General features: G+C 36.3%; 63 protein-coding genes. 20 read left to right on the forward strand and 43 right to left on the reverse strand.

The window, feature by feature from the left end; all coding sequences use genetic code 11:
- Positions 1-204: 204 nt before the first annotated feature.
- Complete coding sequence (locus tag ACFSUL_RS09785; RefSeq protein WP_071413189.1) at positions 205-711, forward strand: antibiotic biosynthesis monooxygenase family protein; 507 nt, start codon at positions 205-207, stop codon at positions 709-711.
- A gap of 429 nt (positions 712-1,140) precedes the next feature.
- On the opposite strand, the gene ACFSUL_RS09790 is transcribed toward ACFSUL_RS09785, so the two are convergent.
- From ACFSUL_RS09790 to ACFSUL_RS09805, 4 genes are all read right to left on the reverse strand, one after another.
- Positions 1,141-1,782 (reverse strand): phosphatase PAP2 family protein, encoded by a 642-nt coding sequence (locus tag ACFSUL_RS09790; protein ID WP_377934896.1) that lies wholly within the window; start codon positions 1,780-1,782, stop codon positions 1,141-1,143.
- A gap of 231 nt (positions 1,783-2,013) precedes the next feature.
- A complete protein-coding gene (locus tag ACFSUL_RS09795) occupies positions 2,014-2,727 on the reverse strand; it encodes an EcsC family protein (RefSeq protein WP_377934898.1) in 714 nt (237 codons plus the stop codon).
- A 67-nt stretch (positions 2,728-2,794) separates the two neighbouring features.
- On the reverse strand, positions 2,795-4,024 hold the full coding sequence (locus ACFSUL_RS09800; RefSeq protein WP_377934900.1) for an ABC transporter permease: 1,230 nt from the start codon (positions 4,022-4,024) through the stop codon (positions 2,795-2,797).
- Positions 4,017-4,760 (reverse strand): ABC transporter ATP-binding protein, encoded by a 744-nt coding sequence (locus ACFSUL_RS09805; protein WP_377934902.1) that lies wholly within the window; start codon positions 4,758-4,760, stop codon positions 4,017-4,019. Before ACFSUL_RS09805 ends, ACFSUL_RS09800 begins: the two co-directional genes overlap by 8 nt.
- A 739-nt stretch (positions 4,761-5,499) precedes the next feature.
- Here ACFSUL_RS09805 and ACFSUL_RS09810 point away from each other — a divergent pair.
- On the forward strand, positions 5,500-5,925 hold the full coding sequence (locus ACFSUL_RS09810) for an HIT family protein (RefSeq protein ID WP_377934904.1): 426 nt from the start codon (positions 5,500-5,502) through the stop codon (positions 5,923-5,925).
- Positions 5,926-6,130: 205 nt separating this feature from the next.
- Positions 6,131-6,664 carry a tryptophan transporter gene (locus ACFSUL_RS09815; protein ID WP_377934906.1) on the forward strand — a complete coding sequence of 178 codons (534 nt, stop codon included), beginning with the start codon at positions 6,131-6,133 and terminating at the stop codon, positions 6,662-6,664.
- 63 nt (positions 6,665-6,727) lie between these two features.
- Here ACFSUL_RS09815 and ACFSUL_RS09820 read toward each other — a convergent pair whose 3' ends face one another.
- Complete coding sequence (locus ACFSUL_RS09820; RefSeq protein ID WP_071413196.1) at positions 6,728-6,919, reverse strand: hypothetical protein; 192 nt, start codon at positions 6,917-6,919, stop codon at positions 6,728-6,730.
- Positions 6,920-7,084: 165 nt separating this feature from the next.
- Here ACFSUL_RS09820 and ACFSUL_RS09825 point away from each other — a divergent pair, with 165 nt between their 5' ends.
- Positions 7,085-7,444: a YtxH domain-containing protein gene (locus tag ACFSUL_RS09825; protein ID WP_377934909.1), complete on the forward strand. Its 360-nt coding sequence runs from the start codon at positions 7,085-7,087 to the stop codon at positions 7,442-7,444.
- A 379-nt stretch (positions 7,445-7,823) separates the two neighbouring features.
- A complete protein-coding gene (locus tag ACFSUL_RS09830) occupies positions 7,824-8,399 on the forward strand; it encodes an HTH-type transcriptional regulator Hpr (RefSeq protein ID WP_377934911.1) in 576 nt (191 codons plus the stop codon).
- Here the strand turns inward: ACFSUL_RS09830 and ACFSUL_RS09835 are convergent, their stop codons facing one another.
- Complete coding sequence (locus ACFSUL_RS09835) at positions 8,400-8,729, reverse strand: DUF1878 family protein (protein ID WP_071413199.1); 330 nt, start codon at positions 8,727-8,729, stop codon at positions 8,400-8,402.
- A gap of 298 nt (positions 8,730-9,027) precedes the next feature.
- Between ACFSUL_RS09835 and ACFSUL_RS09840 the strand changes: the two genes are divergently transcribed.
- Entirely contained in the window at positions 9,028-9,564 is a 537-nt protein-coding gene (locus ACFSUL_RS09840; RefSeq protein ID WP_377934914.1) for a DUF3267 domain-containing protein, read from the forward strand.
- Positions 9,565-9,803: 239 nt separating this feature from the next.
- Positions 9,804-9,983, forward strand: coding sequence for a hypothetical protein (locus ACFSUL_RS09845; protein WP_377934916.1), 180 nt, complete (start codon positions 9,804-9,806; stop codon positions 9,981-9,983).
- A 353-nt stretch (positions 9,984-10,336) separates the two neighbouring features.
- On the opposite strand, the gene ACFSUL_RS09850 is transcribed toward ACFSUL_RS09845, so the two are convergent.
- The 5 genes from ACFSUL_RS09850 to ACFSUL_RS09870 all read right to left on the reverse strand — a co-directional run bounded on the left by ACFSUL_RS09850 (position 10,337) and on the right by ACFSUL_RS09870 (position 11,217).
- Positions 10,337-10,423 carry a YjcZ family sporulation protein gene (locus tag ACFSUL_RS09850; protein ID WP_084778471.1) on the reverse strand — a complete coding sequence of 29 codons (87 nt, stop codon included), beginning with the start codon at positions 10,421-10,423 and terminating at the stop codon, positions 10,337-10,339.
- A 114-nt stretch (positions 10,424-10,537) separates the two neighbouring features.
- The gene (locus tag ACFSUL_RS09855; protein WP_021291215.1) at positions 10,538-10,627 is read right to left on the reverse strand and encodes a YjcZ family sporulation protein; all 90 of its coding nucleotides are present in this window, start codon (positions 10,625-10,627) and stop codon (positions 10,538-10,540) included.
- A gap of 105 nt (positions 10,628-10,732) precedes the next feature.
- The gene (locus ACFSUL_RS09860; protein WP_071413202.1) at positions 10,733-10,822 is read right to left on the reverse strand and encodes a YjcZ family sporulation protein; all 90 of its coding nucleotides are present in this window, start codon (positions 10,820-10,822) and stop codon (positions 10,733-10,735) included.
- 133 nt (positions 10,823-10,955) lie between these two features.
- On the reverse strand, positions 10,956-11,039 hold the full coding sequence (locus ACFSUL_RS09865; RefSeq protein ID WP_032089274.1) for a YjcZ family sporulation protein: 84 nt from the start codon (positions 11,037-11,039) through the stop codon (positions 10,956-10,958).
- Positions 11,040-11,127: 88 nt separating this feature from the next.
- On the reverse strand, positions 11,128-11,217 hold the full coding sequence (locus ACFSUL_RS09870; RefSeq protein ID WP_084778472.1) for a YjcZ family sporulation protein: 90 nt from the start codon (positions 11,215-11,217) through the stop codon (positions 11,128-11,130).
- A 566-nt stretch (positions 11,218-11,783) separates the two neighbouring features.
- Between ACFSUL_RS09870 and ACFSUL_RS09875 the strand changes: the two genes are divergently transcribed.
- Entirely contained in the window at positions 11,784-12,758 is a 975-nt protein-coding gene (locus tag ACFSUL_RS09875; RefSeq protein WP_377934920.1) for a peptidylprolyl isomerase, read from the forward strand.
- A 326-nt stretch (positions 12,759-13,084) separates the two neighbouring features.
- Here the strand turns inward: ACFSUL_RS09875 and ACFSUL_RS09880 are convergent, their stop codons facing one another.
- The 6 genes from ACFSUL_RS09880 to ACFSUL_RS09905 all read right to left on the reverse strand — a co-directional run bounded on the left by ACFSUL_RS09880 (position 13,085) and on the right by ACFSUL_RS09905 (position 21,021).
- Complete coding sequence (locus tag ACFSUL_RS09880) at positions 13,085-13,261, reverse strand: sporulation YhaL family protein (RefSeq protein WP_377934922.1); 177 nt, start codon at positions 13,259-13,261, stop codon at positions 13,085-13,087.
- A gap of 85 nt (positions 13,262-13,346) precedes the next feature.
- Positions 13,347-14,288 (reverse strand): 3'-5' exoribonuclease YhaM, encoded by a 942-nt coding sequence (yhaM, locus tag ACFSUL_RS09885; protein WP_377934924.1) that lies wholly within the window; start codon positions 14,286-14,288, stop codon positions 13,347-13,349.
- 249 nt (positions 14,289-14,537) lie between these two features.
- Positions 14,538-17,507 (reverse strand): ATP-binding protein, encoded by a 2,970-nt coding sequence (locus ACFSUL_RS09890; protein WP_377934926.1) that lies wholly within the window; start codon positions 17,505-17,507, stop codon positions 14,538-14,540.
- Positions 17,508-17,534: 27 nt separating this feature from the next.
- Positions 17,535-18,740 (reverse strand): metallophosphoesterase family protein, encoded by a 1,206-nt coding sequence (locus ACFSUL_RS09895; protein ID WP_377934928.1) that lies wholly within the window; start codon positions 18,738-18,740, stop codon positions 17,535-17,537.
- Positions 18,741-18,872: 132 nt separating this feature from the next.
- Positions 18,873-20,129, reverse strand: a complete 1,257-nt coding sequence (locus ACFSUL_RS09900) for an ABC transporter permease (protein ID WP_377934930.1) — start codon at positions 20,127-20,129, stop codon at positions 18,873-18,875.
- Entirely contained in the window at positions 20,122-21,021 is a 900-nt protein-coding gene (locus ACFSUL_RS09905) for an ABC transporter ATP-binding protein (RefSeq protein ID WP_071413208.1), read from the reverse strand. The genes ACFSUL_RS09900 and ACFSUL_RS09905 overlap by 8 nt, the downstream gene beginning before the upstream one ends.
- Before the next feature lie 234 nt (positions 21,022-21,255).
- On the opposite strand from ACFSUL_RS09905, the gene ACFSUL_RS09910 reads away from it, so the two are divergent.
- Positions 21,256-21,441, forward strand: a complete 186-nt coding sequence (locus ACFSUL_RS09910) for a YhzD family protein (protein ID WP_377934933.1) — start codon at positions 21,256-21,258, stop codon at positions 21,439-21,441.
- An 82-nt stretch (positions 21,442-21,523) separates the two neighbouring features.
- Here the strand turns inward: ACFSUL_RS09910 and ACFSUL_RS09915 are convergent, their stop codons facing one another.
- The gene (locus tag ACFSUL_RS09915) at positions 21,524-22,318 is read right to left on the reverse strand and encodes an enoyl-CoA hydratase (RefSeq protein ID WP_377934935.1); all 795 of its coding nucleotides are present in this window, start codon (positions 22,316-22,318) and stop codon (positions 21,524-21,526) included.
- 173 nt (positions 22,319-22,491) lie between these two features.
- Here ACFSUL_RS09915 and ACFSUL_RS09920 point away from each other — a divergent pair, with 173 nt between their 5' ends.
- The gene (locus ACFSUL_RS09920) at positions 22,492-23,631 is read left to right on the forward strand and encodes a CAP domain-containing protein (RefSeq protein WP_377934937.1); all 1,140 of its coding nucleotides are present in this window, start codon (positions 22,492-22,494) and stop codon (positions 23,629-23,631) included.
- 131 nt (positions 23,632-23,762) lie between these two features.
- Here the strand turns inward: ACFSUL_RS09920 and ACFSUL_RS09925 are convergent, their stop codons facing one another.
- The 5 genes from ACFSUL_RS09925 to ACFSUL_RS09945 all read right to left on the reverse strand — a co-directional run bounded on the left by ACFSUL_RS09925 (position 23,763) and on the right by ACFSUL_RS09945 (position 30,640).
- On the reverse strand, positions 23,763-25,373 hold the full coding sequence (locus ACFSUL_RS09925) for a long-chain fatty acid--CoA ligase (RefSeq protein WP_377934939.1): 1,611 nt from the start codon (positions 25,371-25,373) through the stop codon (positions 23,763-23,765).
- A 464-nt stretch (positions 25,374-25,837) separates the two neighbouring features.
- On the reverse strand, positions 25,838-27,337 hold the full coding sequence (locus ACFSUL_RS09930) for a coproporphyrinogen III oxidase (protein ID WP_377934941.1): 1,500 nt from the start codon (positions 27,335-27,337) through the stop codon (positions 25,838-25,840).
- 587 nt (positions 27,338-27,924) lie between these two features.
- The gene (locus ACFSUL_RS09935; protein WP_377934943.1) at positions 27,925-28,791 is read right to left on the reverse strand and encodes a Cof-type HAD-IIB family hydrolase; all 867 of its coding nucleotides are present in this window, start codon (positions 28,789-28,791) and stop codon (positions 27,925-27,927) included.
- 245 nt (positions 28,792-29,036) lie between these two features.
- Positions 29,037-29,393, reverse strand: coding sequence for a YlbF family regulator (locus ACFSUL_RS09940; protein WP_377934945.1), 357 nt, complete (start codon positions 29,391-29,393; stop codon positions 29,037-29,039).
- A 107-nt stretch (positions 29,394-29,500) separates the two neighbouring features.
- The gene (locus tag ACFSUL_RS09945; RefSeq protein WP_377934947.1) at positions 29,501-30,640 is read right to left on the reverse strand and encodes a DUF445 domain-containing protein; all 1,140 of its coding nucleotides are present in this window, start codon (positions 30,638-30,640) and stop codon (positions 29,501-29,503) included.
- Positions 30,641-30,764: 124 nt separating this feature from the next.
- Between ACFSUL_RS09945 and ACFSUL_RS09950 the strand changes: the two genes are divergently transcribed.
- Genes ACFSUL_RS09950 through ACFSUL_RS09965 form a run of 4 tightly spaced genes read left to right on the forward strand, consistent with a single transcriptional unit; the run spans position 30,765 to position 35,726 of the window.
- Positions 30,765-32,102 (forward strand): YheC/YheD family endospore coat-associated protein, encoded by a 1,338-nt coding sequence (locus ACFSUL_RS09950; protein ID WP_377934949.1) that lies wholly within the window; start codon positions 30,765-30,767, stop codon positions 32,100-32,102.
- Positions 32,099-33,190, forward strand: coding sequence for a YheC/YheD family endospore coat-associated protein (locus tag ACFSUL_RS09955; protein WP_377934951.1), 1,092 nt, complete (start codon positions 32,099-32,101; stop codon positions 33,188-33,190). The genes ACFSUL_RS09950 and ACFSUL_RS09955 overlap by 4 nt, the downstream gene beginning before the upstream one ends.
- Complete coding sequence (locus tag ACFSUL_RS09960; protein WP_377934953.1) at positions 33,190-34,557, forward strand: YheC/YheD family endospore coat-associated protein; 1,368 nt, start codon at positions 33,190-33,192, stop codon at positions 34,555-34,557. The genes ACFSUL_RS09955 and ACFSUL_RS09960 overlap by 1 nt, the downstream gene beginning before the upstream one ends.
- Positions 34,554-35,726 (forward strand): YheC/YheD family endospore coat-associated protein, encoded by a 1,173-nt coding sequence (locus ACFSUL_RS09965; RefSeq protein ID WP_377934955.1) that lies wholly within the window; start codon positions 34,554-34,556, stop codon positions 35,724-35,726. Before ACFSUL_RS09960 ends, ACFSUL_RS09965 begins: the two co-directional genes overlap by 4 nt.
- A gap of 55 nt (positions 35,727-35,781) precedes the next feature.
- Here ACFSUL_RS09965 and ACFSUL_RS09970 read toward each other — a convergent pair whose 3' ends face one another.
- Positions 35,782-36,186 carry a ferritin-like domain-containing protein gene (locus tag ACFSUL_RS09970; RefSeq protein WP_377934957.1) on the reverse strand — a complete coding sequence of 135 codons (405 nt, stop codon included), beginning with the start codon at positions 36,184-36,186 and terminating at the stop codon, positions 35,782-35,784.
- 129 nt (positions 36,187-36,315) lie between these two features.
- Between ACFSUL_RS09970 and ACFSUL_RS09975 the strand changes: the two genes are divergently transcribed.
- From ACFSUL_RS09975 to ACFSUL_RS09990, 4 genes are all read left to right on the forward strand, one after another.
- Positions 36,316-36,519 (forward strand): YheE family protein, encoded by a 204-nt coding sequence (locus ACFSUL_RS09975; protein ID WP_377934959.1) that lies wholly within the window; start codon positions 36,316-36,318, stop codon positions 36,517-36,519.
- Between the two features lie 138 nt (positions 36,520-36,657).
- Positions 36,658-36,849, forward strand: a complete 192-nt coding sequence (locus ACFSUL_RS09980; protein WP_377934961.1) for a hypothetical protein — start codon at positions 36,658-36,660, stop codon at positions 36,847-36,849.
- A gap of 561 nt (positions 36,850-37,410) precedes the next feature.
- Positions 37,411-38,328, forward strand: a complete 918-nt coding sequence (locus ACFSUL_RS09985) for a PucR family transcriptional regulator (protein WP_377934963.1) — start codon at positions 37,411-37,413, stop codon at positions 38,326-38,328.
- Positions 38,329-38,427: 99 nt separating this feature from the next.
- Positions 38,428-39,525 (forward strand): ABC transporter ATP-binding protein, encoded by a 1,098-nt coding sequence (locus ACFSUL_RS09990; protein WP_377934965.1) that lies wholly within the window; start codon positions 38,428-38,430, stop codon positions 39,523-39,525.
- Between the two features lie 215 nt (positions 39,526-39,740).
- Here ACFSUL_RS09990 and ACFSUL_RS09995 read toward each other — a convergent pair whose 3' ends face one another.
- The gene (locus ACFSUL_RS09995) at positions 39,741-39,992 is read right to left on the reverse strand and encodes a hypothetical protein (protein ID WP_377934966.1); all 252 of its coding nucleotides are present in this window, start codon (positions 39,990-39,992) and stop codon (positions 39,741-39,743) included.
- Positions 39,993-40,451: 459 nt separating this feature from the next.
- Here ACFSUL_RS09995 and ACFSUL_RS10000 point away from each other — a divergent pair, with 459 nt between their 5' ends.
- Positions 40,452-40,670: a small, acid-soluble spore protein, alpha/beta type gene (locus tag ACFSUL_RS10000; RefSeq protein ID WP_071413227.1), complete on the forward strand. Its 219-nt coding sequence runs from the start codon at positions 40,452-40,454 to the stop codon at positions 40,668-40,670.
- Between the two features lie 139 nt (positions 40,671-40,809).
- On the opposite strand, the gene fumC is transcribed toward ACFSUL_RS10000, so the two are convergent.
- From fumC to ACFSUL_RS10035, 7 genes are all read right to left on the reverse strand, one after another.
- The gene (gene fumC, locus ACFSUL_RS10005) at positions 40,810-42,192 is read right to left on the reverse strand and encodes a class II fumarate hydratase (protein ID WP_377934968.1); all 1,383 of its coding nucleotides are present in this window, start codon (positions 42,190-42,192) and stop codon (positions 40,810-40,812) included.
- Positions 42,193-42,285: 93 nt separating this feature from the next.
- On the reverse strand, positions 42,286-43,437 hold the full coding sequence (locus tag ACFSUL_RS10010; RefSeq protein ID WP_377934970.1) for a thiolase family protein: 1,152 nt from the start codon (positions 43,435-43,437) through the stop codon (positions 42,286-42,288).
- Positions 43,434-44,900 carry an AMP-binding protein gene (locus ACFSUL_RS10015; RefSeq protein ID WP_377934972.1) on the reverse strand — a complete coding sequence of 489 codons (1,467 nt, stop codon included), beginning with the start codon at positions 44,898-44,900 and terminating at the stop codon, positions 43,434-43,436. Before ACFSUL_RS10015 ends, ACFSUL_RS10010 begins: the two co-directional genes overlap by 4 nt.
- A 235-nt stretch (positions 44,901-45,135) precedes the next feature.
- Entirely contained in the window at positions 45,136-45,699 is a 564-nt protein-coding gene (locus ACFSUL_RS10020; protein WP_377934974.1) for a biotin transporter BioY, read from the reverse strand.
- A 362-nt stretch (positions 45,700-46,061) separates the two neighbouring features.
- A complete protein-coding gene (locus ACFSUL_RS10025) occupies positions 46,062-46,796 on the reverse strand; it encodes an amino acid ABC transporter ATP-binding protein (protein ID WP_377934976.1) in 735 nt (244 codons plus the stop codon).
- Positions 46,797-46,823: 27 nt separating this feature from the next.
- Positions 46,824-47,519: an amino acid ABC transporter permease gene (locus ACFSUL_RS10030; protein ID WP_377934979.1), complete on the reverse strand. Its 696-nt coding sequence runs from the start codon at positions 47,517-47,519 to the stop codon at positions 46,824-46,826.
- Positions 47,503-48,318 (reverse strand): amino acid ABC transporter substrate-binding protein, encoded by an 816-nt coding sequence (locus ACFSUL_RS10035; RefSeq protein ID WP_377934981.1) that lies wholly within the window; start codon positions 48,316-48,318, stop codon positions 47,503-47,505. Before ACFSUL_RS10035 ends, ACFSUL_RS10030 begins: the two co-directional genes overlap by 17 nt.
- Before the next feature lie 209 nt (positions 48,319-48,527).
- On the opposite strand from ACFSUL_RS10035, the gene ACFSUL_RS10040 reads away from it, so the two are divergent.
- A complete protein-coding gene (locus tag ACFSUL_RS10040) occupies positions 48,528-49,145 on the forward strand; it encodes an NAD(P)-dependent oxidoreductase (protein ID WP_377934983.1) in 618 nt (205 codons plus the stop codon).
- A gap of 123 nt (positions 49,146-49,268) precedes the next feature.
- On the opposite strand, the gene ACFSUL_RS10045 is transcribed toward ACFSUL_RS10040, so the two are convergent.
- The 11 genes from ACFSUL_RS10045 to ACFSUL_RS10095 all read right to left on the reverse strand — a co-directional run bounded on the left by ACFSUL_RS10045 (position 49,269) and on the right by ACFSUL_RS10095 (position 56,359).
- On the reverse strand, positions 49,269-50,042 hold the full coding sequence (locus ACFSUL_RS10045; RefSeq protein WP_377934985.1) for a DUF2935 domain-containing protein: 774 nt from the start codon (positions 50,040-50,042) through the stop codon (positions 49,269-49,271).
- A 304-nt stretch (positions 50,043-50,346) separates the two neighbouring features.
- Complete coding sequence (locus ACFSUL_RS10050; RefSeq protein ID WP_071413237.1) at positions 50,347-50,661, reverse strand: YbjQ family protein; 315 nt, start codon at positions 50,659-50,661, stop codon at positions 50,347-50,349.
- A complete protein-coding gene (locus tag ACFSUL_RS10055) occupies positions 50,661-50,870 on the reverse strand; it encodes a sigmaY antisigma factor component (RefSeq protein ID WP_377934987.1) in 210 nt (69 codons plus the stop codon). Before ACFSUL_RS10055 ends, ACFSUL_RS10050 begins: the two co-directional genes overlap by 1 nt.
- The gene (locus tag ACFSUL_RS10060) at positions 50,867-51,199 is read right to left on the reverse strand and encodes a YxlC family protein (protein ID WP_377934989.1); all 333 of its coding nucleotides are present in this window, start codon (positions 51,197-51,199) and stop codon (positions 50,867-50,869) included. The genes ACFSUL_RS10055 and ACFSUL_RS10060 overlap by 4 nt, the downstream gene beginning before the upstream one ends.
- On the reverse strand, positions 51,165-51,716 hold the full coding sequence (sigY, locus tag ACFSUL_RS10065; protein WP_377934991.1) for an RNA polymerase sigma factor SigY: 552 nt from the start codon (positions 51,714-51,716) through the stop codon (positions 51,165-51,167). The genes ACFSUL_RS10060 and sigY overlap by 35 nt, the downstream gene beginning before the upstream one ends.
- Positions 51,717-51,805: 89 nt before the next feature.
- On the reverse strand, positions 51,806-51,991 hold the full coding sequence (locus ACFSUL_RS10070) for a hypothetical protein (RefSeq protein ID WP_377934993.1): 186 nt from the start codon (positions 51,989-51,991) through the stop codon (positions 51,806-51,808).
- Complete coding sequence (locus tag ACFSUL_RS10075; RefSeq protein WP_377934995.1) at positions 51,991-53,232, reverse strand: dicarboxylate/amino acid:cation symporter; 1,242 nt, start codon at positions 53,230-53,232, stop codon at positions 51,991-51,993. The genes ACFSUL_RS10070 and ACFSUL_RS10075 overlap by 1 nt, the downstream gene beginning before the upstream one ends.
- 330 nt (positions 53,233-53,562) lie before the next feature.
- Entirely contained in the window at positions 53,563-54,300 is a 738-nt protein-coding gene (locus ACFSUL_RS10080) for an ABC transporter ATP-binding protein (protein ID WP_377934997.1), read from the reverse strand.
- Positions 54,297-55,064, reverse strand: a complete 768-nt coding sequence (locus tag ACFSUL_RS10085; RefSeq protein ID WP_377934999.1) for an ABC transporter permease — start codon at positions 55,062-55,064, stop codon at positions 54,297-54,299. Before ACFSUL_RS10085 ends, ACFSUL_RS10080 begins: the two co-directional genes overlap by 4 nt.
- Positions 55,061-55,354, reverse strand: coding sequence for a thiamine-binding protein (locus ACFSUL_RS10090; protein WP_377935001.1), 294 nt, complete (start codon positions 55,352-55,354; stop codon positions 55,061-55,063). Before ACFSUL_RS10090 ends, ACFSUL_RS10085 begins: the two co-directional genes overlap by 4 nt.
- A 12-nt stretch (positions 55,355-55,366) precedes the next feature.
- Positions 55,367-56,359, reverse strand: coding sequence for an ABC transporter substrate-binding protein (locus tag ACFSUL_RS10095; RefSeq protein WP_377935003.1), 993 nt, complete (start codon positions 56,357-56,359; stop codon positions 55,367-55,369).
- Between the last annotated feature and the right edge of the window lie 52 nt (positions 56,360-56,411).

Below are 56,411 nucleotides of genomic sequence, written 5' to 3' on the forward strand. Positions count from 1 at the left end.
TAGAGGGAATTCATCTTTTTCACAGCGAGCTAGCCGCTGGAGCTAGACAACAAGAAAAGCGGAAGCGGCTTGGCTTATGACCTCGAGCCTCTAGTCACTGGAGCTGAGCACCAAAAAAAGATAACTCTACTTATTAGAAAAGTTTACATGTCAAGACTTAGGGAAGAGTATAATAGAAAAAACTACTTACTTGAGGTGACGAATATGAATGTCTACATAACGACAGGTACATACGAGTTTCTGAAATCCATTGAGAAGAAATATAGTAAGGAAAACATTATATTAATGCAAAACGCTGAAACTTCTCTGCTGTTACACGAAACAGAGGGGAAAACTGTTTTTCAGCAACCACGACCATATGAAGTTGTCGATGGTTCTGGCACAATTGAAAATCGTGGCATTGTTGTATGTAACAATATCCCTGTTACCGACGAAGGAAGACCAATCTTTGAATACAGATTTAAAAATCGGGCAGGAAAAGTGGAAAATGCAGACGGATTTATTGCAATAAGAGTTCTTCGTCCATTAGATACGGATACCTATGTCATTTTAACGCAATGGGAAAGTGAAAAAGACTTTATTGGATGGCAAGAATCACAGCAATACGCGAAAGCCCACGAGAAAAAAGAAACGCAAGAAGGAAATGACAGCAACACAACCATTTTTTCAGGAAAATCGTATGTAACGACGTATTCTGTTCCAGAAGAATAGAATTTTCTCTTGGGGTACGACAATTATTTTGACGTTTGGCTGTTTTCGAAAGGCCGTTTGTATGAAAAAAAGTATTTTTAAGCATCGTAAAATCGTTTAGAATAACCAAAACGAATCGATTCTATATCACTTTGGCATCAAATTTGCTTTTTTATAGTAGATGGTGGCGGCTTGGTCTCAGCCGCCATGTAAGTTTTTCGTAAAGAGTGTTGCTTTTTAGCTGAAAACTATGTTGGACCTACTGAGTTGATTGGAGCGAAGGGCTCTTGACTCCTGTAGGATATAGACGAAAAATCGAGACCCGCAGATGAAACAATCCATTGCCTACAAACAAAAAAATTCACAAAAATATCCTTATATTTTTAGTAGGATTCATTACTTGCAGCCCTTGTGAACAAACACAAGGGCTGCAAGTAATGTAATTATGTATTAAACATTTTTAGTCCTCCCCACCGGTCTGACTGTGCTTTTCTTTTTTAGAATTTTGTTTGATGTTTCATAAAGAACTATGCATAAAGTGAAATAAGCATACCCTAATAAAAAACCTGCCAAAACATCTGAAAAATAATGAGCTTTCTCAACAACTCGACTCATCCCAGTAAAAAGTGCTAAAAGGCCTCCACCACCATAAAAAATTAGCTTGACCTTAGTGGACTGTACTTCCTTTGAAATAAAATAGACTAGCAATAACAAGAACACCAACCCCACCATTGCATGACCACTCGGAAAACTAAACCCATCTTCCCCATGCGAAAATGGCGGTCTTTCTCGTTCCACAGTACTCTTCAACAGTTTATTAATGACATTACTACCTGCAACTGCCACCACTACAGTTAGAATTCCTATGTAATCTTTTTTTCGGAACCAAAGATAAAGCATAAGTAAAATACTGATTGTAGCGATTACTAATTCCGTACCGATAATTGAGAACGGTTTTAAAAACATCATATTTTCGAATAAAGAAAAGAAAATACCGTCTCCTCGAACGGTTCCGTTTTGATAAACACTAGTAAAAATAAACAAAAACAAAATAAAGGCGAAACTCGCAAATACATATTGAACTTTTTTCATTCTAAACTCCTTATTATTGGATTTTTTACCAACAGCATCAACTAAATTTTGCTTTTCAAGAAAAACTATTGGTAGATTCCCATGTAGGGGGGAATTAACTTTTTAAATCTAAGAAAGGAAGATTGATCAAAATAAAAAGTGCCGAGCACCTCTCCAATAGTATATAGCACTCCTAACGTAAATGAGTACTATAATTGATTGAACGAGAGCACCGTGGCACTTATCGATTCACTATTCTTTTTCATTAAAGTATCGTATTCTGTAGGCGAATTTGCTTACTTCCCCCAGTTGGTCTAGCAATTGATAATTAGCGTATGCACCTACAACCGCTCCGATTCCTGGAACTAACTGCAGAAGCTTCACGAAATCAATATAATCGCGATATTCTTGTTGAAATACCCGCCAATCCATCTCGACTAATTCTTCCTTCTTTTCATTCCAATTTTCAATAATATCTAGAACTTCCCTTTTACGATTATCACTAGAAAATGCAAGCTGAAACACATAAAGAAGAAATAATCTTTCTTCATAGGTTTTTATATTGTAGCCATGAATAATAGCACACTCACTTAAGTACTTCATTTTTATCGAAAGCAAAAGCGGAAAATCAGCAAGTCCTAGGAAAATACCCCCTGCTCCTGTCCCTGCACCTTCAAGCATGGCGGCCTTCCGATAAAATTCAAGCCTTTCCTCCATGTGTATTTCTCGATTTTGTAATGTGGACTCGGCAACAACCTTTTCTAGCTGAACCCAATCAGCCCCTTTTAACGTAACTTCCACCATGCGCTTAATGCTTTCCGTAACTATCTTGTGTGCTTTTTCAGGAATATAGCTATTTATTTTGACTTGAGCTTGTTTAGACACTCTTTGAAGCATCGATGATTTCTTACTATATTTTCTTTTCCAAGACTCCAACTCTGCACGTTCTTTTTCATTTTCGGTCATTTTTACCTTCCTTCTGGGAGTTTAACTTTAATTAATATACGAAAAACCACAAAAGAAGTTTCAACTATTAATAAAACTTTTCCTCCATTTTCTTTAACCTTTTAACAAGGTAAAACTGACTGAAGAAGATGGAAAATGATAGTCCTGCTAATAATAAAATCAGTCCCTGAAGCCACTCTGCTTTTATAAATAGCGGAAGACTTAGTAAAAATGCTTGAATCATTAATGCTTGATTCATTAACTTTTGAAAAGATGCCGTTTTTATTCCAGCGGGTACCGGATAAATCATTACCCAAATCTTAAAGTCAAACCGTTTATACAATGGAATGATTTGAAAGCCTGTCAAATACATAAACAGGACAAAAATAATGATACTTAACACAAAGGATGAATTGGAATAAATCAAAACAAACGCAATAAGCGTTAGACGGATATATAGACCGAAGTATTCACTCGTCCGTATTAATGAGCGAACATACAAGTACCGAAATGTTTGTCCCTGCTCAAATTTACTGTTGTTCACTAGAAAATCAAGCCATTTTCTCCGGTGAATTTTTCCTTTTAATTTTGGTACATCCGTAAACATATTCGCCATACGGTAAAATAACAGCATCCGTTGTTGCTCAAGATTAATTAACAAGTCCCACTTTAGGCTCTTGTGCTTCGTGACTCGAGCAAAATAATATAGATAGCCAAGCATTACTACAGCCACCACGAGAACAAGCAAAATCGATGCACCTGACGTAATGAGCAATAAAAAGACTCCGTTTAAAGCTAAGCGAACAAGAGTATCTGTCAAATGAATTTCTTTTTCTTGGTACTTCAACATACACCAGCGTGTATATAGATTCCAAAGCTTTAACAAAAGAACTATGCCTAATAACGGAAAAAAACGTTTAAACTCGCTATCCGTAACTTGGACATACATAGGCATTAATGCCGCTAAAACAAGTAACACAATATATGACTGAAAAAGGAAGCTTGTCCATATACCTTTGTGAAAATAACTTTTTAACCTGCCTTCGAGTGGTAATAAAAATACCGAATCTGCTTCTCGCAAAAATGTATAGACTGGACTCCAAGCGAGAATGAAAGCAAGTGTTATACTCATAATCAGTGGAGCAGGGAAACTGCTATCTAATGTTTGAACCCATTGATTATACGTGTAAGCTCCACCACCAAGGGCAAAAATGAGCACAAACAACAAATGATCATTGAACATGTATTTCAAATACTTTCGTAACTCTTGATTATATTCAACGATTCGACTTTTCCACAACTTTGCTATATCATTCATGACGATCTTCTTCCTTTGTTAATTGGATATAAATATCGTCTAATGTAGCATCAGGCATCGCAAATTCTTGTCTAAGCTCTGTTAATGTTCCTTTCGCCCTAATTTCCCCTTCATGTAAAATAATAAAGGAATCACAGTATCTTTCAGCAGTAGCTAGAATATGGGTTGACATTAAAATTCCCGCTCCTGCTTCTTTCATTTCTTCCATCCATTCCAATAACGACTGGATACCTAACGGATCGAGTCCAACAAATGGTTCATCAATAATATATAAGCTTGGTTCAATTAAAAACGCACACATAATCATGACTTTTTGTTTCATTCCTTTTGAAAAATGTGCTGGGAACCACTTAAGCTTTTTCTCCATTCTATATGCCTTTAATAGCTTATCGATTCTATCGTTGTATTGCTCTTCCGATAGACCGTATGCCATTGCAGAAAGTTTCAAATGCTCTTCTAGCGTCAATTCATCATAAAGAATAGGTGTTTCTGGTATGTATGCGAACTGCTTCCGGTATTGATCACTATCTTTTTTTAAACTCGTTCCATTGATGGTAATTTCTCCTTGTTTACTTTCCATCAAACCAATAATATGTTTAATCGTCGTACTCTTACCCGCTCCATTTAATCCAATTAACCCGACAATTTCATTCGAATTAATGGAAAATGAAATATCTTTTAGAACAGGTTTCCTTGTATATCCCCCAACCAAATTTTTTATTTCCAATAGCGACACAGGCAAACGTCCTTTCTAAACCTCTATTTGATTATATTTTAGCAAAATTCTTTGTGAAAAACACAAACAAAAAGGTTGTTTTCGTAAAGTTTGTTGTTGGTGAGTAATGGACCATTTCTCTCCACTGCAGGCACTTGCTTTTCACTCCAGCCCACTTTACGTTTTCGACTATTGTTAAAAGCAAAAACCTTTTAGAAAACATCCTAAAAAAAATAATAGTTTGCGTTATATATTTTTTATTTTTGGTTATCATAACTAGTGAAGGGGCAAGGCAATAAGTAAAACGGGGTGGTTGTTAAAGATTGTCACCGATTTTCCCTATTGTTTGCACCATGAAAGAAAAGAAATGAACGTTTTCTGTAGTGAATGACATGCACCAATTTCGTCATAAACGATAAATGAGGTGTTTATCAAAGACAATATCACTGATTCTTTCGTCTGTAGCGTAAAAGCAAAGACAAAAGGGGATGGTTGTTTTGAACCAGGTCATTCGTTAACTTAGATAATCTAACTTCTAATGCATTAAGCAAATGAGGTGTTTATCGCAGGACAGAAACGCATTATCTCAACTTTCATATAGTAACCCCTTCAAAAGAGGCAGGACATTCGTTCCTGTCTCTTCTTTATTGTTTAATTCTAGTGAGCTCACCAAGCCGCTTTCACTTTTCTTATTTTATTTTCAAAACCTTCACTCTATGTTAAGATACATAACAATAATATACTGAAAGGTGGAAAAAGTATGTCGGATTGTATTTTCTGCAAAATAATTAATGGGGAAATCCCTTCCTCTAAGGTTTATGAAGATGAACATGTGTTTGCTTTCCTTGATATTAGCCAAGTAACAAAAGGGCATACATTACTTATTCCGAAAGTACATAAAGAAAATGTTTACGAATTGACTCCCGAAATTGCACAACATATTTTTTCTGTCACTCCAAAAATCGCTAATGCTATCAAAGAAGAATTCAATCCTATTGGCTTAAATTTACTAAATAATACTGGGGAAGAAGCAGGACAATCTGTTTTCCATTTCCACCTCCATTTCATCCCTCGTTACGGCAAGGGCGACGGATTTGGCGCAGTTTGGAAAACACATAATGACGAATATACTCCTGAGGATCTTCAACAAATTGCTGGGGATATAGGAAAACATATTAAAGGTTAATTTTTTAGGTAGACCCATACATTATGCATGCATAATGTATGGGTCTACCTATTTTATTCTCACAAGAAATGGCATATATAGTCGAAAATATTATTTTCTATCCATTTACCATTATGATATAATAGTCCTAACTTTTCGCTAACGGCAATGAGTGCACGTTAGGAGAAGCTTTTTTCAGACTAGTTTAGACGAGGAGAGATGAGAAATGAATACAAAAACATTAGTGTCCCTTTCTTTATTAACAGGGATCGGAGCTGTTCTTCATGCAGTAATTCCTGGGGTTTTTCTAGGAATGAAACCAGACATGATGCTAACTATGATGTTTTTAGGGATTATTTTATTCCCTAACAAGAAAAATGTGTTACTGCTTGGAATTTTAACAGGTGTCATTTCTGGATTGACAACACAATTCCCTGGAGGTTTTGTTCCAAACCTAATTGATAAACCAGTTACAGCTTTTCTATTTTACGGTTTATATCTACTAACACAAAAGTATAGCCATTCCATATTAGGTGCATCTGTATTGACGGCAGTAGGTACAATTATTTCCGGAACTGTATTTTTGCTATCCGCTTTCTTCTTAGTGGGATTGCCTGGAGCATTTGTAGCGTTATTCGCTGCTGTTGTTCTTCCTGCGACAATAGTAAATGCTGGCGCAATGTTTGTTGTTTATCCAATTATTACTAGCGTATTAAAACGCACTACTATTTCAGAAGCAGTAACAGAAAATGCAAGTTAATATCCAAAAGGACTGGAATTAATTTTCCAGTCCTTTTTTGTACTCATTATATAAAACCTTTATTTACATGACAGTCAAAAACAAAATAGCTAACAATAACGCTGCTCCTCCACTACCTCCCAGTACCATTGCACGCTTTTTTAAGATTTTTTTTGGAGGATACATGCCAGGTCTACGGGAAGCTGATAAATAATGGAGCATTCCAAAAAATAAAACAGCACTTAAAGCGAAAAATCCAAATATTAAACCGTCCATCGCTATCCCTCCATTCAAGCCGCTTCGCCTTAACTTCTTTTCATCATTATATGCACAAAATTATTGATATATGAGGCAGACGACTGTTTTCGACATTGTTAAAATGGAAGGATATTTGTGTTTTCATGTAGAAGTTATACTTATGAATACTATGAGGTGATAAATTTGAAAGCTAAATCTCTATTTTACGGAATAGTCGCCGGAAGCATCATCGGTTCGGTTTCCATACTGCTAACCACCCCTTCTTCAGGAAAAGAAATAAGAACAGAATTGAAAAATACCAAAGATGAATGGAGCCTTATGCTTAATGAGTTGAAGTATAATCTTAGAAAACTGATTAATTCCATTCAATTTTTATCAAAAGAAGGAAAAGACGCAGCCAAGGAGCTTACTACAGACTTAAAAAGTTCCATTGAGCAATGGAAACAAAGCACAGAACCAAACAATAACAATCTACAAAATGAAATTACCAACATCCAAAAGACAATCGAAGAGCTAGAAGAAAAATTAAATAAGAATCAATAAGCAAAAGCCAGCTTAAGTAGTGGGGCGAGCTGGCTTTTATGAAAAAGTCTATTGGAACTAACCATAGACAATTCCAATAAAGTGAAACTTCAACAAAAAACAAAAATTTATACTTCTTTAGTAAACAAAAACAAGGGTACACAATCTTGAACTATTAAACAACAACAGTGAATAGCAAAGACTTTTCAGGTCCATTATTTTAAATTAATAAGAAAAAAGATTCCGATTCTAAAGATTTCGTCAATTTTGACCTTTATTAATTTTTATTTTATTGGCATAATAAAAGATAAGCGCTTTCTTTTACAAAAAAGTACATTGCATCGAGCTGTATATAAGGTCATCTTATAAAAAAGATTTCTTAGCAAAGTGGGGGTATGGGATGAACGAGAAAGAATTTTCAATGAAAGAAGCAATGATTTTCAGTCAACGAATGGCACAGTTAAGTAAAGCACTATGGAAAGCAATTGAAAAAGATTGGCAACAATGGATTAAACCTTATGACTTAAATATTAATGAACATCACATCTTATGGATTTCCTACCATTTAAAAGGAGCATCTATTTCTGATGTAGCGAAGTTCGGAGTTATGCATGTATCGACAGCCTTTAACTTTTCCAAAAAACTCGAGGAACGCGGACTTCTCGTTTTCTCTAAAAGAGAAAACGATAAACGAAATACGTATATTCAACTGACGGATAAAGGGGAGAATGTATTATTAGAACTAATTGAGAACTATGACCCCAAAAAACATTCCATTTTTGAAGGCGTTAAGCCCTTAAAAGAATTATATGGAAAATTCCCTGAAATGATCGAGATGATGACAGTAGTCAAAAATATTTACGGAAACGACTTCATGGAAATATTCGAAAAATCCTTCCATAATCTTGAATCTGATTTCACAGAGATAGATGGAAAACTTATTCAAATAGAGGAAGATGAAGAAGAACTAGCCTGACTAGAGATTCTTCTTCAATTGCAGCATAAGGTTCGTATAAATCTTTTGCTTTAGACAGCTTTCAATAACTTCCACAACGTTCAGTTTAACAGGGATGTTAAGTTGAAACTCTTTAAAAAGCGGAGTGTAATAGACAAATTCTTCCGCTTTTTGTTCTTTCCTTTTCTTGTTCAATCTATCACATAACTGGTAGAAACTCTCCACTTCTTGCTTTGTAAGTCCATGCTCAATAATTAAACAATAGAATGGGTATCTGTCTTTTGAAACCATTTCCGCTAATAACTTTTGATAATATTCAAGTTTTTCTAGCCTTTTTACTAACTCATCCATTTACTTCACCATTTTCTAATAAATATCTTCCATTCCTTTTACGAGCTAACTCCTTTGACATAGCTCTTAGCCATTAACAGGAATCTCCACTAAATTTACTATTATACTAACTATTTCGGTAAAAAACTTCCTATTCCTTCCCCTTTTTTTAGTATCCGAAACACATTATAAAATGGTCATATATTTCCCGTAAAAAATCAATGTAAAAAACCTATTGATTTTTTTATACAATCATCGTAAAGTATGTTAAGCATCATTTGATACTATATTTTCATCGTCTGGAATGGAGGCGATTTTTATGCATTGTTGGAAAACAATTAATCTAGAAAAGCAATTTGGGTTTTACCGAGTGTTTTTACTTTCCTGTCTTACCATGATGATGGTATTCTCTATTATATATGTACCAATCGATTTATTTTTTTCTAAGTCACTATACGATAATCATTTATTGACATTTATGGTCGGACTACTTAGTATTTACCCTTTGCATAAATTTTTTCATTTACTGCCATTTATGCCTTATGCAAGACAAATAAAGTGTAAGTGCCTAAGGAAACTTCAGATAGTTCCTATTGTTTCCTTGCGTGTTGATCTGCCAATTTCGAAGTACCGTTATATAGTTGCACTTATTTCACCATTTATTATTATTAATAGTACACTATTGCTTGGTTGTATATATTTTACTCACCATGCCCATTATTTTACTATTCTATTAGCCTATCATACAGGAATTTGTGCTATTGACTTAATTTATGCAAAACAGTTAATGTATTCACCAAAAAATGCTTTAATTGAAGAAAATGATGATGGATTTGAAATTTTAATTTTTCAATAAGCACAGACACTTCTATTATCGTAAATTTTCAGTCGAAAAATTCGGAGCGTTACATTAGCGCTCTTAATCGTAGTGTAATGTTACGTTTTCACGAGAAAAGTTAATGGCCAATAATTAAAATAGTATAGATTCTGGTCATCTTTTCTATAATTACCAACTATTCGGCAAATCTCGCTCTACCATTCATGTCAATATTTTGGTATCGTATAGCTTAGAGGAGATAACGGGGAGGGGTTTAGATGATCTCCATGTTTATAATTTTTTCAGTTTTCATTTTATATTTTATTAATAAAATGACAAATGCACTTTGCCTTCAAAAGGAAATCCCTGAGGAGCGAGTACCTAAGGTATTTAGAACAATTAATATCCTAATAACTATTTTACTTGTTTCATCATATGTTGAAATTCTTTATACATAAGATTAACTATGAAATCTTATTGAATCCCTAGCTGCTGGAACTATACTCCTTGCGGTTTTGGCATAGCCTTAAAAATCGGCTAATCACTTTTAGATAGACAAAAATAATTCCATTAAGGGCCGCTTTTAACATGGAAGTTTTTATTGTTCTCTAAAGTGCACACTATTGGCTTGTAACAATAACGCCAATTCTAACTGACAACGTTAAAGTGAAACTTCGATCAGTGTAAGTCACTGGTAAGTTAATACAAGGAAAATAAAGCAGACTGGAAATCTTTCTAGTCTGCTTTGTTTTTCTATATTCTTTAAAAGTAAGTCTTCCCGCTCAGGAAAAATGACTTTCCTAGTTTCTACTTAACATACGTATGCTGCGCCAATGATAATTAATAAAATAAATAATACTACGATTAACGCGAATCCTCCGCCATATCCTCCAGACATGTACGTCTCCCCCTATCTTCAAAAAGGTCTTAAAATGATAAGTATGGCAAGGAGAAGGAATATTGCTCCCCTTCACCTTGCCTTTCCTCTAAAAGATCCAAAAGTGGTGCTAAATTACAGCCATGCTGCACCTACGATAATTAACAAGATAAACAATACTACGATTAACGCGAATCCTCCGCCGTATCCATATCCTCCAGACATGTGCACTTCCTCCTTTCCTAAATAGATTGAAAAAATACTTCCTTTGGCAAAAGATTACCTTTAGCAGTACCTTTGCTTTCATGAATGATTTCACTAAAGGCTAAATTACAGCCATGCTGCACCTACAATAATTAATAAGATAAACAATACTACGATTAACGCGAATCCTCCGCCGTAACCATATTCTCCAGACATGTGCGCTTCCTCCTTTCCTAAAGAAAAAATTCTCCTTTTGGATTAGTAAAGCAAGAGGGCCTGCTCTTAACAAAGTAGGAACTTAGCCCTTCTCTTGCCCATTTCCTAGGGAGTTTCTCAGGATGAGGCTAAATTATAGCCATGCTGCACCTACGATAATTAACAAGATGAACAATACTACGATTAACGCGAATCCTCCGCCGTATGCGTTACCCATAACTTTCCACCTCCTTTAGAAGCGCTAATTTATCCTATTCAAGTTGGGTTATATTCGTTTAGGCATCTGTCACAAATGATCAAATTTATTAGTATAGATACGCTGCACCTACGATAATTAATAAGATGAACAGTACTACGATTAAGGCAAAACTAGGGGTATATTCTTGGTCCATCATTATCCCTTCCTTTTACCTAGTGCCATAGGATCGAGGCTAAAAACTCGGAGTCTTTTTATTTGGCTCTTTTCTCGTAGATTGTTGTTTTTACTTATAAATTTAGCCCGTTGATTTCCGCTACGGACACAAGACTCCTCGGGGAGGAATGGAAGCCTCTTTGAAAAGCGGAAGCGGCTTGCCTAGCTCGTGAAGAAAATAGGAAAATTTCCTAAAGGCGTCCTTCACCTTTTGGGAATTTTATCTTTTTCACAACGAGCTAGACACTCAGCTTCGCCTGCGGGGTCTCCCCCTCCCTCTCTTCCTGAGGGAGTGCCCTCTGCTCCAATCAACTCAGTAGGTTAAACTTATTTTTCCGTTAAAAAGCAACAAACTTTATGAAAATAGCCTTTTATTTGTATCTCCGCTTATATCCTATGAATGAAATGTTATTGTGGTTGTAGCAAACGCCTAATTTTAGTAAATCCTCATTAATAAAAATATTTTTACTCAATGAGAAACTATGATATAGTATGTTTTGTAGATTTTGACAGGTCTTGCTAGGAATATAAATATAGGAGTTGTTTTTCATGAAAAAATGGATAATGTCGGTTTCACTAGCAGCGGGTGTAATAGGACTTGCTGGCTGTAGTGGAGACGGTGCGGAAAACAGTGATGTTGTAGCAGAGACGAAAGCTGGAGACGTAACACAAGAAGAGCTTTATAGTGCAATGAAGGAAAAATTTAGCCCTCAAATGCAGCAAGCACTACAAGAACTAGTGTATTCTAAAGTTTTAGCAGAGGAATATAAGGTTTCTAAAGATGAGGTTGAAGAAAAGTTTAATGAGTCAAAAGACCAACTTGGACCTCAATTTGAAATGTTCCTTTCGCAATACAACTTAACCGAAGATTCATTTAAAGATTACTTGAAGCTTCAACTACTTCAAGAGAAAGCTGCAACAGCTGATATTAAAATTTCTGATAAAGAACTAAAAGAGTATTATGAAAACTGGAAACCTGATATTGAAGTTCGCCATATTTTAGTGGATGACGAAAAAACAGCGAAGGAAGTTAAACAAAAACTTGCAGACGGCGGAAAGTTTGAAGAACTTGCAACAGAATATTCAAAAGATCCCGGCTCTGCTCAAAACGGTGGGAGTCTGGGTTGGGTAGACAACCAAGGACGTCAAAACTTTGTTCCAGCATTCACAGAAGCGTTGGATAAATTGGAAGTAAATAAAGTAAGTGAACCAATTAAATCGGAATATGGCTATCACATTATTGAAATTACCGATAAAAAAGAAAAAAAATCTTTCGACGAAATGAAAGATGCTTTGAAAAAGGAATTAAAGCTATCAAAAGTTACACCTGAAAAAATTCAAGAAGCAATGAAACGTGAAATTGAAAAAGCTGACTTGAACATCCAAGATAAAGATCTTAAGAAAACGTTTGATCAAGTATTAAATCCTCCGACTACACCTGAAGGCGGAGAAGCTCCTGCTACGGAAGAAGAAGGAACAAACGAGGAACAAAAAGAGGATACTACTGAAAAAGATAAAGAGTAGTGGACAAGCAGTAAAAATGACCTTTAAAAGGGTCAGTCTTTTCTAAGTATCTGCCAATTACTTACGGTGCGGCCCTCTACCAATGGGCCACTTTGTTGAAGCAGTAAGTATATCATTCTTTTTTAGAAAAAGAGTGGGGACAGCCCCCTTTGCCTCTAGGATGAGTATGCAGATCATCCTTGTAGTTGGCAGACGGGGGCTGTCCCCTTATTTATTTAAACAAATGATTTACACACTATCACAGCCTAACAAATTCTTTGTAGATGGGTACTGACACCGCAATGCAGTTAGCAGTTCCTCATTCAAACTGCGACGTACTATTTTTATCAAGAAAGCTGTCGTTTCTTCTCTTTCTCCTGCTCCATCCGTTTTATATATACTTCTCCTTCTTTTTCAATCCACTCATCTTCCATATTCTTTTCGTCTTTTGCAGATTTGATTGTCATAAATGCACTTACAAAAATTCCAACGACGATGAAATACATCCAAATTGGTAGTGACATTGCTATATCTCCTCCTAGGTTTGTCCTAATTACTATTACTATATGAAAAGAAAAGAAAAAAAATGACTTCCATTGAAGGAAGTCATCATTTGTGGAAAATTGGTTTATAAAACGAGCGATTGTCTAGTGCAAATACTCGCTCGGAGAATTCACCCGGCTTAACACGTTTCAAAGTCCTGTCCAGCATATTCATTTTTGCATCAACATTATCGATATAATGAAGCATTTCAGCTTCTTTAATAAGCGGAGGCTTTGGACTACCCCATTCTGCTTTACCATGGTGACTCAATACGAGGTGTTTCAATACCATAACCTCTTCCCCTTCAATTCCTAGCTCATCTGCTGCTTTGCCGATTTCATTCACCATGATTGTAATATGTCCAAGCAAGTTACCCTCGATAGTGTATGTCGTCGAAGTCGGTCCAGATAATTCCATCACTTTTCCCAAGTCATGAAGTATCACACCGGCGTAAAGAAGATCTCGATCAAGTGAAGGGTATAATGTCCCGATAGCTTTCGAAAGATCTAACATAGATACTACATGGAATGCTAGTCCTGAGACAAACTCATGATGATTCTTCGTAGCTGCTGGATATTCAAGAAACGGTTTTTGATACTTATTCAATAAATGTCGAGTAATACGTTGGATATTTGGATTTTGCATTTCAAATATGTATTGAGTTATTTTTTCAATCATTTCCTCGATGCTTAAAGGAGCTGTCTCAAGGAAATCAGAGATTTTGAAGCCATCACTGGAAGCCGCAGGTCGGATTTTCTTAATTTTCAGCTGACTTCTCCCTCGATAGCTTTGAATGTCCCCTGCAACTTTTACGATTGTTTCAGGCTGAAAATTTTTTTCATCCGTCTCAGAAGCATCCCACAATTTCGCTTCCATTTCTCCACTTTTATCTTGGAAAATAATCGTTAAGAAAGGTTTACCTGTATTGGTTGTTCCTTTCGTTACCTGCTTGATTAACAAATATAATTCGATTGTTTCCCCGACATCATAATGAGTAATTCCTTTCATGCTCACTGCTCCTTCACAACTTTTTGTCCCGCGTTAACAGGTAGTTAACCCCTCCTCCTCAAAGTTTAATCAATTAAAGAAGGATAGGTGAAGAGATAACTGCCCATAAACGCCCGATTGGTTCCACTAACAATCAGTGGGGAAGGAGAAACCCCCATTGATTGAAGCTTCACTTTATTACTGACAGTATACCACATTTAGTAGGCTAAATTAGTAGTGAAACTCTAGCAATTTCGAGTATATATCCTGTTATACATTCGCAACCTTCGACGTCAGTTTTTTCATTAATACTACCTCACCTTTAGAAAATTGATCCCGTACATGAGAATGACAAGTTAACAGTATAATTTGATTTGATGCTTCAAGTTTGCGAATGACCTTACCAAATGCCTCTGTTCTATACAAATCAAAGTTCACAACACCATCATCTATTATAATTGGAAACGGATGTGTCTCCGTAAAGGATTGAACAAGAGCAAGTCGGATGGCAAGATAAAGTTGCTCTTTTGTGCCTTGGCTTAACTCAATCGCCTTATACCGAGTTCCCTCTGCTTCCTCTACTTCTATCATTTCTTCTCCTTGCAGTATGACTCGGTTATACTTTCCATCTGTTAATTGATAAAAATTTCTTTCCGACAACTCAATCAATTGGGGCAGTTTTGTTTCTTTATAATGATGGATTGTTTTTTGAAAAACATGCTGGGCCATAGAATACTTGCTCCATTGAAGTGCAAGTTCTTTTAGCTCTGCTTTTTTTTCTTCAAATTTGTGAAGTGTTTCGGCATGTTGATTTCCTTCTTCGAGAATAGATAGTTCATATTTAATTTCTGCCAACCGTTTTTGGTTATTTTTAATAGTAGATAAAACAGCTTCAAGAGACCTTTCCGTTTCTTTTTTTGCTTTTTCTACATCCTGTTTGGTTGAAAAGGTTTTGTACAGATTATATATATCACGGTTAATTTGCGTATTCATCATTCTTTGACGTTGAACTAATACTTCTCGTTCTCTCGCCTCTTCTGCAATCTTTCTAAACTCTTCTTCATCTGTTGCTTGTGCAGACTTAAACAATTTCTCCATTTCTTGTACAAGCTTCCTTTTCTCTGTTTCCTTTTGTCTTATTTCCACCTTTAGAGGTTCCGCTTCTTCTGAAAGTCTTTCCAATATCATTTTTTTCTTTTCGACTTCTTGGAGAAAGGACTTTAGTTTAATTAATGCTTCCTCTACTGTTACAAATGAAATATTTAATGGCAACAGGCTTTTTTCTATTTTCCTTTGAAAGTTTGTTACCTTTTCTTGAAGATGATTCTTCTCTTCAAGATATCTTTCTCTTTTCTCAAATAGACCAATAAGCTCCTTTATTTTATGAAATGCTTCCTTCATCCATCTCCATTCAAACTCAGTGGGAAGTAATAAATTCTCCCGTATCGTTTCTATTTCCGTTTCTACTTTTTCAAGTTCAACGTTCATATCTGCCTTTTCTTTCATTATTCTTTGCAATTTCTCTTGTTGCTGTTCTAAGTGAATAATCAATTGTTTCCAATTATTTCGAAGTTCTACTTGTTTATTTAGCTTTTCCTCTTGTTCTTGAAGCGAAGAAGAATGTTTACCCTCATTTGTAAGTTTAGAACGTAATTCATCCGCTGCTTTTTCTAATTGTACTAAATGAGCATCCCCTTGCTTTCGATTTGATTTATTCACATACCCATTCCAAACAATAAAAGAAAATACAGACAGCGCGAGGCCAGATAGCAACCAATTCGTTTCGATTATCCCCCACGCTATCATACACAACAGCAGTATCGCTGCTACCGGCATACCAATACTCATTGAAGGCTTTTTATGTCGATTCCTATTAGTTGATTTTATTTGCTGCTCTGTCCAGTCGAGCTGCTGCCTTATACTACTTACCGATGATTGTTGTTTTACTGATTGTTGCAACACTTTGTATTCCTCTTCACTCAAGAGTTGAGACTCAATTTCCTCACATTGCTTTTCTGTTTTATGAAGCTCCTTTTTTTCTGTCTCAAGAGAAGTCATTAACACTTGTTTACTATTTTCTAATGTTAGTTTTCGATCAATAAAGCGGTTAATTTTTTCTGATACAATCAAGCTTGTATCTATTTCAGGAACATCATTTACATTGATACCTAGACCCAATTCTCGAATTATGTCTTTTTGTTTATCGGTTACCTGCTGAATTTCCCGCTCATGATCGATAATTTGATCTTGCCACTTTATAAATAACGGCTGTTGGTCTAAATACTGTTGTAATTGTCCAATTGGCTCCGGTAGGTGACTGTCCTGCTTATGTATATCAAGTTTTCTTTGTATTAATTCTTGCTTTTCCAATAGCGTTTCAAGGTATGCTTCTAACACTCTGCTTTCCCTTTTTAATTCATTCAGTCTCTCTAATCCATTTACAGGAAAGTCCTTTTTTTGTAAAGAAGCTAATTTTGCACTATCTGTATGATATTCCTCTAATAGCTCCCAGTTTTCCATAAGAAACACCAGAGAGGAGTGAACATTTTGGTATTGTTCCTTATCATTGTCTGCTTTCTCTAATGCCTTTAGCATGCTTTTTCGTTCATTTAATAAATATGTATATTGGTCATTCTTTTCTTTTGTATTCTTGATTTCTTTTTCTAGTTGTTTTAACTCTACTAGCATTTTATTGATGGTAGGTTTTCGTCCCGCTTTTTTGAAAAGAGTATCCATCTCTTTTTTCCAACTTGTTTCCATTTGAAATAATCGATCAGTTCCAGCTGCACCAGCACTAAACAAATATCTGTTTAACTCTTCCTCTTTTAAACGGTGAATATTTTGCAAGCCTTCCAGATTAAAAGAAAATATTGCTGAATATGTTTGCTGATCGACGTTTCCAAGTAATTTTTCTAATGTTTTTTCACCTTCCACTCTACCATCTTCAAATGTAACCGTTACATCTCCCGTAGCTTTTCCTTTTAATCGTTCAATTGTAACTTTTCCTTCTTTCTTAAACATACAAACAAGTTTCCCACCGTATTTAGAAGAATACTTCGGTTCATAGCGGGGCTCAGACTGTTGCTTTGTCGGAAAGCCAAATAATATACTATGTATAAAGGACATTATTGTAGACTTTCCTGCTTCATTTTCACCATAAAACACTTGAAGCCTCTCTAAGTTAAAATGGATATTTTCTAATTTTCCGTAGCCATAAATATGTACTTCTGCAATTTTCAATGTTACACCTCATTTCTATTACCGAACTCATTCTCTTACTAGTAACTGAAAGACCTCTTGTTTAATACGATCTTTTTCTTCACTCGTTAGCACATCCAAATAACGGAACGCTTGTGGATGTTCGTATAACTCCATCAATGCTTCTTCCCAATCTTCCTCACTTTGTTTAGAAAGACTGCTTGTTAAGTCCGTTAAAAAGCCTTCTGTAGTTTGAGTCTCTTGCTGCAAATGCTGATAGGTTAATTTATGTACCCATACAAAGTTTTCGGACTCCTCGTACACTTGTAGTGCCTCTAAAAGCTCTCCATTATCAATTCTTCGCAATGTTTCTGGAGATAAATGTTCAACGTCCTTCATTTCTATTTCTACTAGTGCCCCATTATATTCCCGAAATTCCTCTAATACAGATTGCAATTTCTGGAACACCTCTCCAAATCTATGGATATGTTTCATCGACACATTTATCTTTTCCCAAATGAGGTCTTGAGTCTCAATCCATTTTAAACTGGTTTGATTACCATCTAATATTACTTCATAGCACCCTTTTTCCCCTGATTCCTTTCTGTGCCTTCCTTGAATGTTTCCTGGGTAAACAATATATGGATCTTTGTACAAAATCTTTTTTTCATGAATATGCCCTAATGCCCAATAATGATAGTTTTTCTCTAAAAGCTCAGGAACAGAAAATGGTGCGTACGTATCATGCAGTGATTTGACTCCTCCTTCACTTCCATGAAGCAAACCAATATAATAGTTTTGATCTACACTAGCTTTTCGATATTCGGACACGACTCGCTCTGTTATATGTCTACTCCGATAGCTGAAACCTGTCAAGTGAACCTCGGTACCGCTAGCAGTCTGAAAGATTTTCGTTTCTACATCAGGACCAAATATATGAACATTTTCAGGAAAATCTAATCCGATTCGATGGCCACCAAGATGATCATGATTTCCATGAATAATATAGACAGGAATAGCGTGTTTTGCTAATTTTTTCAACTGTCGCTGCAATCTAGCTTGAGCCCGTATGCTTCTATCCTCTTCATCAAAAAGATCCCCGCTTATAATGATAAAATCTACTTCCCGACTAATAGACTCGTTTATTAGCGTTTCAAACGCTTTGAATGTACTATTTTGAATTCTATCGAAAATTTCTACTGGCAGCTGCCTTAATCCTTTAAAAGGACTATCTAAATGCAAGTCGGCGCAATGGATAAAACGAATTTCCTCCATAATCGGCTTCCCCCTTCGTACGAATATACGTTCTCTTATCAGTCCATTATATCCTAAAAGGAAAGAGATTTTCAGTTTATATGCAAAAAAATCCCTTAGAAAGTAACAAACATCTTTCTAAGGGATTTCTATTTAATCTTTATTCGTTAATTGGATTGCTTTTTTAATATCTTTATAAGAGTTAGATTTCCCATACATAAGAACTCCCCCACGATACACTCTTGCTCCGAATATACCAAGAAGGACGATGGTGATTAACAGAACAGCAATACCAATTATCGGTTCATACGCTGGTATGTTTAACATTCCCACCCTTAAGAACATAACCATTGGTGTAAAGAAAGGAATATAAGATGAAATCGTTATAAAAGCAGATTCTGGATTACTCAATCCAAACATAGATATGAAGAATCCGATCATAACAAGGAATGTCATTGGCATTACCATTTGTTGGACATCCTCAATGCGGCTAACTAATGAACCCAATAACGCGGCAAGAGTCGCATATAGAAAATACCCAAGCAAAAAGAAAATAACTGCATAAAGAATAACGCTAATAGACAAATCCCCAAAACCGAAAACGTCAAAAAATCCCCCTGCTAGTTCATCTTTCCGTCTAACTAGTGCAAAATAACCAACAACTAAAATAACCGCTAGTTGAGTTAATCCAACGAGACCAATTCCAATTATTTTAGCAAACATTTGTTTCACCGGTGAAACACTAGAAATTAAGATTTCCATTACTCTAGAGGACTTTTCTGTTGCTACTTCCATCGCTGTCATATTAGCGTAGGCAATGACAGAAAAGTAAATAAAGAATAACAGAACATAAACGATTCCTCGAGCTTGATCAAGCTCTTCTGAAGATTTAGCTCCTTCTACAAGTGCTTCCTTCTCAAACGCTACTGGTGCATTTAACTTCGCCAAGTCTTCTTGAGATAATTCTAGTTGAGCAGCCGTAAGATTCGCCTTAATATTTTGCAAGCCTAATTGCAGGTCTTGAGAGACAGTTGTGTCAGAAAGGGTATTAGACTTATATACAGCATGCGGAAGTTTGTCTTCTCCTTCAGATAAAATAAGGTATCCTTTATACGTTTCATCCTCCACCTTTTTAGCAAGGTCAGTCTCTGACATATCTGTACTTTCTAAAGAGATGTCTTTATTTAATACCTTTACTTGCTGTTCTAACGGATCAAATAAATAATCTGTTTTATCAATGACAGCTATCTTTTCCTTCGAATCACTTTCACTTGTAAAAGCGGACGTTATATTATCAAAGTTTGCGAGAAGAAAAAGAGCAGCAGCAACAATAATCGTTGTAATAATAAATGATTTTGACTTGAGTTTAGAAAAGTATGCTTGCGATAGCATAATAAGAAAATTACTCATAGGAAGTTCCCACCTTTTCTATAAAAATGTCATTGAGTGAAGGCTCTTCCAGTTCGAACTTACGCACAAACCCTTTCTTAGCTACCGCATGAAAAACTTCTTCCGCAGCCTGTTCTGAGTTCACCTGCAACTGCACTCCTTCCGTTGTTTCTTTTGCTTTCACAACACCTGAAATAGAGTGTAAAAACTGTAAATCAAAATCTGCATGAACAATAATATTTTTCTTTCCAAATGACCGTTTAATTTCTTTTAATCCTCCATGGACGATTGGGCTTCCTTTATGCATAATGCACAAACTTTCACAAAGTTCTTCTACGTGCTCCATTCTGTGACTAGAAAAAACGATGGTTGTACCGCTCTTTTTAATATCTTTAACAGCTTCTTTTAATTGCTCTACATTCACTGGATCAAGACCGCTAAATGGTTCGTCTAAAATAAGTAGCTTTGGCTTATGAATGACCGATGTAATAAATTGAATTTTTTGCTGATTCCCTTTTGAAAGCTCCTCTACTTTTTTGTTCAAATAATCTGGAATATTAAAACGGTTCAACCAATAATCTAATTGCTTTAATGCTTCCCTTTTTGTCATTCCACGGAGCCGGGCAAGGTAGACAATCTGATCACTAACCTTCATTTTAGGATAAAGTCCTCTTTCCTCAGGTAAATATCCTATATAGGGACTTGTAGAATAATCAATTGCACTTCCGTCCCACGTAATAGAACCTTGAGATGCATCTAATAGTCCTAAAATCATTCGAAAAGTAGTCGTCTTTCCCGCTCCATTAGCCCCAAGAAACCCAAACATTTGGTTTTCTGATATTTCTAAATTCAAATCATCGACAGCTATAAAACTGCCATATTTTTTTGTCACGTTTTTAATGACAAGGCTCATCTATTCTTCCTCCTTCTTACAAGTAAAGGCCTAGTTTTGTTTACATATAGTACTACCAGTATTGCATTATTTAATATAAATTTACACTACCAAAAAAGACTCCCCTATAAGTACGATTTCTAATCCAAAAGGTTTCATTTTCTTTTGTGCTTTCTAACAAAATTCTTTTCAAATTTATCAAAATATGAAAGAATAATAGTAATCATCTGAATATTGATAAAAGGGGTAAGGAGAATGGCTGTGTATAAATTAACCGTTTTTGAACCAAGTGGGAAAAAAATTTTAGACGAGTCTTTCGAAGCATCTTCTGATCAAGAAGCGAAAACAACGGGGGAAAATTTATTAACGGAAAAAGGGTACACGGGGCATACCTATCGCTGTACATCTCCAAAAGGAAAACTTATTTTGTTTCATGTTTAAAAGTATTGAGAAATAGCAAAGGGATTGACCTACTAAGTCAATCCCTTTGCTATTTTCATCTATATTCCGTTAACCCTAAGGTCTATTCCCCTTTAAAGCTTGGTTTTCTTTTTTCAATAAACGCTTTAATTCCCTCTTGGTGGTCTGCTGTTCGTCGCATTCTCCTTTGGCCTTCTTTTTCTAATTGTAAGGCCTTCTCGAGCCTTTCTTTATTTAATTCCGCATATATTTCTTTCGTTTTTAACATTGCTTGCACTGGCTTACTTAAACATGTATTAATATATCTCTCGATTCCTTCACTTAATTTTCCTGACGGTACTACCTCATCCACTAACCCCTTCATCAACGCTTCTTGTCCATCCATCACTTTTCCATTCCAGATTAGCCTTTTGGCTTTTCCTGTACCTAACTTTTCTTGTAGTAGGAAGTGACTGCCACCATCAGGGATAAGTGCAATTCCAATAAAATTCATCGCAAGCTTACTATCCTCTTCACAAATAATATAATCGGATGCGAGCGTTAAACTAAACCCTAAACCGGCTGCCGCTCCATGTACACCGGAAATAACAACTTTTGGCAACGTATAAAGAGTCATGACAAGTTCAGAGATCATATCCATAATTTCAGAAAACTGATCCTCCGTACTTGAAGCAAGCATAGACTTAATATCTCCTCCTGAAGAAAAACCTCTTCCTTCACCTGTTAATACAAGCATACTAATAGAAGAATCATCCTTAATCTCTTTTAATACCTGAAGCAACTCCGTCATCAACCCTACATCTAAAGCATTCAATGACTGTGGTCGATTTAGCTTAATTCGAGCTACTTTTCCTTCCTTATGTACTTTGATCGTTTGATAAGAATTGGAAACTGTCAATGTAATCCCTCCCCTCCCTCTAGCATATCGTATTTCATGCTAAGAAGGAATAATTTTATTGAATAGTTAAAATATTTAGCGGAGATCTTCGTTATTACTTACTAAAAACAATATTTTTAATTTTCCATTCGATGTTCTTTGGGTACAATGGTAGTAGGAATGGAGGATAAACATTGAGAAAATTTCTTTCTTTACTTCTTTTATTATTTTTACTATATGTATCCTTACCGATCATAGAAACAAAAATTGACAATCCAAAAATACAATCAGCGATAAATACTGTACAAACTAATATAGATAAAGTAAGGGAAAATCCTGAGATTATTGCACTAATGGAGAAATTACAAACGGAATTCACTCAACTAAAGAGGCAGCTAAACCAAGCAATTGATGATTCCCCTCCTAAACAACAAGAAGAGTCTGATCTTGTTGCAAAACCAGATTTGAATACTCCAGATAAACAATTATTTTCCGTTTACAATATCGAAATCGGCGATAAGAAGGAAACTGTTGAGCAGAAACTTGGAAGCCCTAATCGTTCCACGCAAAATGAATATGGGGTAAAATGGCATACATATCACGAGCACTATCATAATTTTGTTATGTTAGCCTATGATGAAAACAATAAAGTTGCCGGATTATATACGAATCAAGATTTAATCGCTTCTCCAAATGGAATTAAATTAGGGAGTCCAAAAGAGGTCGTTCGTACGGAATTAGGAGAACCATTAACAGCAATTCGAAAAGGGTTGATTTCCTATCAACTTCAATCAAACGGTGAATCTGATTTATTTCACCTAGACAATAGCTATGTAACAATCTTTTATGATAAACATCAAAATAATCAAGTAACGGCGATTCAACTTATTGCCGAAGAGTTAGAGCAAAATAAAAAGCAATATTACACAGAATCAAACGAAGCTTTGAAAAAAGGCTTTGAATATCAACTATTTGATTTAACGAATGCAGCAAGAATTCAGCATGGTCTCGGAATATTAGGCTGGGATGAAGAAGTGAAAGTTACAGCTAGGGGTCATAGTAAAGATATGGCTGTAAATAATTATTTCGATCATACTAATCTTGAAGGACAATCGCCATTTGATCGAATGCAAGAAGATAATATTCTCTTCTCTATCGCAGGAGAAAATCTTGCATATGGCCAAGTGAGCAGCATTTTTGCACATGAAGGACTAATGAACTCGCTTGGACATAGAAAAAACATTTTAAAACCAGAATACGAATTTCTCGGTGTCGGTTTAGCATTTAACGAAAAAGCACAGCCTTATTTTACCGAGAATTTCTTTACACAGTAATGTGCCTTTTTGTTTGTGCCAGGAACATTTCCCTTTTTTTGTTCCTGGAACATTTCCCTTTTTGTGTTCCGGGGACAAATAAAAGGAGCAGCCCCCTTTCCGCTGCTCCTTCTCAAAACCCAAACTCTTACTTATTTAATCTTCTCTTTAATTTCTTCACGCAACGCCCGTTTTAAAAACTTTCCTACAGAAGTTTTAGGGATTTCATTAAGGAATAAGATTTCATCTGGTAGCCACCATTTGGCAAACTGTGGTTTTAAAAATTCGTAAATTTCCTCTTTTGTTACACTCTCTTTCATTTCATCTTTTAGTACAACACATGCTACTGGACGTTCTTGCCATTGTTCACTCGGAACAGCGACAACAGCGGCTTCAAAAATGCCCTCATGTGCCATTAGGGCATTTTCCAAATCAACAGATGAGATCCACTCCCCACCTGATTTGATTAAATCTTTCGTCCGGTCGACAATTTTGATGTTGCCTTCTTCATCCACTGTTACTACGTCTCCAGTGTAAAGCCAACCATCACGAAAAGCATCTTTTGTTCTCTCATCTTTAAAATATTCTGAAGCAATCCATGGTCCCCGAAGAGCAAGTTCTCCCATTTCTTTACCGTCCCATTTTACTTCCCCTTCTTTCCCTATAACTTTCATTTCCAGACAAGGGGCAAGTATTCCCTGCTTTGCTTTTAAATCTAGTTTCTCCTCTTTACTTAGATTTTCTTGATAACTTTTTGTCGTGGAAATATTTGTTAAGGGGCTTGTTTCCGTCATACCATAACCATGCCTAAACGGAATATTATACTTTTCCTCGAATGTTTTAATCATTCCTCTTGGAGCAGCGGACCCTCCACATAATAAATAACGCAAGCTAGATAAATCGTATTTATTTTGTTCTAACTCTTTCAATAAACCTAGCCAAATTGTTGGCACGCCTGCAGAAATCGTAACCTTTTCTTCCTGCATCAATTCCGCTAATATTTTTGGAGTGAAATAAGGACCTGGTAATACTTGCTTCGTCCCAAACCATACAGCCGCAAACGGAAGTCCCCATGCATTTACATGAAACATCGGCACAACTGGAAGAGCAGTGTCTTTTTCACTTACTCCTGCTGTATCAACTAACCCAAGTGCCATAGTATGAAGGACCGTTCCTCTGTGCGAGTAAATAACACCTTTCGGATTGCCTGTCGTTGCACTTGTATAGCACATACCTGCAGGCGCGTTTTCATCTAAATCCGTGCGAAAGGCAAAAGATGGATCTCCTTCTGCTACTAATTCTTCATAGTGATAAACGGGTGTTAATGTCGTTTCTGGTAATTTCTCTTTATCTGTCATAATAACGAAAGCTTTAACAGTTGTTAATTCGTCTTTTATACTTTCAACAAGCGGGAGAACATCAGAATCTATCAAAAGCACCTTATCCTCCGCATTATTTACGATATAGGATACATGTTGAGGAGATAATCGGATATTAATCGTATGAAGAACAGCACCACTACAAGGGATTGCAAAATAAGCTTCTAAGTGGCGGTGGTGATTCCATGCTAATGTACCAACTTTATCCCCTTCTCTAACCCCTAGTTTTTCTAGTGCACTTGCTAATCGGCGGGTTCTTTCTCCCCATTGTTTGTAAGTAAATCGCTGGATACCACTTTCTGTCCTCGAGACAATTTCTTTTTTTGGAAAATACTTTTCGGCTCTTTCTATCATTTGAGTCAGAAGCAAGGGTGTTTGCATCATTGTACATCTCTCCCATCGAAAACATTTTCATTTTTAGGCTGCTTTGGTAAACCTTGCTGTTTTTGAAAATAAATAATGGACCGTTCCTTTCCGCTGTAGGCACTAGACTCCTCAAGGAGGAAGTCAAGTGCCTGCAGCTCCAATCCACTCTACGTTTTCCATGTTGTTAAAAGCAACAATCTTTTAGAAAACAGCCTTTTTTATATAACTATCGATTTTGCTATTTCGATAGTTTATACCAGGTTAAATTCAGGGATGATTGATAAGTGAAGCTTCCATCTGTGGAGGATTACTAACTGTTAATGTAAGAAAAATTATAAGACTTTTAGCCTGTACTATATTATTCTTGTTTATGATTAAAAATACCTTCTATATATTAAAAACCTCAGAAAAACAGACTTTTGGGGAATCCTAAAAAACGGATGATAAGTAAAAGTACTTATCATCCGTCCTATGATTTCAGGTCAAGAGAAAAATAACTCCTCCAAAATATCGATTTTCTTTTCTGTATACTCTTTAAAAGTCAAATTATAGGCATTTGGTTCTTTCGGATTGGAAAACTGTGTTATTTTTCCTGTTTTAGGATGAATAAATTTACTGGCAGCCCCACAGCCGATTCCGATAATCGTTTGAACCTCTTCCATAATGAGGATATTATACATGCTATCTTGGCCAGGCAATGCATATCCGACATTTTCTAAATTACCAAGTATGTTCTTTTGCCGATATAAATAATATGGAGCATAGCCATGCTCACTTGTCCACGATTCAGCAAGGTTCATCATCTTTTCTATTTCCGTTCTATTTGCTACCTTGTATTTCTCCTTATTTTGGGTCATTTCTGAAGCACGCTTAAAGGAAAGTGTATGAACCGTTAGTGACTCGGGCATCAACTTTTCCGTTTCTTCCAGTGTATAAGCGAATTCGGGAACTTCTTCTCCTGGTAGCCCAATAATCAAATCCATATTAATATTATTCATTTTCATCTCTTTAGCCATATAAAACTTTTCAATTGTTTCCTCGACTGTATGGTGTCGCCCAATTGCCTTCAGCGTTTCTTGAATATATGATTGTGGATTGATAGAAATACGGTCGATATTCCATTTATTTAGTACTTCCAATTTTTCTCGAGTAATTGTATCTGGTCGACCAGCTTCCACCGTCACTTCTCTTACAGACTTAACATCTGGGAAGGATTGGTACATTTCATCATAAAGTGCATCCATTTCTTCTGCTGTGATGGAAGTTGGTGTTCCTCCGCCAAAGTAAATCGTCGTAATTTTAATACCCTTTTCTTTTATCCAACGTCCCATCTCCTGGATTTCATAGTGAAGACCGGCGAGAAAGGAATCAACACGCCCTTGTTTTCCTTGTATTGCATAAGCTGGGAACGTACAGTAAGCACACTTTGTCGGACAAAAGGGAATCCCAATATAGATGCTGACTTCCTCTTGAAGGTCATACAAATCAGGAATAACTGCTAATTGTCGATCAACAATACTTTGCATTAATTGAATTTTTTCGTCTGTAATTAAATATTCTTCTTTTAATTTCTTATGCGCTAACGCCTTATCCATTCCTTCTCTTAGCATTTTGTGAAGGAGTTTTGTCGGCCTTATCCCAGTCAGTATCCCCCATTTTTGACGTATTCCCGTAAGATCTTGGAGTACACTTAAATACACATGTGAGACAGCCATTTTTATCTGCCTAAATCGTTCTTTTTCTGTCTCGAATTGTTCCCATTCTTTTTCATACTGGGCAGTGAAAACCTCCGTCGTAGACGATGCTGTCAAATTCGCTTTAGACATTATCTTTTCTTCTACTGAAAGCTCTATTTCAACTTTTATATCGCTGACTTCAATTGGTTTAAGAACAACTTTCGTTTCTTCATAAAATAGATCCGCTATTAGTTTAAGGGGTCGTTGAAAACGCTCATCTGCGATCCCTGTTATTTCAATTATCAATTTCGTATCACCTTTCTACTTGTCTTCTACACTTTGTTAAGTGTACAAAATCGACTCCATTCGGTCAATATAAGGAAAATGACTAGTTGAAGGTAAAGCGGAGTGTAGAAAAGACTGAAAAGTGACACAAATCTCTCAGAAAAATGACCTCAGGAAGACTAGGTGCTGGAGCAACTTTTGGTTTCCTATAAAATAAAAGGCTCTTTTCTCATAGATTGTTGTTTTCACTTATAAATTGAGCCCGTTGATTTCCGCTACGGGCACAAGACTCCTCGGGGAGGAATGGGAGCCTCTTAGAAAAGCGGAAGCGGCTTGGTCAGCTCGTGAAGAAAATAGGAAAATTCCCTAAAGGCATCCTTTGCCTTTTGGGGATTTTATCTTTTTCACAGCGAGCTAGCCGCTGGAGCTAGACATTCGGCTTCGCCTGTTGGGTCTCCCACTTCCCTCTCTTCCCGCAGGAGTCAAGTGCCCGCAGCGAGAATCAACTCAGTAGGTTAAACTTAGTTTTTCGTTAAAAAGCAACAAACTTTACGAAAAGAGCCAAATAAAAAGACTGGCACCAAAGTAAGGTACCAGTTTCGTATATTCTATTTAATAACATTCATTTTTTTCAGAAACTCGATAGGTTGTTGTTTCCGGAAAAGTTCCATTATAAAATACACAAGACCATGTTGCTCACCAGCTCTTGTAATCCAATCAGCTGATTTTTTCACTTCATTAGATGAATTCCCCATCGCAGCTCCGAGCCCGCACCATTCCAAAATATCCTTATCATCCAACCCTGTACCGACCATCGCAATTTGTTCCTTTTTTAATCCGAGTTTTTCAGATAAATAGAGAAGGCCTCTTAATTTCGATACACCTTTTGGAACAATATCAACCTTTGTTGGTGAAGTTTTAATTACATCCACTTCATCATACATGCCAGTCAATGCGAGTTGTAAATCTTCGACATCTTTGCTAGTTTCCAGTTCTACCTCAATTTTAGGTGTTGAAACTGGATTTTCGAGCAAATAGTCACTTACTACATCAACAAATTGTTTACTATAGATGAAGCGAGATTCTCTCTGCCACGTCATTTTCCCTAATGCTTTAGAATTGGCGTTGGACTTATTCATTACAGAAAAGTTTTCATGAACAATGTGGATTCTTGCTGTAAACCTTTCCAGAAACTGTACAACTTCATATGTTACATTTTCTGATATTTTATTAACGTATATCGGTTCATCCATATCGGCAGCTATAAAAGCTCCTTGATGCGTTACAATTGGAGCATCTATTTTTAATGCTTTTGCTACTTTTTTTGCAGAAGGAAAACTACGACTAGTCACTAATGTCACATGTACTCCTTTGTCTTTTACATACTCTATTGCTTCCTTCACTTCTTTCGTTATCTTACCTTGTTCATTTACTATTGTACCGTCAATATTGAGTGCCAGCATGCGATATATCATTGATGTCCCCCCAGTTCTCGTTTCAGCGGCAAAAATTTGTGCAAGTGTGCCAGCAAGCTCGTTACTCTGCTTTCTTAAGCAACTACAATTAAAGCTAACCAAGCTGACTTTCCACTTATGTTTTACTTTTATGAGGGGATGTGTACAAATATGACAATTTTGAACTATGGTTGATACTATTAAAATTGTTTCTATATTAAAAGGAGCCATCCAATTAAGTTAGATGACTCCTGTAAAAAATTCTATTATTTTTTTTCCATAGAACCGTAAAGATCTTCTAATGGCTTCATAATGACTTTATTCAAGTCATTGATAACCATGCTCATACGTTGCTCTGCTTCCATTAGTTTGGAGATCTTTTCGTGTTGTTGTACAAGTGTTGCAGTTTTTTGAGCTTGTTCTACTTCTTCTTGTGCAATTTCTTCGCCGTTCATTTGCTTTTGTTGAAGACGTAGTTGAATGTCTCTAAAGTTTTCAAACATTTTTTGTGATGATTCGTCGCTGTTTACTTCATCATACATTTTTTTTAGTTGTAAAAACTCATCGCTCTCTCTTAATGCTCTTTCAAGTTCATTTGCTTGATCATATAAATTTACTGCCAAAATAGTACCTCCTAGTGATTAACTCTTGTTTCTCTACCCACTATAACAAACTATGTAGCTAAATTCTAGGAAGTTCCCCTATTCCCTTACGAAAGGAATTTATTCTGTTAAGAAAGAAGCTGCACGATTCCTCCTTGAATTAAACCAATAATTCCACCGAGTAATGCCCCTAAATACGTAATCATTTTAAATTCTCGGCGGGAAATACCTAGTACCAATTGTTCCAAACGTTCTGTTGAGAAGGAATTTACTTGTTCCTGAACAATTTGTTGCAAATGAAGCTTTTCCATCAAATTCGCTACTTTGCTTGAAAGTAAATTGATTCCCAAGTCTACCCAGGATGGAAGAACATTTTCAAGAAATTGCTTTTTGTAAGGAGCTACCCATTGGTTCAACGGTTTCGATAACTGTTCTTCTACTTTCACAGTATTTTTCACTGCGTTTTGAAGAGAGAGGATTATTTCTCTTTCAGGCAGCTTTTCTAACACTTCTTCTAATTTTTTATTTTTAAGTTTTTCCCATTCCTTTGTAAGAAGGTTATAGAGAATCTCTTGTGTTCCTTCATGTTTAATAAATTTTATAATTTCCGGTTGAACTTTATCCGCTACCGAAGTGTTCCCTAAAAACATACCTATCATGTTTCCAAGCGTTCCTCTTCCTTTTAGGAAATCATCAATCATTGTCTTCACTTTTGCTTTTCCTTCTGGACTGTCAAAGTATTGTTCTGCTTTATTTGCAATCCAATCAACAAGTACTGGTATTTTTGTCTCAACTTTTTCCTGCCACTTTTCTGGTAGTGCTTCCCCTATTGAATAAGAAGAATAATGATTTTTCCATTCCAGAGCTTTTGTTTCAATCCAATCGTCCATAACACTATTTATCCGCTCCGATGAGATTGGTAGATGGAAGGTTTTCATCCATTCTTCTACAGACTTTTCTGATTGAAAAATGGGCTCTGTTTCTTCCTCGAGCCATCTAGAAAGATCTTTTTTAAAATCAGCATTCAGAAGTTTATTTTGTAAGCTTTCTGGTGTGAGAAGATGCTCAACAACCATTTTTCCGAGTTGCTCCGCTAATTCACTTCTTCGTTTTGGGATCAGTCCTGGCGTAAATGGGACTTTCCATTTTCCAATATAGTAAGCCTTATATGGTCTGAACAGCATTTTAATTGCTAGTGAATTTGTTACTCCTCCAATTGCTGCTCCAATAATGACCATGAATAGGATTAACAGTAAACTTTCTGTCATATAAATACCCTCTTTTCTTCATTTAGAACATTTTTCATACTTCTACATACAATGCAATATCAGCATTAGCCCAACTACTTATTATAGAATTATTATTACGGGTTGTGCAAACGAGGGGAATAATATGATTGATACTTGCTCGCTAGTCATTCGGCAATCAAAAAATAATACAAACACATTATATTTACCACATAGTATCGTAGAAAATTTGTCAGGTCCGATAAAACCTGCAGTAACAATTAAACTAGGTCCAATCATGTTTGATGCTGAAGTTAGTGAAATTAGGACTGAAAATTACTGCACAATTGAAACGACACATACAGCATTCCCTGAAACAATTAAGCTTGATTCTATTCTTCTCCAATACGTAGAATATCATAATTTATTCTCGTTTGGTCCGTTTACCGCCATGATTGTGCTTGATACTTCTTTACGTTCTTTACACACTTTTAGTAAAGAATGTGTGGCATGGTATAAACAGCAAGGAGGACATTTTTTTATTATACCAGCTTCTTCTTTTCTTAAAGGAGAACTTGAAGGGTATTTTTACAATGAAGAAGAAAATAAGTGGGGCCTGTCTTCCATCATTACTCCTGATGTTTTTTACAACCGAATTCACTCTAGAAAATTAGAAAAACATAGCTCCTATAAACAAGCTTTGAACTATTGGAAAAATAAAGGTGTGCACATCTTCAATGAATTTTTCCTAAAAAAATCGGAAGTTTATGACCTGTTAGCACAAGAAAACCAGCTAAAAGCCTATCTTCCTGAAACAAGAACCGGTCTTCAAGAACTAAGTAGTATGGTAACGAAACATAAAGATATCTTTATTAAAGAAGATCAAGGCAGTCAAGGTAAAAAAATTATCCGAATGCAACAGAAAGAAAATCACTATAAAATCTATCAAAACTCATTTCATTCAAAGAGCCCCCTCACGATCTCATCTTTACAAGATGCCAATACACAAATTAATACTTGGTGCGAAAGCGGCTCCTATATCATACAAGAAACAATCCCTTTTTGCTGTTTCAAGGATAAACAGTTAGATTTCCGGATTCTTTGTCATCTAAATAAAGTACACAATTGGATGATCGTTTCAAGTGTGGCGAGAATTGCAGCTGATAATCAATTTGTTTCCAACCTTGACCGTGGGGGTGAAATACTTAAGCCGCTTGCAGTACTATCTCATTTATTTTCAAAACAAAGTGGCGAGAAAGTTTTTAGTGTAATTAAAGAGCTTGCTTTAGAGACAGCAAGAACACTCAGTGAAAGCAGTTCGACGGTACTTGCAGAAGTTGGAATTGATATCGGAATAGACAAAAGCGGGAAACCTTGGATTATTGAAGTGAATTCGAAGCCTTCCAAACAAGCCTACTCCGAGATTAAAGGAGTTCGCCCTTCTGTAAAGGCATTATATGAATATAGTAAAAATCTTTGGATAGAAAGGAGCACGCACCTATGAATGCAACGCTCGGGATAATGTCGTTAACCCCAGAGACCATTTCGTCCTATTATCAAGGCATTGGAGAAAAATCAATCGAGTATAATATCGATCTCTATTTGTTCTCTCCTCATGACATCTCTCCTACGAATGAAATCGTTGAAGGGTATTACTTCGATAAGGAAAAAGTGGAATGGTGCAAAGAAGCATTCGAAATACCAGAGTTTATTTATGACAGAACATTTTATACAAAGGATTTCACCTCTAAACAAGCAAAAGCAATTGTTCAATGGCTTAAAAACAAACCAGAAGTCGCTTTCCTTGGTTATGGTCTCCCAGACAAGTGGCGTCAGTATCAAACGTTAAAGGGGTCTCCTCTATCCTCCTATATTGTAGCCACAGAACTAGTCGAAAGTGGTGAACAGTTGTTAGAAGTGCTTGTTAAGGAAAAAGACTTAATTATGAAACCAATCGACGGTGCCCATGGATTTGCTGTTTATCATTTATCGATAACAACGGACGGGATTGTTGTAAGGACCACGAAAAAAAGTAATGTCATCCATCGTCCTTTCAAGTACAAATCTGCATTTATTCAATGGGTAGACCAGTTAATAAAAAATCACACATTCATCGTGCAAAAACGATTAACTAATTTAACAAACAACGGGAGACCATTTGATTTAAGAGTATTACTACAAAAAGATCAAAATGGAAATTGGCACACGGTCGAACGAGGAATTCGATTAGGAGCTAAAGATGGGATACTCACTAATATAAGCGCCGGTTCAACTGTCATTACGGTCAACAAATGGAAAAAGGAACTCAGTCACTTTCAATGGGATTATATCGAAACAGAACTAGACGAAATTCTTGAACTTATGCCATCGCTTTTAGAAAAGGAGTTTGCACCACTTTTTGAAATTGGCGTTGATTTCATTATTTCTGAAGATAATTCCCTCTGGATTTTAGATATGAATTCAAAGCCAGGAAGAAAACTAGTTCAATCGCTCTCCCCCCATAAACTCGATGCATTATATCATGCACCACTCAAGTATTGCGAACATCTTTTCACAACAAGATATTCAACAATAGATAGGGGTGATTTTTAATGTTGAAAACCTATAAGATTGAAAGATTCCTAGATGATGAGTGTTTATTATATTTACCATCCAGCGTCCCATTGAATGCGGATAGCCTCCATCAAGTCAGTTTAGGCTCAAAATATGCTACCGCTAGTTGTAATAGTCATCCTAACGGAAGAAACGTTATAGGTATAAGTTCTAAACTTTGTGAAGAACTGCATTTCCCTTCCAAATTAGAAACCATTTCTTTCATTATTAATGATGACCGAGTATACCTAGGGCCATTAATTGGTATTTTCACCGCTGGTTTTACGTCTTTTCGCTTAAATCCGATAGGGGAACGTTCTTCTTTTTTTAGTAAGCTTTTATCGGTACAGTCTGCACTAGGTGTCATTCCTTTTGTTTTTGGCGAAAAGCATATTGACTGGGAAAACGGGTTAATAAGAGGATTGTTTTATTTTAAAAATAACTGGGAAACAGTCACCGTTCCATTTCCAAGCGTCATCTATGACCGTCTCCCAAACAGGAGAAGTGAGAAAAAGAAAACATACAATGAAATAAAAGAAAAATTGCAAACACAATACGGAATCCCCTGGTATAATCCAGGTTTCTTTAATAAGATGGATCTGTTTGAAAGATTGGAGTTTGATGAAAAGGTAAATAGATATCTTCCAGAAACCAATTCCTTTCAGTCTTTTGAAGAAATAGAAAGAATGCTTGCATCTTATGGTCATGTATTTCTCAAACCAAAAAATGGAAGCCTCGGGAATGGTATTCACAAAATAACGTATAACCCTAATCTAGGGGAGTATTATTGCCGCTTTACAGATCGGGATGAAAAAAAACGATTATGGAAATTTTCCACATTGGAGCAGTTGATCAATAAGGTTTTCCGTAAAAAACAATTAGAGAAAATGCTCGTTCAACAAGGAATACCACTTCTTCATAAAGATCACCGCCCCATCGATTTTAGAGTCCATACAAATAAAGATGAAAATGGGAGCTGGCAAGTGAGTGCGATTGCAGCCAAAGTAGCTGGTGCGGGAAGTGTCACAACCCATGTGAGAAGCGGTGGCGAAGTGAAAAGTCTGAATGAGTTATTTTCACTAGAAGAAAGTAAAATATATGAAGAAAGATTAAAAAGTGCGGCCCTTACACTTTCCACTGCAATCGATCAAAATATAGATGGGTTCATTGGTGAAATCGGATTTGATTTAGGTATTGATCAGAATGAAAAAGTATGGATGTTTGAAGCAAACTCCAAACCTGGAAGATCAATTTTTGCTCATCCGCAACTAAAACAATCGGATTTATTAACACGAAAACTTGCATTATCTTTTGGCGCCTATTTATCACAGAAAGCCCTTCTACATCCAGGGGAAATGGTGAAATGAAGCTTCAGTATGATGCGAAAAAAAGAATTTTTTATCATAGTGAAGGAACAGAATCTGTTATCTCTTTTGGGAAAGATTCTTTTTTACTAAATAAACAAGACCAACTATCTCACTATAGCTTTGTCATTAAGAATTGCCATTCTATCCCACTTATCGGCATACTCGCAAGCCGTAAAGAAAAAAATAAATATAAAGGCAATTTTTCTTTATTCCGATCCATTCAGGAGGATTTACAAAACAGTGGCGCTGCAGCATTTGTATTTTGTCCAGACGATATTCTCGATGACGGTATAGCAGGAATTATTTATCATGAACAAACAAAAAAATGGGTAAAATGCCATTTTCCCATTCCTAATGTCATTTATAATAGAGTACCAGCTCGACAAGATGAATTAAGTCAAGAATATAAAAAGCTTTTACAATTTATTAAGCATCATAATATCATTTTCTTTAATCCACATTTCTTCAATAAATGGGAAGTGTATAGTGTATTATCAGCCAATCCCAATTTAAAAAGTCTGCTCCCAAAAACTGAATTGATTAGTGAAACAGCTCGGTTTATCGATTTTTTAAAAGCAAATGAGGTTATCTATGTAAAACCTGTTAGCTCTTCACAAGGAAAAGGTATCAAGGTGATTGAGTTATGCAGTGATGGAACCATTACATGTAAAAGTATTAAAAAAATTGAAAAGTTTTCTTCGATAGACCGATTTATTCAAGCGTACTCTCTTTGGTTTATTCAAAATAATAGGATAATGCAAGAAGCAATAAAATGTGAAACCTATAACGGACATCGCTTTGATTATCGCATACTCGTTCAACACAATGGTCGGGAATTTATTGTAACAGGTATCGGCGTTAGGGTCTCTGGAAGGCAGGATATCACAACACATGTACCTGCAGGAGGAAAAATTGTTCCATTAAAAAAAGTAGCTTCTCAAAATATTAAGAGTCAACTGACAGAAATTGCAAACTGGTGCGGGAATGAATTAGCGAAAGCGTATGGATATATTGGCGAATTTTCAATAGATTTAGCACCTAAACGAACGGGTGGATTAATATTATTTGAAGTTAATTCAAAACCAATGAGCTTTGACGAAGAAGACATCGAAAAGAAGCGAAGGAAAGAACTCCTAAACACCTTTCTCGTTCTTTCAAAAGGAAACTAACTGGACGTTCTTCATTGAATTTTTGAGAACGTCCTTATTTATTTTTCCGTTAATACTATTTTAAAGAATTATAAATTGTTGAAAACCTTGTAGAGTGCTCCATCTCATCTGTCATGGCAATAAATAGCGGCTGATATGCTTGCTGACTAGGTAGTTCAAATAGCATGTCCCGATAAAACTCCGCAGCCTCTAACTCATCCTTTAACGCCTTTAATACCCCTTCTTTGAAGGTAGCAAATTCAACCTTTTCTTTTTTATGTTCATAATACTCCCCGGTTAACAAGTAATGTAAATACTGAAACATTTCATAATGCTCTTTTTCATCCTTTTTCGCATGTTCGATAAACTCTACATAAAGTGGATTATTTGTCTTACTTTTCAATTCTCTATAAAAATAATAGGCTGTCCATTCATCACTAATCGCTTTTTCTAACTTACGTATAAACGCATTACTATTCATTTTATGCTTGCCCCCTCTCACATTCAATAAATAGTATTACGACAATACCCCAAATATGCGTAAAACATCGCTTTCATCTATACACAACTTAGAGGAAACGTTTACAATAGGAGATAGAGGTGATAACTAGTGATACAACATTTTCAGTTTAAAAATATGTACAAAAACAAAAAACTTCCAGGGTGGACATTTTCATTTTACTTTGAAGGAACGAAATATAGCGGCAATTATCACAAAAATGGCGACATTGAATGGGATAAACTTGTTCCTCCAAAGGAAGATACAATTAAAAAACAAATCCATGAGTTAATGCTCTTTCATGTGTATGAATGAGGTTCTTAACCTTTTTATATAAGGCACTTCCCTTTTAAAAAAATCAATACTATTGATATCAGTGTCTCCTGGATGCATGAACCACCCTCTTTTATATCAAAATAACGGTAACGGTTATCTAAAAAGGAGGATTGGGGCATGAAGAAAAAGAAAGAAGAATTTCTGCCTGATACAGAATATGAAGGAAAAGATAAAGTTTTTCTTGATGTAGACCGAATAATTAATGAAGGAATGTCTGGTGGATCTGTACATGCGCGGGAGGAAATTAGTAATATTGAAGAGGCTCGTGATTTAAAACAGGAATCTCCTCCAACAAAATACGATTCTTAAGCAATGAATAAGAGAAGCTGGTGAACAATCCGCTTCTCTTTTTTTGTCTTTTAAGCGTTTGACTTTCTTAAATATTTTGGCTCTTTTCTCATAGATTGTTGTTTTTACTTATAAATTGTGAGACCGTTGATTTCCGCTACGGGCACAAGACTCATCGGGGAGGAATGGGAGCCTCCAGGAAAAGCGGAAGCGGCTTGACCAGCTCGTGAAGAAAATAGGAAAATTCCCAAAAGGCGCCCTTTGCCTTTTGGGAATTTTATCTTTTTCACAGCGAGCTAGCCGCTGGAGCTAGACATACGCCTCGCCTGCGGGGTCTCCCACTTCCCTCTCTTCCCGCAGGAGTCAAGTACCCGCAGCGAGAATCAACTCAGTAGGTTAAACTTAGTTTTCATTAAAAAGCAACAAGTTTCACGAAAAGAGCCAATATTTTTAATACTCCCCTAGCCGCCTACAAAACCTAAAAAAATATTGTTCAGTACATGGTTGAAAATGAGCTCCATTCTCGTACAATAAATACAAAGACAAAATTTTAAATCTAAAACAATTAAAGAGGTTTTTTACATGCTAACTTCATTAATAGCTAAATATCCTGCAGCCACCACTCAAAAGCACCTGCCAATAGGAAAAACAAATAAAAAATGGTTCTCCTTAGCAGGTGAAGATAATTTTATCGGCATACCGGAAAGTGATCTTACAGAAAAAGAGCTCCAATTATTGCAATGTTTATTCAAGGAAGTAACCCCCTCTACTACTTCTCTTAATACTACATTTGAAAGTTCCCAATGGTTTCAATTTCTAACCGGTGAGGGTTCACATGATTTCACTCCGACTAAAAGTGAGAAACCGCATAGGATTGTTCAATTCTCTTTTTTGAAGGAAGTTGAACTACCTTTACTAAAAGAGGCACTTCAACATCTTGTTACCGCCAACAGTACAATCGTATTTTTAAGCGAAAAAAGCGGTCTTATTATAGAAGAACTAGCAACATCAACTATCGATGAACAACAACTTGAATCCATTGCACTCGTCCTTGAGTCGGACCTATTTATTACACCAAATTTTTTTATTGGTCAATTCAAACAAGTGAACAAAGATTTCCTTCCTCTATTTGCATATGAAAAAGATATGTTTGAATTTGCACAACAAAACCTAACAAAACAAAAAATTCATTCCTTTGTTAGCGTGCTTCCCTTTTTCGTACTAAAATACTTGCCAAAAGATTGGAAAGAGAAGAACTTTGACTTAATATACAAAGTTCTTTCTGAGGATAAAGAATTGACAAGAACAATCAAAATCTATTTAGAAAATCAATCAAATACAAGTCAAACTGCGAAACAATTGTATATGCACCGAAACACTGTTCAATACCGTATCGACAAATTTATTGAGAAAACTACTATTGATATTAAAAGTTTCAATGGTGCGTTAGTCGCCTATTTAGCCTGCTTAGAACTCGAAATGGTCAACCTGCCCAAATAGAAGCGTCTATTTTTGTGCAAGTTGACCATATAACTTTGAATGCGTTTTCATTAAGATGAAAGTAAGTTAAAAACGTAATATCAAAGGGAGGATTTTAACGTGGCAGAATTAAAATTAGACCATATTTATAAAATTTATGACAGTAAAGTAACAGCAGTAAATGATTTCAATCTTCATATAGATGATAAAGAGTTTATCGTTTTTGTTGGACCGTCTGGTTGTGGTAAATCAACAACACTTCGTATGATTGCAGGATTAGAGGAAATTTCTAAAGGGGATTTTTCGATAGACGGAAAACGCGTCAATGATGTTGCCCCTAAAGACCGTGACATTGCAATGGTTTTCCAAAACTATGCACTGTATCCACATATGAGCGTCTATGATAATATGGCATTCGGTCTAAAACTTCGCAAGTTTGATAAGCAAGAAATTGATAGAAGAGTAAAAGAAGCAGCAAAAATTTTAGGACTTGAAGCACTTCTTGATCGTAAACCAAAAGCATTATCGGGTGGTCAACGTCAGCGTGTCGCTTTAGGTCGTGCTATTGTTCGTGATGCAAAAGTATTCTTAATGGACGAGCCTTTGTCTAACCTTGATGCAAAACTTCGTGTACAAATGCGTGCTGAAATTGCTAAACTTCATCAACGCCTTCAAACGACAACTATTTATGTTACACATGACCAAACAGAGGCAATGACAATGGCTACACGTATTGTTGTTATGAAAGATGGGGTTATCCAGCAAGTTGGAAGTCCTAAAGAGGTATATGACAGACCCGAGAACGTATTTGTCGGTGGATTTATTGGATCCCCTGCGATGAACTTCTTCCAAGGTACACTTGAAGAAGGAAAATTCTCTATCGGTCAAACAAAAATATCTGTTCCAGAAGGAAAAATGAAAGTGCTACGCGACCAAGGTTATGTTGGAAAAAGCATTATTCTCGGTGTGCGTCCTGAAGATATCCATGATGAGCCATTGTTTATTGACTCTGCATCTGGAGCAAAGATCAATGCAAAAATCGAAGTGTCGGAATTAACTGGTGCGGAAACAATGCTATACTCTCAATTAGAAGGACAAGAATTTGTTGCCCGAGTAGATTCCCGTTCTGATGTAGCAGCAGGCCAAGCAATTGATCTTGCATTCGATATGAACAAAGCACATTTTTTTGATGCTGAAACAGAATCTAGAATCCGATAATAATCAAAAGCGCAAGCGCCTCGATCAGAGGCGACAAGCATAAGTTGAGCATCCCGGAAAGGCGTGCTTTGCCTTTTTGGGGTGCTTGACTTATGACCTCGAGCCTTTAGCCGCTGGAGCTAGAAGAAAAGCTATCCCAATAACAAACATTTTAAATTTCTCAATCAAAAAAGGCTATAGTGAAAGAATACTTAACACTCTTTCACTATAGCCTTTTAAAATTCGTTTAAAGGAATCTCCTTCCCTTCCTCTTGTCCACAGTTCATACAACTGAACAAATGAAGACAGTTATCCGTACAACTACTATTAGGAATACCATCAGCTAATTGGATTTGTTCAATATCCATATACGCACTGTAATCATCATAATAGTCATAATATCTTCCTTGATCTATTGTAGAATGTCCGCACTCTGGGCATTCTCCTTTATATTGAAATATTCCGTTACATAGCGCACAAGCTTTCATTTGATGTCACCATTCTTTCAACATTTATTTCGTATATAGTTATCGTTTGAGAAACAAACTTAATTATGTGTGACATTTTCTACAAACAAAAGCACAAGCGCCTTGATCAGCACAAGCATAAGTCCAACCATCCTGGAAAGGCTCTTTTGGCCTTTTTGGGATGGTTGGACTTATGACCTCGAGGGGCTAAGCTCTGGCCCTAAATATAGAACACTTTGATGTTAGAGTTATCTACATGCAAATATTCTATATAACCATTAAATAATAGGAATAAACTTCCTGTTTTATATTTGAATATAATCCTCTTTTGGGAACATAATACGTAGTAACAAGGCAATACAAAAAACATTTTTTAAAATCAATGGGTCAAACCATATTAGCTGGTCACAACTATCGTTTGTGTGTTGGTGCAAATCCAACTGACCCAACCAAAAAAACACATCAAGGAGATGACAGAAAATGGCACAACAATCTTCTAGAAACAACAACTCTAACCAATTAGTAGCACCAGGAGCTCAACAAGCAATTGACCAAATGAAGTTTGAAATCGCTTCTGAATTTGGTGTTAACCTTGGAGCAGATGCAACTTCTCGTTCAAACGGTTCAGTAGGTGGAGAAATAACTAAACGCCTAGTACAAATGGCTGAGCAACAAATTGGCGGATTCAACCAACAGTAATAAACAATTAAATAACATGGATAAAGCCCCTGGCATTTTGCCAGGGGCTTACTTTATAGTTTTTCTTTGTTACGTTAAAGTAGTGAGGGACGGACCTTCTCAAAGGTCCGTCCCCGACTATTGTGCAGCATTAAAGTGGTTATTTACCAACCATGTTGGCAGGGTTGATCCATTGGTCATATTGTTCAGATGTGAGGTATCCCGTTTTTATTGCTGCTTCTTTGAGTGTTATGTTTTGTTTATGTGCCAATTTTGCAATTTCAGCAGCTTTTTCATATCCGATGTGAGGATTTAATGCTGTGACAAGCATAAGCGAATTTTCCACAAACTTCTCGATAACCTCTTCATTTGCTTCCATACCACTTACACAACGGATATTAAATGACTGAACACCATCCGCTAAAAGACGGACGGATTGCAGAAAATTGTAGATGATAACTGGCTTGAAAACATTTAATTCAAAATTTCCTTGACTTGCGGCAAACCCGATAGAAGCATCATTACCAAATACTTGGGTAGCTACCATTGTTATTGCTTCACTTTGCGTTGGATTTACTTTTCCCGGCATAATGGAACTTCCTGGTTCATTAGCAGGAATAGTTATTTCTCCAATCCCACTTCGAGGACCACTTGCTAACCAACGGACATCATTGGCAATCTTCATAATATCTGCAGCTAATCCTTTTAATGCACCATGTGCATATACAATTTCATCATGTGAAGTGAGGGCGTGAAACTTATTGTTTGACGAAACAAAGTCAAAACCTGTTTGAATCGATAATTGTTCAGCAACTTTTTCACCAAAAGCAGGATCAGCATTTATCCCCGTTCCGACAGCTGTTCCACCAATAGCTAAATGTACTAACTGCTGACTGCTTTCCTCCACCATTTTTAATGACTTTTCCATCATCGCGCGCCAACCACTAATCTCTTGGCCTAGTGTTAATGGAGTGGCATCTTGTAAATGTGTTCGTCCGATTTTAATAACATCTTTAAACTTTTCTTCTTTCTCTATTAACACGTCGATAAAATCTTTTAGTACAGGTACTAGTTTTTCGCTTGTTTCCTTGTACGCAGCAACATGCATTGCTGTTGGGAATGTGTCATTAGAACTTTGCGACATGTTCACATCATCATTCGGATGAATTTGTTCCTCTGAGGCTTTTTCATTTAAAATTTCATTTGCACGAAAAGCAACTACTTCATTAACGTTCATATTAGACTGAGTGCCACTTCCCGTTTGCCAAACAACAAGTGGAAAATGTTCATCTAACTCACCTGAAACTACCTCGTCACAAGCCTTTACAATCGCATCTCGTTTTGTCTCTGAAAGCTTTCCGAGAGAGTGGTTAGCCATAGCGGCAGCCTTTTTCAAATGAGCAAATGCATATGTAACCTCAATTGGCATTTTTTCTTGACCAATAGGAAAGTTTTCTTTACTTCGCTGTGTTTGTGCACCCCAATACTTCTCCTCTGGCACTTTCATTTCCCCGATTGTATCCCGTTCAATTCTGAAACCCAATTTCTATCTCCTCCTTAAATTGCTTCCCTACTTTTCTTATTCCACAAAAAAAGAAAAATAACCTTTTCCACAAAAGAAGAAAAACAGACAAATTTATGAACGTATCCTTTCAAATAACGCAGCCAATCCAATCCCTCCACCAATACCTAATGTAGCTAATCCCATTTCCCCTGACTTTCTTGCTTTCATTTCATGAAATAAGCGGGTAACAAGGATTGCACCAGATGCACCATACGGATGACCCAGTGCTAGGGCACCGCCCCCTACATTTACTTTTGATTCATCGATCTGTAACTCTCGAAGGGAAGCAAGAACTTGTGACGCGAATGCTTCATTAAATTCCACTAGGTTAATGTCCATAATGGAAGTCTCTGTTTTTGTTAGAAGCTTTTGAACCGCGGGGATAGGTCCAATTCCTAATAAATTCGGGTCCACTCCTGCAACACTGCTGTCTCTAAACTTAAGTACTGGGGTAAGACCAAATTCCTCACACTTTTCTTTTGATAAAATTAACACGATGGCAGCACCGTCGTTTATCGGACAGGCGTTTCCGACTGTTACTGTTCCATTTTGTTTGAAAACCGGTGGTAATTTGGAAAGTCTTTCAATAGTTAAATTATTTCTTGGACATTCATCTCTTATATTATTTCTTATAGGGGTAATTTCGTCCTGAAAGCGTCCATTTTCAATAGAGGCTAATGCTTTCTTATGACTATTACATGCATATTTATCTTGATCTTTTCGTGAAACTTGATATTTTTCCGCAACGTTTTCCGCCGCCACCCCCATCTCAGGATCTCCAATTGTATCAGGTGAAAATTTTGCTCTTGAATAAAGGCGTGGTGGCTTTTGGCTAAATAAATTATCAGGCTTTTCCAATCGCCACGGAGCTCTACTTGTACTCTCCACTCCGCCAGCTAAATAAACGTCTCCTGCACCCGCTTGTACGAAACGGCAGGCAGTAATAATTGCTTCAAGTCCTGATCCACATTGTCGATCAATTGTCATTCCCGATACCGATAATGGCAGCCCTGCCGATAATGCAGAAAGTCTGGCAATATTTCCACCTGGCCCTACGACATTTCCTAGTACTACATCATCAATAGAATCTGGATCAATTTTTGAGCCTTTTACTATGTCTTTTAAAACTTCTGAAGCGAGATATTCTGGGTTTGCATTTTTTAGAACACCACCGACTTTTCCAATCGGAGTCCTTTTTGCATAAACAATAAAAGCCTCCCTCATACTAAAATCTCCAATCTGTATTTTGTTGCGTTACGATCAATTTTTCCAGTTTTCGTAAATGCCAATTTATCTGTTTGAATAAACTGTTTCGGAACCTTAAAAGAAGCAAGATACTTCCTACAAAAATCCTTCAATTCATCATCTGCAACAGTATTCATTGCGTTTTTCCAAATAACTGCAGCTACCACTTTTTCTCCCCAATAATTGTCAGGCATTGAGAATACAAATGCTTGCTCAATATCCTTATGTGATTGCAAAACCTCTTCTACTTCTTCTGGAAACACCTTCAATCCGCCAGATTTAATCATATTGCTTTCTCTGCCAACCAAATATATGTATCCATCTTCATCTTGATAACCAAGGTCTCCAACCGTAGCTCCATTCTTCGTTAAAACATTTACAGTTTCTCTTTCATTATTTAAATAACCTGAAAATAACATATTACTCGAAAGGTAAACCTTCCCAACTTTTCCTTGAGATACTTTGTTTCCATTGTCATCTAGGATATTTAGTGAAACGCCAGGAAACATACTGTGACCCTTTTCCTCTTCCGCAATATACTCTTTATACATGACAAAGCTTAATTCAGATGCACCATAATATTCGAATAATTTAGCATTTGGAAACAATGATTTTGTTTTCTGTTTAGATTGCCTAGACCATTCTGAACCTGACACGATAAAAGTCTGCAAATGGGAAGGAATTTGCTCCGCATCTTTATATAGATTAATAATTGCCTCTATCATTGTTGGAACAGCAATTAAAGTATCTATACCTTCTCTAGCAATCCTCTCTACTACTACTCTTGAAGAAAAAGAATTGCTGACATGAATAGTTGTCCCAAGGTGAAGAGCATGAACCGCAGCAAATAAACTAAGTGAGTGAAATAGCGGACCTGGTGAAAAAACGATACTGTTTTTATGTATAGGAAATACCTGTTCACAAACAGCAAAACTCTCCAACCAAGATTGATGATTTCGGAAAAATCCTTTTGGCTTTCCCGTAGAACCGGATGTAAAACCGATATAAAAATAGAAATCACTGTCCACTTTTGGTATTTCGTTTTGCCCGTCTTGAAGGTTAAATTCATTGAGGTTTGATAGTAAAATAGTCTTTACATCATAGAGAAAATCCTCCACTTTTTCTACAATAACAAAGTCTGGTTGTGCAATTCCAAGTGCATGCTCCATTTCTTCGTCAGTCCATTTACTATCTAACGGGATAGCGCTCCAACCATTTCTAATAACCGAAAAGAAAATAACCAAAAACAAGGCCGGTTCCTCTACAAAAATTCCGACTCGTTTTTTAGATATTCCGCTATATGCAATCATCTCCCTCTGTAATCTTTCTACAGCATAGTGAAATTCTCCATATGTATATGTTTTATTATCTGAAATAATCGCTAGTTTATCTGGATATAAAAAGCTGTGTTCTTCTAAAAGTTCTCCAATGTATGACTCCATATTTTCCTCCGTTTTAAGGATTTTCCCCTCAAATTTTTACTTGGAAATATTTCTTTTTAGTAAGGCTCTTTTCTTAGAGGTTGTTGTTTTTACTTATGAACTTTGCCCGTTGCTTTCCGCAGGAAGAGAATCAAGCTCCCTTCTGCTTCAACCAACTCAGTTTTCAGCTAAAAAGCAACACTCTTTACAAAAACATCCTTTAACCAAATTACAGTTGCTGAAAAAAGCGGTTGTTTTATGCAGCCTTTTGTTCTTTTATAAACCTTGCAACAGGGGCTGTTTTACGAAGTTGCAGGGCGATTACTCCAGCAACCACTGCTTTTAAGCTGTCGCCAGGGATATAAACTAAAGCAGAGATAGCCGCCTCCTGCCAGGAAAGTGCTGAAACAAAAGATAAATAAGTTATCCCACCTAAATAAATAAAAAGGATTCCACCGACGTAATTAAATAGCACCATATTCCACATTTTTAATCTTTCTTTGTAACGATCAACAAGAAAACCGATTATAAAAGCGGCAATTGGCCAACTCAATATGTATCCCCCACTTGGTCCAATCAAAGAAGGCAGTCCACCTCGCCCACCAGATAATATTGGTACACCTATTCCAACCAGTAAAACAAATAATCCCATACTTAGCCCACCCAACCTTGCTCCAAGAATTGCTCCAGCTAGCATGACACCAAATGTCTGGGCAGTAATTGGAACAGGCGTAAATGGTAACGCTATAGGTGGTAAAATCCCTAACGCCGCAACGATAGAAGTAAACATAGCTACTAGAATCATATTTTTCAGTTTCATAGGAAGTCCCTCCAATTGTTTTTCTATATTTCAAAATATACTGGATTCACCATAATTGTCAACCCATTAACCGAATTAGTTAACATTAAAAATAAAAAAAGAGTAAAAGAAGTCTACTCAGCAAACTTCTTTTACTCTTTTTTATTTAACTCCAGTGGCTCGAGGCATAAGCCAAGCAGCCCCAGAAGACAAAAGGCGCCTTTCCGGGATGTTGCTCAAGCCACCTTCGCTTTTCTTTTTGTCCAGCTACTGCGGCTAACTCGCTGTGAAAAAGATGATTCCCCTCTAAAGGCAAAAGGCGCCTTTTAAGGGGAATCCCTATTTTCTTCGCGAGCTGACCGAGCCGCCTTCGCTTTTCTATTCTATTGAATAAGATTTAAGAATTGACGAGTTCGTTCATTTTTAGGATTTTCAAATACTTCATTTGGTTTTCCTTGTTCGACTATATATCCGCCATCCATAAAAATTACTGTGTCAGCAACTTCTTTTGCGAATCGCATTTCATGAGTGACGACTACCATTGTCATCCCTTCTTCTGCAAGGTCTTTCATTACTTTCAACACTTCTCCGACAAGTTCGGGATCGAGTGCAGATGTAGGCTCATCGAACAGCATTACTTTTGGTTCAATTGCTAGAGCTCTTGCAATCCCTACCCGTTGCTGCTGCCCACCTGATAATTGAAATGGATAATAGTCTACTTTGTCACCAAGTCCAACTTTTTCTAAAAGATTAATGGCTTTTTCACGAATTTCACTTTTTGAACGTTTTTGGACTGTAATAGGTCCTTCCATTACATTCTCTAGTGCCGTCATATGTGGAAAAAGATTATAGTTTTGAAAAACCATTCCTGTTTTTCTACGAAATTTCAATAAATCTTGCTTTGATACTTTTCTACTAAATTCAACCTTTAAGTCTTCTATCGTAACGACGCCATCATTAGGTAATTCAAGAGCATTCAAACAGCGAAGAAACGTTGTTTTTCCAGATCCAGATGGACCGATTAAGACAATAACCTGTCCTTGTTCCACATTAACATCCATACCTTTTAACACTTGTAAATCACCGAAGTTTTTTTTCAAACCTTTAATACTAATCATCAGTCTGCCCCCTCTCCTTAAAAAGAATTATTTAGCAATATACCTATCAAGCCTTGTTTCAATCCTATCTTGAATAATAGTTAAAATAAAACACATTATCCAATATAAAAAGGCAGCCTCCACATACATTAATAAGAACTCATAGTTTGTTGCTGCAATTTCTTGAGCCTTACGAAATAGCTCTGTTACTAAAATCAAAGAGGCTAAAGACGTATCCTTTACAAGACTAATAAATGAGTTCGACAGTGGCGGAATAGACACTCTTGTTGCTTGCGGTAAAATAATTCTTTTTAATGCTTGAGCGTACGTCATCCCAATAGAATAACCAGCTTCCCATTGTCCTTTTGGAATCGATTGAATAGCAGCACGTACTATTTCTGACGAATAGGCACCTACGTTTAACGAGAAAGCAATGATAGCCGAAGGAAAAGGATCAAACTTTAATCCAAGATTAGGAAGTCCATAAAAAATAATAAATAGCTGTACTAATAAAGGTGTTCCACGAATTGCCGATACATACACTCTTGCAACACCACGAAAAATTTTAACGCTCGATAATCTTGCTAACGCTGTTACGATAGCTAAAATCATCCCTAAAATAAAAGAAATAATTGTTAGAGGAATAGAATAATACAAAGCCCCCTTAATCATTGGAAGCAGGGAGCTTTGTATTATATCAAACATGGCTTCAGGATTTTGAAAAATACTACTTAGGAGATACATCTTCCCCGAACCATTTCTCAGAAATTTCTTGGTACGTACCGTCGTTCATCATTTCCTCTAACGCTTTATTTACTTCTTCTACTAATTTGTCGCTTCCTTTTCTAAACATCAAACCACTTTCAGAAGCTTCTCCCGCTTCTGCTGTAATTTTGATATTGGCATCTTTTTGTTTATTTAAATAGTCCAAAATAGATATTTTGTCGTTTACTGTAACATCGACGCGCCCTTGTTCAAGTAATTGGACTGCTTGTGCTAACCCTTCAACACCTTGAATAGTTGCACCATTTTTCTCTGCAATGTCCTTATAGTTACTTGTCAATGATTGAGCAGACACGAGCCCTTTAATATCTTCGAATGATTTTACTTTATCATTGTCTTTACTTGTTACAACAACAGCTGTTGATTCAATATAAGGTACGGAAAAGTCATATTTTTCTTGACGATCTTCACGAATCCCTACTTGGTTTGCTATCATATCAAAACGCTCTGAATTTAATCCTTCAAACATTGCATCCCACTGTGTTTCTCGGAATACAGGTTTTACTCCTAAACGATCTGCTACTTCGCGAGCAATTTCTACGTCAAAACCAGTAAGTTCTCCTGATTCATCATGAAATGTAAATGGAGGATATGTACCCTCTGTTCCAATTAACAGTTCTCCATCCTCTTTCACTTTATCGTAAAGTGACTGTTTACCTTCATCAGAAGATTGCTCCTTTTCTTCTGTATTACCTCCGCATGCTGCCAATAGAATCGACAATGCAACGAGTAAAATAAACGATAATTTCCATTTTTTCATTTGTTAAACCCCCATTAAACTTATCGGAATTAATAGTATGAATGTTATCATAAAACGCACCTACCTAAATGTCAACGGAAAATCCTCTGATTTCAAGATGTTCAAAAATTTAATTTACTTTCTTATCTATAAATAGTTTGCTCAAATATGTAAAAATCATCAGAATTAGTTAAAATGAAAATAATTAATTTACAAATTGGAGGAAAAAAATGAAGATAGCTATATTCGGAGCAAGCGGCAGGGTAGGTTCTGTTGTCCTTAAGAACGCACTTCAATATGGACACCATGTCAATGTATTAGTAAGAAATCCACAAAATATAAACCAACACCAAAATGTCACCATTCATAAAGGTGATGTACTTCAAAAAGAGGATGTTGAGAAAGTAATAGAAAGTTGCGACGCTGTTATTAGCTGCCTAGGCACAGATAAAAATGACACCCTTTCAAAAAGTATGCCAATTATAGTGGAGGCGATGCGTAAGAATCATATCGAAAGAATTGTCACAGTCGGAACTGCTGGAATTTTGCAATCTAGAACCTCCCCTAGGCTTTATCGCTTTCAATCAAATGAATCAAGACGTAAACGTACAAGGGCTGCGGAAGATCACTTAAAAGCATTCCTTATCCTCCAATCGACGAAACTAGACTGGACGATTGTATGTCCGACCTATTTACCTGACGGAACACGCAAAGGGGGGTACCGCACGGGAAAAGATTATTTACCCGAAGAAGGAAAAAGCATTTCAATTTATGACACGGGAGATTTTGTATTCAGCCAATTAGAAAGCAGTTCTTTTTTACATTCTAGAGTTGGGATATGCTATTAGAAATCAATAGACAAACTTTAATCAGTAGGGTATTACTGCCGGTTAATACGGGACAGAACAAGGGCTGGCTATTTTATTCTGTGCCAGTCCTCTCTCCCACTTTTTTCTTATTAGCTGAAATTTTCATTCCCTACGATACACCTTCTCCGCTTCTGCAACTTTTTGTATATAATAGGATTCCTCTCGGTACATATGATCTGCCATTTGAGCGGAAAAGCTTCCAAGTACTTCTTCCTTCATTTCCATTTCTTCTAATTCTTCTAAAAAGATTTGAAAAAGTCTTATTTCAATGTCCACATCATCATTAAACTTTCGAAGGGCAGGAAATGTTCTAATATTCGCTCTTAAGTAGTTGGCAAGCTCTATTGCTTTAAGATAAAATTCATTAAATTGTTTTTCAAAAATAAGCCCTTTTTGTCTTAAGTCTTTTTCGGCTAAATCAACCGTTCCCGAAATTGCTCCAGCATGCCCTGCAGCGTCTGAGAGCCAAAGAAGATGATGGTGTAATTCGTGAAAAATTGGCGGTCCTTCTCCGTTTTTTAAATACCCTAACACTTTCTCGTATTCTTCTAATTCATTCACCATATGGTTTATAAAAGTAGGGCCGAAATGAATCTTAATTTCCCCTTGTAACTGCCGCTTAATAATCGAAAGTTTAAATTCTTTTAACGCCTTCACTTGTGGTGCTACTTGCTTACTAAGTTGTCTTAATTGATCCTTTGATAGCGATGGTAATTTTTCGAGCTCCTTTATAAAATACTCTTTAAAATGGACAGCTTTCGCTATATCTTCCTTTTCTTTATGATGAAGTGCCCCTTCTAAAAAAATGCTATGGTCTCGGAGTACTTTTAACCAAAAGTCATGTTCAAAAAGTGCTTTCTCTACATAACTAGTCAACGTATCGAACCTCCTCTTAATAGGCAAACAATATTTCTCTGATTTTAAGTAACCTATACATTTTATTCATTAAAATTAAAAGGAATGTCACAAACTTTCTTAAAATAGGGCTCTTTTCTCACAGATTGTTGTTTTTACTTATGAACCTTGCCCGTCGATTTCCATTAAAAAGCAACAATCTTTACGAAAACAGCCTAAAATAAAGAACCCACAAAAATAAGACCGGTGCCTCGCACCGGTCTTATTTTTGTAATAACATGTTGAATAACCTATATTTAACTAACGTACAGTCCTATGCCGGCATTTATTCCACCACAACAGCTGTTCCATATACAATAATTTCCGAAGCATTTTGCATGACGGCTGATGTCTCAAAGCGGACGGTAACAACAGCATTTGCACCAATTCTTTCTGCTTCTGCAATCATGCGATCGACCGCTTTATTTCTAGCCTCTTCCATCAACTCGCTATATTCGCTAATTTCACCGCCGACAATTGTTTTTAGTCCTGCCATGATATCTTTTCCAATATGTTTAGCCTGCACAGTACTCCCCCTAACAAAGCCTTTAAGCTCTCTAATTTCTTTACCTGGCACACTTTCCGTCGTTACTATAATCATTAAAATTCCTCCCTATGTTTATTTCTCTTCCAAACTTTTCTTGCAAATAGTAAATAAAAAATAATTGGAAACGGACATTGTATTAATCCCCATAGTCCCCAAAACCAATAATTATGTCCTCTTTTCCTTGCATCTGTGAAAAGAAAAATACTTTGAATAAGCAAAAGGATAATAACAAAAGGCAAAATATACAATTCCTCTTTTGTCATATTTTCTTCACCTGCTTCAAAAAAGAAATACTGCTGAATGCTGTCGCCAATATAAATACCGCTCCTTGGATAATAAGGAAGAGGATAGGCAGTTGAAGTAATGTAATGGCAAAAGCTGTAAGGACAAGGCATGCAACACATAAAAATAATAATATATCTTTTTTTAGTTTTGAACGCTGTAAGCTTTGTTGTTCGATTACAAACTGTTCAAACCACTGCTGAGTCGGAGTATCTTCATCTATATTTTTTTCTAGCGGTTCAAAACCTTCCTTGAGCAATTTATCCAATTGTCCCTCATCTCTTTGTTCGGATGATAGACTCTTCTTCATCTATTCTCAACTCCTTTCTCAACCAAGTAATTCCGTTGTGAACTCTCGACTTTACTGTACCTTCAGGAATCTTTGTCATTACACCTATTTCCTCATAAGAATACCCATAATAATGCTTCAAAATAATAACTAATCTAGTATCATCAGGCAACTTGCCAAGAGCTGCGAGCACGTCATTCCAGTCTTCATTACGAGACTCGAGTTCCCATTTTAACTTCCGGTAATCAGATTCCTCCTTCTGCCAATTTTGTTCCTTTTTTCTTTTTCTTTGCTCATCAATATACTTATTTGTAGCAATAGTAATCAGCCATGAAGAAAATTTTGATTTTCCGTTATATTGATGAATCTTTTCCACACATTTTGCCATCGTTTCCTGTGCCAACTCTTCCGCTATATCTCGCTTCAGCGTTATTTTTATCAAGTATTTTAAGAGAAATGGATAGTTTTCTTTAAACAGAAGAGCAAACGCTTCATGATCCCCTTTTTTTGCCTTTTTAATTAGCTCTTTCTCTTCCATCTCTTTAATCCTTTCTTATCACATTGATAGTGAATATCATTTATTAGACGTACAAATAAGAAATTCGTTCAAAAAAATTATATTTTTTTCTACTCTTCCCTTTTTTCCACTAATTTAGTGTTTCCTCCTATTATATGAGAATGAATTATTTTACTGCCATCCATCGATAATTCCTTTCTCATTATATATAGCGTAATAATACAAATAAGCATTTTCTTTGAAAATAATGCATGCAAAAAGGCTGGCAAATAAGCTGCCAGCCTTTTTGTATACATTATTTTTCACCTTTTTGTTCCTTAATTGTACGTTTTTTCTCTGACTCTCCAACAAATAAGGCACAACTAGCATCTCCAGAAATATTGACTGCTGTTCTTGTCATATCAAGCAAACGGTCAATTCCTAAAATAAGCCCTATTCCTTCAACAGGCAGACCAACACTGCTTAATACCATCGCAAGCATTATTAATCCGACTCCTGGAACACCTGCTGTACCAATACTAGCAAGCACTGCTGTTAAAACCACTGTAATAAGCTGTTCTAAACTCAAATCTATTCCATATACTTGAGCAATAAAGATAGTTGCAACCCCTTGCATAATTGCAGTCCCGTCCATATTGATTGTTGCTCCAAGCGGCTGAACGAAAGAACTAACTGATTTAGGTACGTTCAACTTATTTTGAGCAATATCCATTGAAACAGGCAATGTAGCACTACTGCTTGATGTACTGAATGCAACCGTCATCGCTGGACTGAAATTTTTAAAGAACCAAATCGGACTCTTCTTCGCTAGGAAGAGAATAGTACCTCCATACGTTACAATAGCGTGAATAATTAAAGCAGCAAACACGACAATAAAATATAGTCCCATTGCTTTTAATGCACCGAAACCTTGACTCCCAATAGCAGATGCTATTAAACCGAAAGTACCATAAGGAGCAAACTTCATTATGAGTCTCACAAGATACATTAACACATCATTAACTTGTTCAAATAAATTTAAAACACCTTTTGTTTTTTCCCCTAATGCCGTTAAGCCTAAACCAATAAAAATAGAGAATGCAATTATTTGTAGCATGTTTCCTTCTGCCATTGCCATTAACGGATTTGCCGGAATAATGCCTAATAACGTCTCTCCAACAGGCGGTGCTTCTTCCGTTTCAAATTCTGCTTGAGACTTGTCAATTCCTTCTACCATTCCAGGATCCGTCACATACGCTAGACAAATTGCGATAACGATGGCAATACATGTAGTAACCAAAAAGTAAGAAACCGTTTTCACACCGATTCTTCCGAGTTTCTTCGGATCTCCTAGCCCTGCTGTACCTAATACGATGGATACAAATACAATTGGAACTACAAGCATTTTGATTAGATTTAAGAAGATTTGACCGAGGGGATTAAATAAATACGGGTCTAAAATGTCGAATAGATCTTTTGCAAATAAATTTAATACCAAACCAATAATTGCACCTAAAATGAGTGCAATAATAATCTTCGCTGTTAAGTTCAATTTCATAGATGGTCCCCCTTAGAATAAAAATTAGATGGTAGATGAGAAACTCTCTACCTTTCTATTTGTTGATCATGGCTAATTAACTTAAAAAGCAAAATTTTTCTGACTCTTCAGCTTATTATGCAACTAGCTAATCACATCACTTTATTATACATACTTTCTCAATTTGAGCGAAGTAAATAAAAAGAAAATAGGATAAATTACCTATATAGTAGAAGGGATTTGATATATCCCATTTGGTATTTATCCCTAATTAATATCATGAACCTCTTTCAAAATCACTACCCTTAAATAGGTATATTTACTTAGAATAACTATTTCTTTATGAGAGTTTTATACGTATTGAGAGAGTTCTTTATAGATTTTCGTTTTCCATTGCAAAAATTCTTCGGTTAATAGTATTTCTTCTTTTCTTGGTCGCGAGAAGGGAACATGAAATTCTTTTTGTACAGTCGCAGGCCTTCTCGAAAGTACAAGTATTCGGTCTGATAAAAATAATGCTTCTTCGATATTATGTGTAACAAATAGTACAGAGCTTCTATCCTCTTCCCAAATGGACAACAGCCATTTTTGCATATCGAGTCGTGTAAATTCGTCCAATGCAGAAAATGGCTCATCCAAGCAAAGGAACGTTTGCGGACTCAGCATCGCTCTGACAAAGGCCGCTCTTTGTTTCATTCCTCCTGATAATTGATGAGGAAAGGCATTTTCAAACCCTTTTAATCCTACCCTTTCCATCATATTAATTGCTTCTTTTTTATTTTTCTTTCCTTTTAATTCTTGTCCTAATAACACATTTTCTAATACTGTTCTCCAAGGAAAAAGGGAAGGCGTTTGTGGCATATAACTAATCGAGCCTCTTTTTCCAATAATAGATTGCCCATCTAATAAAATATCCCCGCGATCGGGACGATAAAGTCCGCCAATCAAGTGAAAAAGTGTACTTTTCCCGCTCCCAGAAGGACCTAAAATCGAAACAAACTCCCCATCATTCACTTGTAAAGAAAGGTTATTTAACACGAAGTTTTCTTGAAATGATTTTTCTATTGTTTTAATTTCTAGTGTTGTCATGTAATATCCTCACCTTTAGTTCGCCACTTAATCAACCAACGTTCTAATACAACGATTATTGCAAAAAATACCAGACTTAATATCATAATAGTAAAAATAGCTACAAATACCCTATCTGTTCGGAAAGAAGAAGAAGCAAGTGTCATAAAAACGCCAATACCTTTTTCCGATCCAAGCCATTCAGAAATAACTGCTCCCATAACACTATAAGTAGCAGAAATTTTTAGTCCAGAAAAAATCGATGGCAATGCATGTGGCCATTCAAGTTTTTTAAAAATTTGACCTTTCGTTGCTCCAGCCATTTTCATATAATGAATAAGTTCTGATCCGGTTTGTCTAAAACCATCAAGAGCAGCAACTGCTACAGGGAAAAAGCAGACAAGTGTAATAACAATCATTTTCGGCAATAATCCAAACCCAAACCAAATAACAAGTAATGGTGCAAGTACAATAATTGGAATGTTTTGGGACAGAATTATTAATGGGTATAGTGACTCTCTTACTTTCGGCAACAAATGCAATGCAACTGCGACGAGTAATCCTGTTGCGCAACCAATTCCGAAGCCAGCAACTGTTAACATAACAGTTGCAAGGAGATGCTCCTCGAAAGTTGGCCATACTGTGATAGTTTCTTTCCATATTTCAGACGGTGCAGGTAAAAGCCAACTAGGGACTTCGGCAAAATTCGTTACAAGCTCCCATATGAGAAATAAAAGGATGATGACCAAACATGGTCGCCACCCTTTTTGAAAAATTCGTTTCATGGACGATATTTCTCCGTAAGTGTTTCCATCTCAATCCCCTCAGGCTGATAAAGCACTTTAATCTGTGAGATTACATTGGTACTGCCGATTTCAATCATTCGCTTGTTCATCTTTTCTATAACGTGAAACAATTCCGAAAGTTCTCCCTCCATCGTTGTTTCTAAAGGATGTACTTCAAACTTTACTCCAGACTGCTTTATAATCGAAATAGCTTCATCTACATATGGAATAACATCTTCTCCATTTTGTGTTTTCGGTATTATTTGTATACTAACTAGCGAGTTCCCCATTAATACCACCCCTTATTTTGGTAAAAATTCATTTGTAAATGCTTTTTTCGCATCCAACTTTTCTTCTAACAGTTTGTTTTCATACATCCAATTTGCATAGTTTTCCCATACTTCAAGCTTTTGTTCTCCCCATCTCGGTGCATCGTCTTGATATCGATTTGCAAGCCACTCTTGACTTTTCTTTACTAACTCCTCATCTAAATCAGGTACAGCATCGCTTAATATGTTAGCTGCTTCACTAGGATCGTCAATGGCAACTTGATATCCTTTTGATGCAGCTGCTAAGAACGCTTTTATTGTTTCAGGATTTTCCTTCACCATTTTTTCATTTGTTGATAGAACAGGAGTGTAGTAGTCGAGCTTGTCAGAATACTCATTTACGTATAACATATCTAGCTCTTCTCCTCGTAATTCTGCTTCAATTCCAGTCCATCCATAATAAATCCATGCAAAATCAACGTCCCTTTTAACAGCTGTAAAAAAGTCAGCGTCACCCATATTAACAAATTTCACCTTGTCTATATCAGCATCTTCCTTTTTCATAATGGAAGCCATAACTGCCTCTTCAACAGGAGAACCCCAGCCACCATATGTTTTGCCTTCAAAATCTTTTGGTGAAGTAATATTTTTTTGTTTTGGAGCTGCAAAACCAGAAGTATTATGCTGAATAACAGCCGCAATGGAAACAATGGGAACACCTTCTACTCTAGCTTGTGTAATACCCTCTTGATAACTAACACCAAACTCTGCTTTACCAGAAGCAACAAGCTGGTCAGCGCCAGCTTCCCCCGGCATAATAATGTCAACATCAAGCCCTTCCTCTTTAAAATAGCCTTTTTCTTTCGCTACATATAACCCAGTATGATTTGTGTTTGGTGTCCAGTCCAATACTACCGATACTTTCTTAAGCGATTCCTTTTCTCCCTGTGAGCCTTCTTCCTTTTGTTGGCTTCCGCATGCTGTCAATAGAAACACAACACATAGGATACTAATCCACTTTTTCATCTTCTTTCCCCTTTCTTATGTATGTAAACGATAAAAAATTTCATAATAGAAC

The organism is Bacillus seohaeanensis (assembly GCF_042684945.1).
In the GTDB taxonomy this organism is placed as follows: domain Bacteria; phylum Bacillota; class Bacilli; order Bacillales; family Bacillaceae_B; genus Rossellomorea; species Rossellomorea seohaeanensis.

What these genes read in the sequence shown, in the direction of transcription:
- ACFSUL_RS09785 (WP_071413189.1), top strand. Translation starts at nt 205, where the DNA reads ATGAATGTCTACATAACGACAGGTACATACGAGTTTCTGAAATCCATT.
- ACFSUL_RS09790 (WP_377934896.1), bottom strand. Translation starts at nt 1,782, where the DNA reads ATGAAAAAAGTTCAATATGTATTTGCGAGTTTCGCCTTTATTTTGTTT.
- ACFSUL_RS09795 (WP_377934898.1), bottom strand. Translation starts at nt 2,727, where the DNA reads ATGACCGAAAATGAAAAAGAACGTGCAGAGTTGGAGTCTTGGAAAAGA.
- ACFSUL_RS09800 (WP_377934900.1), bottom strand. Translation starts at nt 4,024, where the DNA reads ATGAATGATATAGCAAAGTTGTGGAAAAGTCGAATCGTTGAATATAAT.
- ACFSUL_RS09810 (WP_377934904.1), top strand. Translation starts at nt 5,500, where the DNA reads ATGTCGGATTGTATTTTCTGCAAAATAATTAATGGGGAAATCCCTTCC.
- ACFSUL_RS09815 (WP_377934906.1), top strand. Translation starts at nt 6,131, where the DNA reads ATGAATACAAAAACATTAGTGTCCCTTTCTTTATTAACAGGGATCGGA.
- ACFSUL_RS09820 (WP_071413196.1), bottom strand. Translation starts at nt 6,919, where the DNA reads ATGGACGGTTTAATATTTGGATTTTTCGCTTTAAGTGCTGTTTTATTT.
- ACFSUL_RS09830 (WP_377934911.1), top strand. Translation starts at nt 7,824, where the DNA reads ATGAACGAGAAAGAATTTTCAATGAAAGAAGCAATGATTTTCAGTCAA.
- ACFSUL_RS09835 (WP_071413199.1), bottom strand. Translation starts at nt 8,729, where the DNA reads ATGGATGAGTTAGTAAAAAGGCTAGAAAAACTTGAATATTATCAAAAG.
- ACFSUL_RS09840 (WP_377934914.1), top strand. Translation starts at nt 9,028, where the DNA reads ATGCATTGTTGGAAAACAATTAATCTAGAAAAGCAATTTGGGTTTTAC.
- ACFSUL_RS09845 (WP_377934916.1), top strand. Translation starts at nt 9,804, where the DNA reads ATGATCTCCATGTTTATAATTTTTTCAGTTTTCATTTTATATTTTATT.
- ACFSUL_RS09850 (WP_084778471.1), bottom strand. Translation starts at nt 10,423, where the DNA reads ATGTCTGGAGGATATGGCGGAGGATTCGCGTTAATCGTAGTATTATTT.
- ACFSUL_RS09855 (WP_021291215.1), bottom strand. Translation starts at nt 10,627, where the DNA reads ATGTCTGGAGGATATGGATACGGCGGAGGATTCGCGTTAATCGTAGTA.
- ACFSUL_RS09860 (WP_071413202.1), bottom strand. Translation starts at nt 10,822, where the DNA reads ATGTCTGGAGAATATGGTTACGGCGGAGGATTCGCGTTAATCGTAGTA.
- ACFSUL_RS09865 (WP_032089274.1), bottom strand. Translation starts at nt 11,039, where the DNA reads ATGGGTAACGCATACGGCGGAGGATTCGCGTTAATCGTAGTATTGTTC.
- ACFSUL_RS09870 (WP_084778472.1), bottom strand. Translation starts at nt 11,217, where the DNA reads ATGATGGACCAAGAATATACCCCTAGTTTTGCCTTAATCGTAGTACTG.
- ACFSUL_RS09875 (WP_377934920.1), top strand. Translation starts at nt 11,784, where the DNA reads ATGAAAAAATGGATAATGTCGGTTTCACTAGCAGCGGGTGTAATAGGA.
- ACFSUL_RS09880 (WP_377934922.1), bottom strand. Translation starts at nt 13,261, where the DNA reads ATGTCACTACCAATTTGGATGTATTTCATCGTCGTTGGAATTTTTGTA.
- yhaM (WP_377934924.1), bottom strand. Translation starts at nt 14,288, where the DNA reads ATGAAAGGAATTACTCATTATGATGTCGGGGAAACAATCGAATTATAT.
- ACFSUL_RS09895 (WP_377934928.1), bottom strand. Translation starts at nt 18,740, where the DNA reads ATGGAGGAAATTCGTTTTATCCATTGCGCCGACTTGCATTTAGATAGT.
- ACFSUL_RS09900 (WP_377934930.1), bottom strand. Translation starts at nt 20,129, where the DNA reads ATGAGTAATTTTCTTATTATGCTATCGCAAGCATACTTTTCTAAACTC.
- ACFSUL_RS09905 (WP_071413208.1), bottom strand. Translation starts at nt 21,021, where the DNA reads ATGAGCCTTGTCATTAAAAACGTGACAAAAAAATATGGCAGTTTTATA.
- ACFSUL_RS09910 (WP_377934933.1), top strand. Translation starts at nt 21,256, where the DNA reads ATGGCTGTGTATAAATTAACCGTTTTTGAACCAAGTGGGAAAAAAATT.
- ACFSUL_RS09925 (WP_377934939.1), bottom strand. Translation starts at nt 25,373, where the DNA reads ATGATGCAAACACCCTTGCTTCTGACTCAAATGATAGAAAGAGCCGAA.
- ACFSUL_RS09935 (WP_377934943.1), bottom strand. Translation starts at nt 28,791, where the DNA reads ATGATATATCGCATGCTGGCACTCAATATTGACGGTACAATAGTAAAT.
- ACFSUL_RS09945 (WP_377934947.1), bottom strand. Translation starts at nt 30,640, where the DNA reads ATGACAGAAAGTTTACTGTTAATCCTATTCATGGTCATTATTGGAGCA.
- ACFSUL_RS09950 (WP_377934949.1), top strand. Translation starts at nt 30,765, where the DNA reads ATGATTGATACTTGCTCGCTAGTCATTCGGCAATCAAAAAATAATACA.
- ACFSUL_RS09955 (WP_377934951.1), top strand. Translation starts at nt 32,099, where the DNA reads ATGAATGCAACGCTCGGGATAATGTCGTTAACCCCAGAGACCATTTCG.
- ACFSUL_RS09960 (WP_377934953.1), top strand. Translation starts at nt 33,190, where the DNA reads ATGTTGAAAACCTATAAGATTGAAAGATTCCTAGATGATGAGTGTTTA.
- ACFSUL_RS09965 (WP_377934955.1), top strand. Translation starts at nt 34,554, where the DNA reads ATGAAGCTTCAGTATGATGCGAAAAAAAGAATTTTTTATCATAGTGAA.
- ACFSUL_RS09970 (WP_377934957.1), bottom strand. Translation starts at nt 36,186, where the DNA reads ATGAATAGTAATGCGTTTATACGTAAGTTAGAAAAAGCGATTAGTGAT.
- ACFSUL_RS09980 (WP_377934961.1), top strand. Translation starts at nt 36,658, where the DNA reads ATGAAGAAAAAGAAAGAAGAATTTCTGCCTGATACAGAATATGAAGGA.
- ACFSUL_RS09985 (WP_377934963.1), top strand. Translation starts at nt 37,411, where the DNA reads ATGCTAACTTCATTAATAGCTAAATATCCTGCAGCCACCACTCAAAAG.
- ACFSUL_RS09995 (WP_377934966.1), bottom strand. Translation starts at nt 39,992, where the DNA reads ATGAAAGCTTGTGCGCTATGTAACGGAATATTTCAATATAAAGGAGAA.
- ACFSUL_RS10000 (WP_071413227.1), top strand. Translation starts at nt 40,452, where the DNA reads ATGGCACAACAATCTTCTAGAAACAACAACTCTAACCAATTAGTAGCA.
- ACFSUL_RS10010 (WP_377934970.1), bottom strand. Translation starts at nt 43,437, where the DNA reads ATGAGGGAGGCTTTTATTGTTTATGCAAAAAGGACTCCGATTGGAAAA.
- ACFSUL_RS10015 (WP_377934972.1), bottom strand. Translation starts at nt 44,900, where the DNA reads ATGGAGTCATACATTGGAGAACTTTTAGAAGAACACAGCTTTTTATAT.
- ACFSUL_RS10020 (WP_377934974.1), bottom strand. Translation starts at nt 45,699, where the DNA reads ATGAAACTGAAAAATATGATTCTAGTAGCTATGTTTACTTCTATCGTT.
- ACFSUL_RS10025 (WP_377934976.1), bottom strand. Translation starts at nt 46,796, where the DNA reads ATGATTAGTATTAAAGGTTTGAAAAAAAACTTCGGTGATTTACAAGTG.
- ACFSUL_RS10030 (WP_377934979.1), bottom strand. Translation starts at nt 47,519, where the DNA reads ATGTATCTCCTAAGTAGTATTTTTCAAAATCCTGAAGCCATGTTTGAT.
- ACFSUL_RS10035 (WP_377934981.1), bottom strand. Translation starts at nt 48,318, where the DNA reads ATGAAAAAATGGAAATTATCGTTTATTTTACTCGTTGCATTGTCGATT.
- ACFSUL_RS10040 (WP_377934983.1), top strand. Translation starts at nt 48,528, where the DNA reads ATGAAGATAGCTATATTCGGAGCAAGCGGCAGGGTAGGTTCTGTTGTC.
- ACFSUL_RS10050 (WP_071413237.1), bottom strand. Translation starts at nt 50,661, where the DNA reads ATGATTATAGTAACGACGGAAAGTGTGCCAGGTAAAGAAATTAGAGAG.
- ACFSUL_RS10055 (WP_377934987.1), bottom strand. Translation starts at nt 50,870, where the DNA reads ATGACAAAAGAGGAATTGTATATTTTGCCTTTTGTTATTATCCTTTTG.
- ACFSUL_RS10060 (WP_377934989.1), bottom strand. Translation starts at nt 51,199, where the DNA reads ATGAAGAAGAGTCTATCATCCGAACAAAGAGATGAGGGACAATTGGAT.
- sigY (WP_377934991.1), bottom strand. Translation starts at nt 51,716, where the DNA reads ATGGAAGAGAAAGAGCTAATTAAAAAGGCAAAAAAAGGGGATCATGAA.
- ACFSUL_RS10070 (WP_377934993.1), bottom strand. Translation starts at nt 51,991, where the DNA reads ATGTATACAAAAAGGCTGGCAGCTTATTTGCCAGCCTTTTTGCATGCA.
- ACFSUL_RS10075 (WP_377934995.1), bottom strand. Translation starts at nt 53,232, where the DNA reads ATGAAATTGAACTTAACAGCGAAGATTATTATTGCACTCATTTTAGGT.
- ACFSUL_RS10080 (WP_377934997.1), bottom strand. Translation starts at nt 54,300, where the DNA reads ATGACAACACTAGAAATTAAAACAATAGAAAAATCATTTCAAGAAAAC.
- ACFSUL_RS10085 (WP_377934999.1), bottom strand. Translation starts at nt 55,064, where the DNA reads ATGAAACGAATTTTTCAAAAAGGGTGGCGACCATGTTTGGTCATCATC.
- ACFSUL_RS10090 (WP_377935001.1), bottom strand. Translation starts at nt 55,354, where the DNA reads ATGGGGAACTCGCTAGTTAGTATACAAATAATACCGAAAACACAAAAT.
- ACFSUL_RS10095 (WP_377935003.1), bottom strand. Translation starts at nt 56,359, where the DNA reads ATGAAAAAGTGGATTAGTATCCTATGTGTTGTGTTTCTATTGACAGCA.